The organism is Paraperlucidibaca wandonensis (genome assembly GCF_042677145.1).
Lineage (GTDB): Bacteria > Pseudomonadota > Gammaproteobacteria > Pseudomonadales > Moraxellaceae > Perlucidibaca > Perlucidibaca wandonensis.
The window spans coordinates 2288828-2335471 of record NZ_JBHTIT010000001.1 but is presented as its reverse complement, the minus strand read 5'-3'; the positions used below and the strand labels follow the sequence as shown (position 1 = coordinate 2335471).

37 protein-coding genes, 4 tRNA genes and 3 rRNA genes (1 of these 44 running past the window's edge) are annotated in these 46644 nt (G+C 52.7%); 17 read left to right on the top strand and 27 right to left on the bottom strand.

Annotated elements, in window-relative coordinates:
- Nucleotides 1-56: 56 nt before the first annotated feature.
- The 6 genes from rrf to tyrS form a co-directional block, all read right to left on the bottom strand.
- Nucleotides 57-171, bottom strand: a 5S ribosomal RNA gene (gene rrf / locus ACFQ0F_RS11045).
- 147 nt (nt 172-318) lie between these two features.
- A 23S ribosomal RNA gene (locus tag ACFQ0F_RS11040) occupies nt 319-3223 on the bottom strand.
- A gap of 409 nt (nt 3224-3632) precedes the next feature.
- Nucleotides 3633-3708, bottom strand: a tRNA-Ala gene (locus tag ACFQ0F_RS11035).
- Between the two features lie 28 nt (nt 3709-3736).
- A tRNA-Ile gene (locus ACFQ0F_RS11030) sits at nt 3737-3813 on the bottom strand.
- A 72-nt stretch (nt 3814-3885) separates the two neighbouring features.
- Nucleotides 3886-5422 (bottom strand): 16S ribosomal RNA (locus tag ACFQ0F_RS11025).
- The 16S, 23S and 5S rRNA genes sit together here with 2 tRNA genes alongside, the layout of an rRNA operon.
- 501 nt (nt 5423-5923) lie before the next feature.
- Nucleotides 5924-7120 carry a tyrosine--tRNA ligase gene (gene tyrS / locus ACFQ0F_RS11020; RefSeq protein WP_379072045.1) on the bottom strand — a complete coding sequence of 399 codons (1197 nt, stop codon included), beginning with the start codon at nt 7118-7120 and terminating at the stop codon, nt 5924-5926.
- A gap of 122 nt (nt 7121-7242) precedes the next feature.
- On the opposite strand from tyrS, the gene ACFQ0F_RS11015 reads away from it, so the two are divergent.
- On the top strand, nt 7243-8349 hold the full coding sequence (locus tag ACFQ0F_RS11015) for an anhydro-N-acetylmuramic acid kinase (protein ID WP_379072042.1): 1107 nt from the start codon (nt 7243-7245) through the stop codon (nt 8347-8349).
- 24 nt (nt 8350-8373) lie between these two features.
- Here ACFQ0F_RS11015 and erpA read toward each other — a convergent pair whose 3' ends face one another.
- Genes erpA through argC form a run of 4 tightly spaced genes read right to left on the bottom strand, consistent with a single transcriptional unit; the run spans nt 8374 to nt 10929 of the window.
- Nucleotides 8374-8715 (bottom strand): iron-sulfur cluster insertion protein ErpA, encoded by a 342-nt coding sequence (gene erpA, locus ACFQ0F_RS11010; protein WP_340675643.1) that lies wholly within the window; start codon nt 8713-8715, stop codon nt 8374-8376.
- Between the two features lie 45 nt (nt 8716-8760).
- On the bottom strand, nt 8761-9201 hold the full coding sequence (locus ACFQ0F_RS11005; RefSeq protein ID WP_379072038.1) for a bactofilin family protein: 441 nt from the start codon (nt 9199-9201) through the stop codon (nt 8761-8763).
- A 10-nt stretch (nt 9202-9211) separates the two neighbouring features.
- Nucleotides 9212-9868, bottom strand: a complete 657-nt coding sequence (locus ACFQ0F_RS11000; RefSeq protein ID WP_379072035.1) for a DUF6776 family protein — start codon at nt 9866-9868, stop codon at nt 9212-9214.
- A gap of 29 nt (nt 9869-9897) precedes the next feature.
- Nucleotides 9898-10929 carry an N-acetyl-gamma-glutamyl-phosphate reductase gene (argC, locus tag ACFQ0F_RS10995; RefSeq protein ID WP_340675646.1) on the bottom strand — a complete coding sequence of 344 codons (1032 nt, stop codon included), beginning with the start codon at nt 10927-10929 and terminating at the stop codon, nt 9898-9900.
- Nucleotides 10930-11083: 154 nt separating this feature from the next.
- Here argC and hemJ point away from each other — a divergent pair, with 154 nt between their 5' ends.
- Genes hemJ through ACFQ0F_RS10975 form a run of 4 tightly spaced genes read left to right on the top strand, consistent with a single transcriptional unit; the run spans nt 11084 to nt 15410 of the window.
- Nucleotides 11084-11506: a protoporphyrinogen oxidase HemJ gene (gene hemJ / locus ACFQ0F_RS10990; RefSeq protein WP_379072032.1), complete on the top strand. Its 423-nt coding sequence runs from the start codon at nt 11084-11086 to the stop codon at nt 11504-11506.
- Nucleotides 11503-12909 carry a thiamine phosphate synthase gene (gene thiE / locus ACFQ0F_RS10985; protein ID WP_379072029.1) on the top strand — a complete coding sequence of 469 codons (1407 nt, stop codon included), beginning with the start codon at nt 11503-11505 and terminating at the stop codon, nt 12907-12909. The genes hemJ and thiE overlap by 4 nt, the downstream gene beginning before the upstream one ends.
- Nucleotides 12906-14195 (top strand): glutamate-1-semialdehyde 2,1-aminomutase, encoded by a 1290-nt coding sequence (hemL, locus tag ACFQ0F_RS10980; RefSeq protein ID WP_340675648.1) that lies wholly within the window; start codon nt 12906-12908, stop codon nt 14193-14195. Before thiE ends, hemL begins: the two co-directional genes overlap by 4 nt.
- Before the next feature lie 3 nt (nt 14196-14198).
- Nucleotides 14199-15410: a DUF3108 domain-containing protein gene (locus tag ACFQ0F_RS10975; RefSeq protein ID WP_379072026.1), complete on the top strand. Its 1212-nt coding sequence runs from the start codon at nt 14199-14201 to the stop codon at nt 15408-15410.
- Here ACFQ0F_RS10975 and mrcB read toward each other — a convergent pair.
- Nucleotides 15399-17699: a penicillin-binding protein 1B gene (gene mrcB / locus ACFQ0F_RS10970; RefSeq protein ID WP_340675650.1), complete on the bottom strand. Its 2301-nt coding sequence runs from the start codon at nt 17697-17699 to the stop codon at nt 15399-15401. The two genes, ACFQ0F_RS10975 and mrcB, sit on opposite strands and share 12 nt — an antisense overlap.
- 133 nt (nt 17700-17832) lie before the next feature.
- Here mrcB and ACFQ0F_RS10965 point away from each other — a divergent pair, with 133 nt between their 5' ends.
- The 12 genes from ACFQ0F_RS10965 (at nt 17833) to panD (ending at nt 29702) form a co-directional block, all read left to right on the top strand.
- Nucleotides 17833-18828, top strand: a complete 996-nt coding sequence (locus tag ACFQ0F_RS10965) for an adenosine kinase (RefSeq protein ID WP_379072023.1) — start codon at nt 17833-17835, stop codon at nt 18826-18828.
- A gap of 8 nt (nt 18829-18836) precedes the next feature.
- A complete protein-coding gene (locus tag ACFQ0F_RS10960; RefSeq protein ID WP_340675652.1) occupies nt 18837-19160 on the top strand; it encodes a Rieske (2Fe-2S) protein in 324 nt (107 codons plus the stop codon).
- A gap of 86 nt (nt 19161-19246) precedes the next feature.
- Entirely contained in the window at nt 19247-19732 is a 486-nt protein-coding gene (gene dksA / locus ACFQ0F_RS10955; protein WP_340675653.1) for an RNA polymerase-binding protein DksA, read from the top strand.
- Entirely contained in the window at nt 19725-20606 is an 882-nt protein-coding gene (gene gluQRS, locus ACFQ0F_RS10950; RefSeq protein ID WP_379072019.1) for a tRNA glutamyl-Q(34) synthetase GluQRS, read from the top strand. The genes dksA and gluQRS overlap by 8 nt, the downstream gene beginning before the upstream one ends.
- Nucleotides 20607-20673: 67 nt before the next feature.
- Nucleotides 20674-20850, top strand: a complete 177-nt coding sequence (locus ACFQ0F_RS10945) for a hypothetical protein (protein WP_340675655.1) — start codon at nt 20674-20676, stop codon at nt 20848-20850.
- Nucleotides 20840-23782 carry an ATP-binding protein gene (locus tag ACFQ0F_RS10940; protein WP_379072015.1) on the top strand — a complete coding sequence of 981 codons (2943 nt, stop codon included), beginning with the start codon at nt 20840-20842 and terminating at the stop codon, nt 23780-23782. The genes ACFQ0F_RS10945 and ACFQ0F_RS10940 overlap by 11 nt, the downstream gene beginning before the upstream one ends.
- Nucleotides 23779-25128: a sigma-54-dependent transcriptional regulator gene (locus ACFQ0F_RS10935; protein WP_379072012.1), complete on the top strand. Its 1350-nt coding sequence runs from the start codon at nt 23779-23781 to the stop codon at nt 25126-25128. Before ACFQ0F_RS10940 ends, ACFQ0F_RS10935 begins: the two co-directional genes overlap by 4 nt.
- Before the next feature lie 435 nt (nt 25129-25563).
- Entirely contained in the window at nt 25564-26898 is a 1335-nt protein-coding gene (pcnB, locus tag ACFQ0F_RS10930; protein ID WP_379072009.1) for a polynucleotide adenylyltransferase PcnB, read from the top strand.
- 5 nt (nt 26899-26903) lie between these two features.
- A complete protein-coding gene (gene folK / locus ACFQ0F_RS10925; protein ID WP_340675659.1) occupies nt 26904-27434 on the top strand; it encodes a 2-amino-4-hydroxy-6-hydroxymethyldihydropteridine diphosphokinase in 531 nt (176 codons plus the stop codon).
- Between the two features lie 84 nt (nt 27435-27518).
- The gene (gene panB, locus ACFQ0F_RS10920) at nt 27519-28319 is read left to right on the top strand and encodes a 3-methyl-2-oxobutanoate hydroxymethyltransferase (RefSeq protein ID WP_379072006.1); all 801 of its coding nucleotides are present in this window, start codon (nt 27519-27521) and stop codon (nt 28317-28319) included.
- Nucleotides 28320-28330: 11 nt separating this feature from the next.
- Nucleotides 28331-29179 carry a pantoate--beta-alanine ligase gene (gene panC, locus ACFQ0F_RS10915; RefSeq protein ID WP_379072003.1) on the top strand — a complete coding sequence of 283 codons (849 nt, stop codon included), beginning with the start codon at nt 28331-28333 and terminating at the stop codon, nt 29177-29179.
- A 142-nt stretch (nt 29180-29321) separates the two neighbouring features.
- Nucleotides 29322-29702, top strand: coding sequence for an aspartate 1-decarboxylase (gene panD / locus ACFQ0F_RS10910; RefSeq protein ID WP_340675662.1), 381 nt, complete (start codon nt 29322-29324; stop codon nt 29700-29702).
- A gap of 90 nt (nt 29703-29792) precedes the next feature.
- On the opposite strand, the gene ACFQ0F_RS10905 is transcribed toward panD, so the two are convergent.
- The 16 genes from ACFQ0F_RS10905 to folP form a co-directional block, all read right to left on the bottom strand.
- Nucleotides 29793-31946 (bottom strand): TRAP transporter large permease subunit, encoded by a 2154-nt coding sequence (locus ACFQ0F_RS10905; protein ID WP_340675663.1) that lies wholly within the window; start codon nt 31944-31946, stop codon nt 29793-29795.
- A gap of 69 nt (nt 31947-32015) precedes the next feature.
- Nucleotides 32016-33020 (bottom strand): putative solute-binding protein, encoded by a 1005-nt coding sequence (locus ACFQ0F_RS10900; RefSeq protein ID WP_379071999.1) that lies wholly within the window; start codon nt 33018-33020, stop codon nt 32016-32018.
- 74 nt (nt 33021-33094) lie between these two features.
- Nucleotides 33095-34126 (bottom strand): hypothetical protein, encoded by a 1032-nt coding sequence (locus ACFQ0F_RS10895; protein WP_379071996.1) that lies wholly within the window; start codon nt 34124-34126, stop codon nt 33095-33097.
- Between the two features lie 217 nt (nt 34127-34343).
- Nucleotides 34344-36428, bottom strand: a complete 2085-nt coding sequence (gene pnp / locus ACFQ0F_RS10890) for a polyribonucleotide nucleotidyltransferase (protein WP_379071993.1) — start codon at nt 36426-36428, stop codon at nt 34344-34346.
- Between the two features lie 213 nt (nt 36429-36641).
- A complete protein-coding gene (gene rpsO / locus ACFQ0F_RS10885; RefSeq protein WP_340675667.1) occupies nt 36642-36911 on the bottom strand; it encodes a 30S ribosomal protein S15 in 270 nt (89 codons plus the stop codon).
- A gap of 90 nt (nt 36912-37001) precedes the next feature.
- A complete protein-coding gene (truB, locus tag ACFQ0F_RS10880) occupies nt 37002-37952 on the bottom strand; it encodes a tRNA pseudouridine(55) synthase TruB (protein WP_379071988.1) in 951 nt (316 codons plus the stop codon).
- A gap of 12 nt (nt 37953-37964) precedes the next feature.
- Complete coding sequence (gene rbfA / locus ACFQ0F_RS10875) at nt 37965-38396, bottom strand: 30S ribosome-binding factor RbfA (RefSeq protein ID WP_340675669.1); 432 nt, start codon at nt 38394-38396, stop codon at nt 37965-37967.
- A gap of 14 nt (nt 38397-38410) precedes the next feature.
- Nucleotides 38411-41125 carry a translation initiation factor IF-2 gene (gene infB, locus ACFQ0F_RS10870; RefSeq protein ID WP_379071985.1) on the bottom strand — a complete coding sequence of 905 codons (2715 nt, stop codon included), beginning with the start codon at nt 41123-41125 and terminating at the stop codon, nt 38411-38413.
- Nucleotides 41126-41161: 36 nt separating this feature from the next.
- Nucleotides 41162-42634: a transcription termination factor NusA gene (gene nusA / locus ACFQ0F_RS10865; RefSeq protein WP_340675671.1), complete on the bottom strand. Its 1473-nt coding sequence runs from the start codon at nt 42632-42634 to the stop codon at nt 41162-41164.
- A gap of 28 nt (nt 42635-42662) precedes the next feature.
- Nucleotides 42663-43130 (bottom strand): ribosome maturation factor RimP, encoded by a 468-nt coding sequence (gene rimP / locus ACFQ0F_RS10860; RefSeq protein WP_379071982.1) that lies wholly within the window; start codon nt 43128-43130, stop codon nt 42663-42665.
- 166 nt (nt 43131-43296) lie between these two features.
- Nucleotides 43297-43373: transfer RNA gene (locus tag ACFQ0F_RS10855), tRNA-Met, on the bottom strand.
- Nucleotides 43374-43483: 110 nt separating this feature from the next.
- A tRNA-Leu gene (locus ACFQ0F_RS10850) sits at nt 43484-43568 on the bottom strand.
- Nucleotides 43569-43614: 46 nt separating this feature from the next.
- Nucleotides 43615-43971 carry a preprotein translocase subunit SecG gene (secG, locus tag ACFQ0F_RS10845; RefSeq protein WP_340675672.1) on the bottom strand — a complete coding sequence of 119 codons (357 nt, stop codon included), beginning with the start codon at nt 43969-43971 and terminating at the stop codon, nt 43615-43617.
- Nucleotides 43972-43982: 11 nt separating this feature from the next.
- The gene (tpiA, locus tag ACFQ0F_RS10840) at nt 43983-44744 is read right to left on the bottom strand and encodes a triose-phosphate isomerase (protein WP_379071978.1); all 762 of its coding nucleotides are present in this window, start codon (nt 44742-44744) and stop codon (nt 43983-43985) included.
- A gap of 62 nt (nt 44745-44806) precedes the next feature.
- Nucleotides 44807-46144: a phosphoglucosamine mutase gene (glmM, locus tag ACFQ0F_RS10835; RefSeq protein ID WP_340675674.1), complete on the bottom strand. Its 1338-nt coding sequence runs from the start codon at nt 46142-46144 to the stop codon at nt 44807-44809.
- 11 nt (nt 46145-46155) lie between these two features.
- A protein-coding gene (gene folP, locus ACFQ0F_RS10830; protein ID WP_379072185.1) for a dihydropteroate synthase crosses the window boundary here: on the bottom strand, nt 46156-46644 show its 3' portion. The gene runs 291 nt beyond the window's last position; the window shows 489 of its 780 coding nt (coding positions 292-780); the start codon falls outside the window, past its right edge — the gene reads right to left on this strand; it ends in the stop codon at nt 46156-46158.

Sequence of the window (46644 nt, the reverse complement as noted above, 5' to 3'; positions counted from 1 at the left end):
AAATTTCAGGCAGCAAAAAGCCCCCGTCATTTCTGACGAGGGCTGTTGCATTAGGTGCCTGGCAATGACCTACTTTCACATGGCTAATGCCACACTATCATCGGCGCGGAGCGGTTTCACTACTGAGTTCGAGATGGGATCAGGTGGTTCACACTCGCTATGGTCGCCAGGCAATTCGGCGGACCGGATCAGCTCATTATTTCTAACGGCGATCGTCCAAATTTCGTGATTCGAGTCGTCAAACAAGAGAACGCGTCAAGCGCTATTCATATCTTAGTACTGACCAACCCATACAGCTTCAAACTGCTTGGGTGTTATATGGTCAAGCCTCACGAGCAATTAGTACACGTTAGCTTCATGCATCGCTGCACTTCCACACCGTGCCTATCAACGTCCTGGTCTTGAACGGCTCTTTAGGGGACTTAAAGTCCCAGTGAGATCTCATCTTAAGGTGGGCTTCCCGCTTAGATGCTTTCAGCGGTTATCCCTTCCGAACGTAGCTACCCGGCTATGCCACTGGCGTGACAACCGGCGCACCAGAGGTTCGTCCACTTCGGTCCTCTCGTACTAGAAGCAGCTCCTCTCAAATCTCAAACGCCCACGGTAGATAGGGACCGAACTGTCTCACGACGTTCTAAACCCAGCTCGCGTACCTCTTTAAATGGCGAACAGCCATACCCTTGGGACCTGCTTCAGCCCCAGGATGAGATGAGCCGACATCGAGGTGCCAAACACCGCCGTCGATATGAACTCTTGGGCGGTATCAGCCTGTTATCCCCAGAGTACCTTTTATCCGTTGAGCGATGGCCCTTCCATACAGAACCACCGGATCACTATGACCTACTTTCGTACCTGCTCGGCTTGTCGGCCTCGCAGTTAAGCGCGCTTGTGCCATTACACTAACCTCACGATTTCCGACCGTGATTAGCGCACCTTCGTGCTCCTCCGTTACTCTTTAGGAGGAGACCGCCCCAGTCAAACTACCCACCAGACAATGTCCCCGACCCAGATAATGGGCCTAGGTTAGAACCTCAACGTTACCAGGCTGGTATTTCAAGGTCGGCTCCATGCAAACTAGCGTTCGCACTTCATAGCCTCCCAGCTATCCTACACAAGTAAAATCAAAGTTCACTGTCAAGCTGCAGTAAAGGTTCACGGGGTCTTTCCGTCTAGCCGCGGGTAAACGGCATCTTCACCGCTATTTCGATTTCACTGAGTCTCTGGTGGAGACAGCGCCGCCATCGTTACGCCATTCGTGCAGGTCGGAACTTACCCGACAAGGAATTTCGCTACCTTAGGACCGTTATAGTTACGGCCGCCGTTTACCGGGGCTTCGATCAAGAGCTTCGCTTACGCTAACCCCATCAATTAACCTTCCGGCACCGGGCAGGCGTCACACCCTATACGTCCACTTTCGTGTTTGCAGAGTGCTGTGTTTTTAATAAACAGTCGCAGCGGCCTGGTTTCTGAGGCTGCCGTGCGCTTACGGAGTAAATCCTTCACGCGCAGCAGCGCACCTTCTCCCGAAGTTACGGTGCCATTTTGCCTAGTTCCTTCACCAGAGTTCTCTCAAGCGCCTTGGTCTTCTCGACCTGACCACCTGTGTCGGTTTCGGGTACGGTTACTCACTATCTGAAGCTTAGAGGCTTTTCTTGGAAGCATGGCATCGGTAACTTCAGTCCACATGGGACCTAGTCTCAGTTCTCAGCATGAATGACCCCCCGGATTTGCCTAAGGGATCTGCCTACTACCTTTCCCCGGGACTACCAACGCCCGGTATACCTAGCCTTCTCCGTCCCCCCATCGCAATAATGAGCAGTATCGGAATATTAACCGATTTCCCATCGACTACGCTTCTCAGCCTCGCCTTAGGGGCCGACTCACCCTGCGCCGATTAACGTTGCGCAGGAACCCTTGGTCTTTCGGCGTGGGGGTTTTTCACCCCCATTATCGTTACTCACGTCAGCATTCGCACTTCTGATACCTCCAGCAGGCTTCTCAACCTACCTTCAACGGCTTACAGAACGCTCCCCTACCACTTGCAACATGTGCAAATCCGCAGCTTCGGTACTATGTTTGAGCCCCGTTACATCTTCCGCGCAGGCCGACTCGACTAGTGAGCTATTACGCTTTCTTTAAAGGGTGGCTGCTTCTAAGCCAACCTCCTAGCTGTCTATGCCTTCCCACATCGTTTCCCACTTAACATAGATTTTGGGACCTTAGCTGGCGGTCTGGGTTGTTGCCCTCTTGACGATGGACGTTAGCACCCACCGTCTGTCTCCCGGATAGTACTCCTGGGTATTCGGAGTTTGCATCGGGTTGCTAAGTCGAGATGACCCGCTAGCCGAAACAGTGCTCTACCCCCCAGGGTATTCGTCCGAGGCGCTACCTAAATAGCTTTCGGGGAGAACCAGCTATCACCAAGTTTGATTAGCCTTTCACCCCTATCCACAAGTCATCCCCCGGCTTTTCAACGACGGTGGGTTCGGACCTCCAGTTCGTGTTACCGAACCTTCATCCTGCTCATGGATAGATCACTTGGTTTCGGGTCTACTCCCAGCAACTAAACGCCCTATTAAGACTCGGTTTCCCTACGGCTCCCCTATTCGGTTAACCTCGCTACTGAGAATAATTCGCTGACCCATTATACAAAAGGTACGCAGTCACCCCACGAAGGGGCTCCCACTGCTTGTATGCACACGGTTTCAGGATCTATTTCACTCCCTTCACCAGGGTTCTTTTCGCCTTTCCCTCACGGTACTAGTTCACTATCGGTCAGTCAGGAGTATTTAGCCTTGGAGGATGGTCCCCCCATATTCAGACAAGGTTTCTCGTGCCCCGCCCTACTTGTTCCAAACTTAGTTCCACATGTGTGTTTTCGTGTACGGGGCTATCACCCACTATGGCCAGACTTTCCAGACTGTTCCACTAACACGCATGCTAAAGAATGGTGGCTCTTCCCTGTTCGCTCGCCGCTACTTAGGGAATCTCGGTTGATTTCTTTTCCTAGGGGTACTGAGATGTTTCACTTCCCCCCGTTCGCCTCACATACCTATGTATTCAGTATGTGATACATGGGCATTGACCCCATGTGGGTTTCCCCATTCAGACATCTCCGGATCATAGGCTGTTTGCCGCCTCCCCGAAGCTTTTCGCAGGCTACCACGTCTTTCATCGCCTCTGACTGCCAAGGCATCCACCGTGTGCACTTATTCACTTGACCATATAACCCCAAACAGTCTGCACTCACGCTTACGCATGGACAGAGTATTTAGAGTCGATCAGTATCTAAAATACCAACAACGCTTGACTCAGTTCTCTTTTGTTTGGATTGATTGCTTTATCAACCGTATCCACCAATCAACACAGACACCGAAGCATCCGCATCATCAGTAGACGGTCGAACCACAACCAATCTAGACTCGAATTCACTTGTTAAAGAACATTGTTGCCGGTCATCCCGGTCAACCTGGAAAATCCAGACATCAATAGTTATTTTTACGCTCACACTCGAGCTAACTATTCAGGTCTGTGCTTTCGCACTACCTAACACTTCAATCAGACAACTTGCGCCGATCATACGATCAACTATTTACTACCCGATGCTGCATGCCTGCTTTCCCACCAAAATATGGTGGAGCCAGTCGGGATCGAACCGACGACATCTAGCTTGCAAAGCTAGCGCTCTCCCAGCTGAGCTATGGCCCCGCATTCATGCTGCAGACCCTCAACTTAGTGGTGGGCCTGACAAGACTTGAACTTGTGACCCCACGCTTATCAAGCGTGTGCTCTAACCAGCTGAGCTACAGGCCCGCTAAGCTCGGGTTTTTTATTTGATCAGACAACTTGATGTGGGTTCTTGTGGAAGTAGGCATCGAAATCGATTAAGGAGGTGATCCAGCCGCAGGTTCCCCTACGGCTACCTTGTTACGACTTCACCCCAGTCATTGACCACACCGTGGTAATCGCCCCCCTTGCGGTTAGGCTAACTACTTCTGGTGCAGTAAACTCCCATGGTGTGACGGGCGGTGTGTACAAGGCCCGGGAACGTATTCACCGCGGCATTCTGATCCGCGATTACTAGCGATTCCGACTTCATGGAGTCGAGTTGCAGACTCCAATCCGGACTACGATCGGCTTTTTGAGATTAGCGCACTCTCGCGAGTTGGCAACCCTTTGTACCGACCATTGTAGCACGTGTGTAGCCCTGGCCGTAAGGGCCATGATGACTTGACGTCGTCCCCGCCTTCCTCCGGTTTGTCACCGGCAGTCTCCCTAGAGTTCCCACCATTACGTGCTGGCAACTAAGGACAAGGGTTGCGCTCGTTGCGGGACTTAACCCAACATCTCACGACACGAGCTGACGACAGCCATGCAGCACCTGTGTTCTGATTCCCGAAGGCACTCCCGTATCTCTACAGGATTCCAGACATGTCAAGGCCAGGTAAGGTTCTTCGCGTTGCATCGAATTAAACCACATGCTCCACCGCTTGTGCGGGCCCCCGTCAATTCATTTGAGTTTTAGTCTTGCGACCGTACTCCCCAGGCGGTCTACTTAATGCGTTAGCTGCGCCACTAAAGGATCAAGTCCCCCAACGGCTAGTAGACATCGTTTACGGCATGGACTACCAGGGTATCTAATCCTGTTTGCTCCCCATGCTTTCGCACCTCAGCGTCAGTGTTAGGCCAGAAGGCTGCCTTCGCCATCGGTATTCCTCCAGATATCTACGCATTTCACCGCTACACCTGGAATTCTACCTTCCTCTCCCACACTCTAGCCACGCAGTTTTGAAGGCAATTCCCAAGTTGAGCTCGGGGATTTCACCTCCAACTTACGTAACCGCCTACGCGCGCTTTACGCCCAGTAATTCCGATTAACGCTTGCACCCTCTGTATTACCGCGGCTGCTGGCACAGAGTTAGCCGGTGCTTATTCTGCGAGTAACGTCACTGCTCAAGGGTATTAACCCAGAGCCATTCCTCCTCGCTTAAAGTGCTTTACAACCCGAAGGCCTTCTTCACACACGCGGCATGGCTGGATCAGGCTTTCGCCCATTGTCCAATATTCCCCACTGCTGCCTCCCGTAGGAGTCTGGGCCGTGTCTCAGTCCCAGTGTGGCTGATCATCCTCTCAGACCAGCTAGAGATCGTCGCCTTGGTAAGCCTTTACCTTACCAACTAGCTAATCTCGCTTGGGCTCATCTTATAGTGGAAGGTCCGAAGATCCCCTCCTTTCTCCCGTAGGACGTATGCGGTATTAGCGTTCCTTTCGAAACGTTATCCCCCGCTACAAGGCAGATTCCCAAGTATTACTCACCCGTTCGCCACTAAGTGTTAGTGCAAGCACCAACACTTCGTTCGACTTGCATGTGTTAAGCCTGCCGCCAGCGTTCAATCTGAGCCATGATCAAACTCTTCAGTTTATATTTCATAGTGCTAAAGTGCACCAAACTTGACTCAACGAACATTGGATCTTACTAATGAATTCACGAGTAAGTTAATGTCGTCGAAAGTTCATCTATCGATGTCCTAACAACCACAAAAACCCACACAAGTTGTCTGATCAAACTGTTAAAGAACTCATCACTGCATCGTCTGCAGCGTGCCAAGCAAGGAGGCGTATTCTAGTGATTTACACCACCGTGTCAACTGCATTTTGAAAGTATTTCATTTCAGCATCGCAGCAACGGGAAGTAATTATAATCAACCTCACTCCCCACACCCAAGTTACTGTTTTTACACAACTAATCTTGTTTCGCTACCGAAGCAGCGCTGGTGTGGGGCGCATTATAGGGATGCCTGAGAGCGTGTAAAGTGCTTTTTGACATATTTGTTTCAACCGCTCAATTTCTCAGCAAAACCATGCCATTTTGTACGAACCATGAGCGATTTAGCGACTTTGCTCATGCTCTCGGCATTCACCATTAGCGCAGCGTAACGCGCGCTATCGCCTTTTTACCGGCTTGAATCACGCAACTATCGCCACGCTTCATTGAAAAGCCGTCAATTGCTGGCTGGCCATCAATGTATACAGCCTTGCGCGTAACAACATCTTTTGCAGCCGCCGAGTTACGAACCAAGCCGGCACGATTAAGAATCGCTACCAAATAGATTGGCTCATCGGACTCCATGACTACGTCTACATCCGGTACATCCGCAGGAATATCACCCATGCGCAGCACATTGCCTGCCGCTTGCGGTGCTGCCGCTGCCGCTTCGGCCGAATGAAAACGCGTGACAATCTCTTCAGCTAATAGCTTTTTCGCCTCTTGCGGATTTTTGCCCGCAGCTACCTCTGCCCGCAAAGCCTCAACCTCTTCAATGCTGCGGAAACTTAGCAATTCAAAATAGCGCCACAGCACGGTATCGGGGATAGAAAGCAGCTTTTGGTACATCTCACCCGGCGCATCGGAGACGCCAACATAGTTGCCTAAAGACTTTGACATCTTCTGCACGCCATCGAGACCCTCGAGAATAGGCACCGTGATACAGACTTGAGCAGCCTGGTCATAACGGCCTTGCAGCGTACGGCCCATGAGTAGGTTGAATTTTTGATCGGTGCCGCCTAGCTCGACATCAGCTTTTAGTTCAATTGAGTCATAGCCCTGCAATAGTGGGTAGAGGAACTCATGAATAGCTATCGGCTGCTGCGCCGCAAAGCGCTTAGTGAAGTCATCGCGCTCCATCATGCGAGTAACGGTGTACTGCGCTGCCAAGCCAATTAAGTCACTTGCCGACAACTTCGCCATCCACTCCGAGTTAAACACCACGCGCGTGCGTGCAGGGTCCAGAATTTTGAACACTTGCTCGGCATAGGTCTTAGCGTTTTGCGCGACCTGCTCCTCGGTTAATGGCTTGCGGGTGATATTTTTGCCGGTAGGGTCGCCAATGCGGCCCGTAAAATCGCCGATCAAGAAAATGACTTCATGCCCAAGATCTTGAAATACCTTGAGCTTATTGATCAGTACTGTGTGGCCCAAGTGCAAATCTGGAGCAGTAGGATCAAAGCCCGCCTTTATACGTAGTGGCCGGCCTTCGCGGAGCTTTGCTAGCAAGTCGGCTTCAGGGATGATCTCTTCAGTGCCGCGCATGATGAGCGCGAGCTGTTGTTCGGGTGTCATAGGCTTAAGCTTTTTGTCATGGCGGTCATAAAAACCAATGGTCAGAGTTTAGCACTCTGCTGCGCCGACGCCACGCTAAGCCTGCTAGAGTTCATTGCACCGTTTATTGTTTTGGAGGCGCCATGTCTGCGCTGTTTATTGGTCTAATGTCTGGCACCAGTGTCGACGCTCTAGATGCCGCACTAGTGGACTTCAGCAATGAGCGTGTGCCGCGGCTTATTGGAGAGAAAAGCCATATCTGGCTAGCTGATGAGCGCCAAGAGTTGCTTGCATTAGCTGCAGGATGCGCAAATGAGATTGATCGCAGCGGGCGCGCTGGGCAATGGTGGTCAGAGCGAGCAGCCGCGCTGATTAATGAGCTGCTTGCAGAGCATCAGTTAAGTCCTAGCGATGTGCGCGCCATTGGCAGCCACGGTCAAACACTGCGCCACCGCCCCCACAGTGACTACCCATATACGCTACAAATTGGCGACCCTTGCTTATTAGCAGAACTAAGCGGCATATCTGTGGTGGCACAATTTCGTCAGCGCGATATGGCGGCAGGCGGCCAAGGCGCACCTTTAGTGCCCGCGTTTCATCAAGCAATTTTTGCCCAAAGCGAGCGCTGCGTGGTGGCACTTAATTTAGGCGGCATTGCTAATATAAGTGTCATGCAGCCAGGTCGCGGCGTGCGCGGCTACGACACAGGGCCCGCCAGCATGCTGCTCGATGGCTGGTGTCAGCGTCATACCAGCAAGGCTTATGACGAAGATGGGCGCTGGGCCGCTAGCGGCACCTGCCATCAGGGGCTACTTGATGCGCTACTAGCGATGCCCTACTTTTCGGCACCGGCGCCGAAAAGTACCGGCCGCGAGAGCTTTGGCATGAGCTGGCTAGAGCAGCAGTTGGTACTAGTAGGCACAGACATCAAACTCGAAGATGTGCAAGCAACACTGCTCGCCCTAACAGCGACGACAGTTGCGGATGCGATTTTGCGGGAAGCGCCAAGTGGCGAGCTCATTTTATGTGGTGGCGGCGCCAATAACACCGCGCTCTGCCAAGCCATTGCGGCAAAACTTACACACTGGCAGTGCAAACGCAGCGAGGCTTATGGCTATCCGGCGCAAGCTATTGAGGCGATGGCTTTTGCGTGGTTGGCGATGCGCTTTACCCAAGGCTTAAGCGGCAATGTGCCCGAAGTAACCGGCGCACGAGGCGCTCGCGTGCTGGGCGGATACTTTCCAGCCTAGACAGACACTAGGCTGGAGCTATCGCTAGATTGAAAACGACGAGCCGCAACCGCAAGTCGATTGCGCGTTGGGATTGTGGATGACAAATTGCGAGCCATTCAAGCCCTCGACATAGTCAACTTCAGACCCCACGAGATATTGATAACTCATAGGATCGACGAGCATCTCGACATCACCATTGGCAAAGCTGGAGTCGCCGTCTTTTACTTCGTCATCGAAAGTGAAGCCGTAAGAGAAGCCCGCGCAGCCACCGCCCGTGATATAGACGCGAAGTCGCAACGCTGGGTTATTTTCGCCCTCGCGTAATTTACGTACCTTGTCCGCTGCTTTGTCAGAAAGCGCTAAAGCGGCAGTTTGTTCACTCATGACTTTCACCTAGATAGTGCAAAAAAGCCTGTTGCAGGCTGCGCATTATACTGCGCGAACATTTGTCACTGGGCGAGCCTGCTCTGCATCAGCTTTTGACTCAGCCTTAGATGATGCATTTTTCGGCGAGGACTGCTCAGCAGATAGCACGCAAAGGCGACCAACCACCTCTGCACCCAATTGCATTTCCATATTCTGATACGTGACTACGCCATGAACACGGGCGCCTTTGGCCAATTCAAGATGGCCCGAGCAAGTAATATTGCCATGTACCGTACCGCTAATAATGGCATTAGGCACGTCGATGTCGCCTGCGACATGGCCATGAACCATTAAGCAACCTTCTTTAGAGTTGATATTGCCCTCTATACGCCCTTCAACATGAAGGCCGCCAACAAAGCTAATATTTCCTTGGATGGTTGATTGGCTGCTAATAAAGCTATGGTCTTTATAGGCAGCTGGATCATTTTTACTCTTCTTAAACATAGCTCACACCTTAACGAGTCTTAATTTCCCATTTGTAGCGCCGATCTAAACTGTTGGCGCCACTGCGAACTTGTACGTCTACACGCTCCGGACTGAAGCCATCGGGTAGACGCCATTCGCCACTAAATTGCTGGTAATAACGCAATGTAAATCGCGGCTGATCGACAGGCAGCTCAATTTGACGGCTGCCGCCACTGACTTTCACCTTAACACGCCCTTCAGTCGCATTGCCGGATGCGTTGCTACGCACAATCAATAATCGGTAGCGCACGACCTTCGGATCTTTGGTCGGCAGCAACTCAAACAGCTCGATGGCCAGCGGCACATTGGCAGCTTTCTGCGATGTCATGCGCTTATAAAACGTGACGCGACTCTCCAGCGCTGACATGCCAGCCAGCAACTCTTGGTTATCTTCCTGCAAGCGTTGCGAAGCGGCATCGATAATATCGTACTCTTTGGCCTTTACAGCGACGCGCTCACGCTCATTAGACAAGCGCTTCTCGTAACTGTCGCGCAGCTTCTGCAAACTGCTCTCATGATCGGCGCCTAGTGATTGATTCACTAACTGGCTGGCAAAAAAACCAACGGCCGCCGCAACTATAGCAATAGTGAGCATACCCCAAGCACTAGTGAAAAAAGCAATGACTGGCCCGCGTACTGTTGGCATATAACGCCTGATGGCATCTCGCTTAGCCATCAGGGTAACAAGCCAATGTGCGCTAGGCCCATACGTTCATCAAAGCCAAACATCAGGTTCATGTTTTGTACGGCTTGGCCGGCGGCACCTTTAACTAGGTTGTCGATGACCGAAAGTATGACGACGGTGTCGCCACCTTGAGGCTGATAAACCGCCAAACGGCAAGTATTGGCGCCACGAACGCTACGAGTTTCTGGCAGGCTGCCGGCTGGCATGACATCGACAAAAGGCTCATCTGCATAGGCCGCCTCAAACAGTGCCTGCAAGTCGTCCACAGGCTTGATCAAGCGCGCATAAAGCGTAGAGTGAATCCCGCGAATCATTGGTAATAAATGTGGCACAAACGTCAAGCCAACCGGAGCACCATGTGCTAGCGCCAAGCCTTGCTTAATTTCGGGCAAGTGGCGGTGACCAGCAACGCCATAAGCCTTGAAGCTCTCGCCGGCCTCGGCCATCAGCGTGCCAATCTCAGCTTTACGGCCAGCGCCGGAAGCACCCGACTTCACATCGGCCACGAGCGCATCTGTAGCAATGACACCAGCATTGATCAAAGGCAGAAAACCAAGTTGCACTGACGTTGGGTAGCAGCCAGGGTTCGCAACCAGGCGCGCACCTTTAATGGCCTCGCGATTGACTTCAGGCAGACCGTAGACGGCCTCGGTGAGCAGGTGTGGGCAGCTGTGCTCCATGCCATACCATTTCGCCCATTCCACAGGATCTTTAATGCGAAAGTCGGCGGCCAAGTCAATGACACGCACGCCGGCGGCCAGCAACTCGGGCACTTGCTTCATGGCAATGCCATTGGGCGTGGCAAAAAAGACTACGTCGCATGTCGACAAAACAGCAGTGGATGGTTCCGAGAAAGCGATGTCGACATAGCCGCGTAGGTTCGGATAAAGCGCCGATACAGCCTGACCCGCCTCGCCACGCGACGTAATCGCCGTCAGCTCAACTTCAGGATGCAGCGCTAATAAGCGCAGTAATTCAACACCGGTATAACCCGTGCCACCTACAATTCCGACCTTTATCACGACTGCTCCTCGCTTGCTGGCTTGAAAAACTTCAGACAGGCCAAGGATTATCGGGAAACCACGGCCATAGGGCAAACGTTCCTAGTGTTTTTTCTTGCCAACTAGCCTAGCGCCGCCATTATTGGCAGACTGCGGGCCTTGCTAGGAGACGTTCATGCTGTGGATTAAAGCCTTTCATATCATCGCTGTGGTGTGCTGGTTTGCTGGCCTATTTTATTTGCCGCGACTATTTGTCTATCACAGCGAAAGTCAGGATGAGATCAGCCATGATCGTTTCGTCATCATGGCGCGGCGTCTATACAACGGCATTATGATGCCCTCGATGATTGCCAGCGTCGTGCTCGGCCTCTGGCTATTGGTGTTGGTATGGCCGGCATATGGCCATCAAGCTTGGCTGCACGCAAAGCTTGCGTTGGTGCTCCTGCTCTTGGCCTATCACTTCTATTGCAACCACTTGCGCATTGCTTTGGCGGAGCGGCGTAGCCAGCACAGCAGTCGCTATTTTCGTATTTTCAATGAATTGCCGGTGCTGGCCTTGGTCGTCATTGTGATCTTGGTGGTGGTGAAACCCATATGAATTCCATGCGCCCAGTGACTTTATGCTTTTCTGGCCTAGACCCTTCCGGCGGCGCCGGCCTGCAAGCAGACATTGAAGCGATTGCTGGCCTTGGTGGCCATGCGGCCGTGGTGTGCACTGCACTCACGGTGCAGGACAGCCAAAGCGTTTATGACTTCTCATTGGTCGATACCAAGCTACTCATTGCTCAAGCTGAAGCGGTGCTGGCTGACCTGAATGTGGTGTCGGCAAAAATTGGCATGCTGGGCTCGCGAGCTGTGGTTGAGGCTATTTTCGCGCTTCTGACCAAGCATCCGCACATTCCGGTGGTGCTCGACCCTGTGCTCTCAGCCAACGCCGGCGGCAACTTAGCGCACGATGATTTACGCGCCGCATTGGTCGCCGTGCTGCCACAAACAGCGGTGATCACGCCGAATACATTGGAGCTACGCCGCCTCGCTGCCTGCGAAGATGATGCCGAGGCGATCCGTGTATTAAGCCAAGCTGGCGCATCGGCTATTTGGGTAACTGGCGGTCACGAGCCCGGCAATCAGCTAGTCAATCGACTTTATATAGATGGTGAGCTAACACTAGAGACATCACAAGCTCGGCTCGATGGTGAGTTTCACGGCTCGGGCTGCACACTGGCGGCAACATTAAGTGCGGCGATGGCACGCGGGCTTTCTGTGCGCGACGCCGCACCATTGACCGAAAGCTTTGTGCGCCAAGCTCTGCTGCACGCCGACCGGCCTCGCGATACTGGCCAATTCATTCCAAACCGCTTGGCTGCTCTAACGCAAAGGCCTATGCGCATTCACGGCATCTATGCCATTACCGATGCCAGCCTTGGCGATGAGCTGCTGACGAAGGCGCGTTTAGCGCTGATCGGCGGCGTTCGTGTGCTGCAATATCGCGATAAAAGCTCAGATCAGGCTAAGCGCTTGCTGGAAGCCTCGGCGTTAGCCGCGCTGTGCCGCGAATTCGGCGCTATGTTTATCGTCAATGATGACATTGCGCTAGCTCAAGCTACCGCCGCCGACGGTGTCCATCTTGGCCAAAGTGATGGCCAAGTGGCGCATGCGCGTGCTGTATTGGGGCGAGCCGCCATTATCGGCGTTACTTGCCACAATGATTTAAGCCTTGCCCGAAATGCTGTCGCCGCCGGCGCAGACTATCTTGCGTTTGGCGCCATGTTCGCATCACCCACGAAGCCTCAGGCGCAACTTTGCAGCCTCGATATTTTACGCGCCGCACGCGCAGAATTTTCCCTGCCGCTGGTAGCGATTGGCGGCATTAGCGTCGATACTATCGCGCCTATCCGCAATGCTGGCGCCGATGCCATCGCAGTTATTAGCGAGCTCTGGCGCAGCGATGACACCCTCACGCGCAGTCAGCGCCTGACCCAAGAGATTTACACCCAATGAGCAGTAATCGATCCGAAGCGCTTTTTGCCGCCGCCTGCAAACATATTCCCGGTGGCGTGAATTCGCCCGTGCGCGCTTTTCGTGGCGTCGGCGGTAACCCGATATTTTTCTCGCGCGCTCAAGGTGCCTACCTTTTTGACGCCGATGACAATTGCTATATCGACTATATCTGCTCATGGGGTCCAGCGATTTTGGGTCATGCTCATCCCGATGTGATTCGCGAAGTTCAAGAAGCGGCAACACTAGGTTTATCGTTTGGCGCGCCAACGGAAGTTGAAGTGGAAATGGCGGACATCGTCTGTGAACTCATGCCATCGATGGATTTAGTGCGCATGGTCAGCTCTGGCACCGAGGCCACCATGAGCGCCATTCGCCTAGCGCGCGGCTTTACCGGCCGCGATGTCTTGGTGAAATTTGAAGGCTGCTATCACGGCCACTCCGACTCGCTGCTGGTGAAGGCCGGCTCAGGCGCACTAACTTTAGGCGTGCCAAGCTCTGCCGGCGTGCCCGCCAGCATTGCGCAACACACCATTACTCTGCCCTACAACGACCTCGATGCCGTGCGTGATTATTTCCGCGAGCATGGCGACAAGGTTGCCTGCATCATCGTTGAGCCTGTCGCCGGCAATATGAATTTGATTCCGCCGCGTCCTGGCTTCTTGCAAGGCCTGCGCGAAGTCTGCGATCAATCCGGCAGCGTGCTTATTTTTGATGAAGTGATGACTGGTTTCCGCGTTGCTCTCGGCGGTGCGCAAGCGCTTTATGGCGTTAAACCCGACATCACCACGCTGGGCAAAATCATTGGTGGCGGCATGCCAGTAGGCGCTTTCGGTGGCCGTCGCGACATCATGGAATGTATCGCGCCATTAGGCCCGGTTTATCAAGCTGGCACGCTCTCGGGCAACCCAATTGCCATGCGTGCTGGCTTAAAAACACTGTCGCTCATACGCCAGCCCGGCTTTCATGAGCAACTAAGCGCGCGCACGAAAGCGCTTTGCGAAGGTCTCGAGGCTGCAGGTCGTAAGGCTGGCGTACCCATCAGCACGCATCATATTGGCGGCATGTTTGGCTTCTTTTTCAGCGAAACGCCGGCGTGGTCATTTGCCGAGGCAACGCAGGGCGACACCGAGTATTTCAAGGCATTCTTCCACGCCATGTTGGCTGAGGGCGTGTATTTGGCACCGTCGGCTTTCGAGGCGGGTTTTGTCTCTATCGCGCACACCGAGTCTGACATTAGCAATACCATCGCCGCAGCTGAACGCGCGCTGATGGCGACTCGTCGCTAAGTCATGACAGGCCGCCAGCGTCTCTGCATAGCTATTGTGCTATCGGCGCTGGCGCATGTGCTGACATTCAACGATATCGAATGGTCATGGCCGTGGCAGGACGAAAGCAGCGATGAAGTATTGTCGAAAAAACCTGCCGAAGAGCTCAAGCGCGTCAAACTTGCCTTCGCCAAACCTACGCCAGAAAGCGAATGGCCGGTGGTGTATTTACTCAAGCCAGATGCGCCGGTAATCGTTGAGCAAGCCAAGCCTGTAGCGGCCAAGCCAAAGACGACTCCCAAGCCTGAAATTATCGTCAAAGCTACCGAGCCCACCATCAGTGACGACTTACTCAATGAGATCGTTGCTGATGCTCCGGCGCCTGAAATCATTGAGCCAGCACCAAGCTTTCCAGTGCAAGTCACCGCTCTGCAGCGTGCGAGCTATTACGGCTTCCAGCTCAAGCTCACCCAGCAATGGTTTATGGAAGGCTTTCGCTACGCCATCATCAACAATGCTAGCAAATTCGGCTTCACCGCTACGCTCAGCAGTGAGGGTCAGGTTTCGCCAGAAGGTTTACACCCCGAGCATTACCGCCTCCTACTGAATAACGACCTGAAGCAGTACGCAGACTTTGATCGCGACGCCGGTGTGGTAATACATGGCAAGGCTGGACATCGAGAGACGGCGCCAATAACTCCCGACTTTCAAGACATGGCAAGCCTGCCCTACCACGTGGCTGTGAGCTATAGCGGCGAGGCTGAAAAACGCCTCATGGTCACCACGGGTAGCTCCGTGTATGAAATTGCACTTAATATCATTTCTGAAGATCAACTTAAGCTGCCTGGCGGCGTACTGCGCACCATTCATCTCACTGGTTCACGCATTCGCAGCGATGGCACGCGCCAAAGCGGTTACGACATCTGGCTAGCGCCAGGCCTGCGTAATTTCCCAGTGAAGTTTCGCGGCCCCGATAGCAAGGGCAATATCCTAGAAATGGCAGTGATGACTCTGATGTTCGATGGCAAGGCTGTGTTTGGCAAAGATGTAGTGTTTGAACCCACCTCGGCAAGCGAGGATGCGCTGCCGGAGAGTATGTTGCCTGAGATCATTGGCAACACTAATGCACTGCCGGAACCAAGCACTACCGAGTCGCCACCAGTGCCCGAACCCACTGCAGAGGACGCCTTAATAGGCAATAAGACGCCCGCAGCTAGCGACGACTCAGCGGAATAGATTCATCACGCCATCGACCATGGAGTCGATGAAGCCGGGGATGCCGCCAGTGGCACATGGCGTCATTTCTTGTGGCCGCGATTTAGCCGCCACGGGGATGCGCACACCGCCACACTCAGCATTACTTAGACGACCTGTTGATGGATCTAGCCATTCCCACGCCACATCGGCAGGCATATCAGGCGCATGATAACTTGGCGATAAACGCGCCATCATATCGGTCCATACCGGCAATGCGCCTGTGCCGCCCGATAGACCAGTGGAGCTATTGTCGTCACGGCCTAGCCAAACCACACCAAGCAGATCGCCAGCCGAGCCAGCAAACCAGCTATCGCGCAAGTCATTCGTTGTGCCTGTCTTGCCGGCAACTACTGTGCTGCTCGGCAAGCGCCGATACGCCGACGCTGCTGTACCAGCGCGCGCGACCTGCTCAAGGCCATAATGCAGAACATAGGTATCGGCGGGATCAACGACTTGTCGACGCTCACCGGCAAAGCGTTGCAAAGTCTGGCCGTCAGAATCAACGACTTCACGAATGCTCTGAATCGGTGAGCGCACACCAGTCAACAAGACCTGATACAAATGTAAAACCTGTATTGGCGATTGATTCAAAGCACCTAGTAGTAACGATGGGTAGCTTTGCAGGTCACCCTCAACACCGAGCTGACGCAATGTATTGATGAAGGCAGGCAAGCCAACGGTCATGCCCAAGCGCACAGCGGCTTGGTTATACGAGCTAGCCAAAGCCGTTCGCAATGGTACCGAGCCATGGCTTTGCTTATCGTAGTTTTGTGGTTCCCAGCGCTTACCGGAATCACTCACCACTTCTACGGGATCGTCACTAATCGGGGTTTGCCAGGTGTATTGGCCCGTGCTCAATGCTGTGAGGTAAATAGCTGGCTTCAGCAATGAGCCAACTTGGCGCGAGGCATCGATGGCGCGGTTATAGCCAGTAAAAACACCCGTACCGCCAATTAAGGCACGCAGTTCGCCGCTGCGCAGATCAGCTGCTAGCACAGCCCCTTCTAGCTTATCTAGCTTGCGGCCTTGCTTGCGAAGACGTGCGACGGTATCGCGCAGGGCGGCATCAGCAGCATTTTGCACCCGTGGATCTAGCGTGGTGTAAATGCTCAGCCCTTGGCTGGTGAGATCATCTGATTTATAGCTTTCGCGCAGCTGTCGGCGCACAACATCGAGAAAGTCAGGATATAAATTGTTCGATGCCGATGGTTTGGCAATTACGCCCAAGGGCTTATTCATCGCGACATCACGATCGGGCGCACTGAGCTTATCTTCACGATATAAGTTATCGAGCACGATGTTGCGGCGCTGCAGGGCACGCTCTTGGTTACGGCGCGGATTGTAATACGAGGGGCCTTTTACCATGCCAACGAGTAACGCCACTTGCGGCAAAGACAACTCCGACAATGGCTGGCCAAAATAAAACTCCGCAGCCAAGCCAAAACCATTAATTGAGCGAGTGCCTTGCTGACCAAGATTCACTTCATTGAGATAGGTTTCTAAAATTTCAGACTTGCTGTAATGCGCCTCAAGCAGCAACGCCATCAGGGCTTCATTGACTTTACGTGTGAGTGAACGCTCATCGCTTAGGTAGAAGTTTTTCACAAGCTGCTGCGTCAGCGTACTGCCACCTTGGCGTACCTGACCGCTAGTAATGTTGACCCAGACTGCGCGCATAATACCGCGCAGCGAAATGCCAATATGCTGATAAAAGCGCTGATCTTCAGTGGCCAATAATGAATCGACTAGATGCGGCGGCGCTTCTTTTAACTGAATCAGAATGCGATCTTCGTTTTGGCTAGGATAAATACCGCCAATCACTAAAGGCTCCAGACGCACACTGCCGCGCTGACCAACGCGTGTGCTGGCCAGCTCCACCAAACGATTTTGCTGAAAACGAATACGTAATAACTGACTAGGTTCGCGACCGTCGCCAAAGGCAAAGCCACGGCTATGAATAAACAGCGTATTGCCATCAACATCGTAAGTGCCAGAAGAAGGCGCACCGGCGAGGCGCCTATAATTCAACAGGCGCAGCTCATCCTCAACGCTTTGCTGTGACAGCTGCTCACCCTTAGTAAGCACCAATGGCCGCGCATAAACGCGGGCCGGAATCGCCCAGCGCTTGCCTTCAAACTTCTCACGCACAATGCTATCTAAATGCATGATATAGGCGCCGCCACCGACGACACCGATCAAGGCGATCAACATAAAAACTAAGACAGCCGCTGTTTTTAAACGACCGCTAGAAGCTGGAGTTTTGGCCACGCAGAACATCCACAAAAAGAGAATAGGTCGCATTGTACTCATGCCAATGCGGTAGCGGAAACACTGTCATCTGGCAGAAAGCGTGAGCATCTCTATAATGCGCGCTGAAATTCACTGAACTAATGAGATCGCCATGAGCCGCCGCTTCGATATTTATGCCATTGGCAACGCCCTAGTCGACCTCGAATACGCTGTTGATGAAGACTTCTTGAGCCAGCACGGCATTGAAAAGGGCGTGATGACCTTGGCTGAAGCCGATGCTCAAGCCGCGCTATTGAACGCACTTGATGCTAATGCACCGCGCCTAAAGCAGGCCAGCGGTGGCTCGGCCGCCAATAGCATCATTGCCGCCAGCGCCATGGGTGCTCGCTGCTTCTATCACTGCAAAGTCGCAAATGACGCGCTCGGCACACTCTATCGCGATGATCTACTCGCCGCCGATGTCAGCACCAATCTGAAGGAAGTACGTCCCGAAGGCGTCACCGGCACCTGCGTAGTCATGGTCACGCCAGACACCGATCGCACCATGAATACTTACTTGGGCATTACCGCCGAAGTCTCGCGCGCCGAGCTCGACCCAGAAGCGCTGCAAGACAGCAAATGGCTGTATATCGAAGGCTATCTGTGCACCTCAGATTCGGCTCGCGATGCCGTCGCGCACGCACACGAGCTGGCGAAAGCGGCCGGCGTTAAACGCGCACTGACGTTTTCTGACCCCGCCATGGTGCAATACTTCCTGCCTCAGCTTAAGACACTGCTAGCCGATGGCGTCGATTTACTATTTTGCAACGAAGATGAAGCTCGTGGCTTTGCCGGTTGCGATGACCTTGATCAAGCCCTCATTACCCTGCGCGGCGTGGCTGAGCGCGGCATCATCACCTGTGGCAAAAACGGCGCTTGGGTCTGGACCCAAACTAGCGTGCTAGAACTGCCTGCCTGTCCCGCCACGCCGGTGGATACACTAGGCGCTGGCGATAGCTTTGCTGGTGCGGTGCTGTATGGTTTAAGCCAACGCTGGACGTTTGAAGATTGCGCACGCTTAGCCATGCGCACTGCCGCTCAAGTGGTGTCGCAGTTTGGCCCACGCTTGAGTATTGAACAATATCGCGCGCTGCTCAGCGCTGATTAGGAGGAGCAATGGGTTTTCGTTTATGCGCCAACGCCGATTTAGTTGAAAATGAGGCCCGCGCCTTTCGTTCTCCAGCTGGTGAAGTCATCGTGGTAAACCGCGATGGCCAAACCTACGCTTATCAAAATAGCTGCCCACACTTAGGGATTAATCTCGAGTTTAATCCCGACGAATTCATGGACAGCGAGAACTATTTTCTCATTTGCAGCAACCATGGCGCGTTGTTTCAAGTTGAAGATGGCCTCTGTGTTAGCGGCCCCTGCCAAGGAGAGTCCTTACTCAGCGTTCCCATCCAAATACAGGACGGATTCATCGAATTAATCGAACAATAGTTTGTTAACGCGCAAATAACGCTGTTTTGTTTGCGCCCCTGTCAATGCTCTGCTATAGAGAGCGATTATCTGCGTGAGAAAGAACAATGCCTACCCGCACTACTGAAAAAAAGGCTACTGCGGCCACCAAAACTAAGAAAAAACCAATTGGTATCGTCCTCATTCACGGTGTTGAACCGTATAAAGAAACCAAAGGTGAAGATTATTTAGGTGCGCCTCAGCGTAAGCATTTTCGTGAAATTTTAATTTCCTGGAAACGCGAGTTAATGCAGGAAGTGGACCGCACTGTGCACCACATGAAAGATGAGTCTGGCAGCTTGCCCGACCCCAACGATCGCGCCACGCAAGAAGAAGAGTTCTCTCTTGAACTGCGCACGCGTGATCGTGAGCGCAAACTGATCAAGAAAATCGATCAAATGCTCGATCGCATCGAAAAAGATGACTACGGCTACTGCGATGATTGCGGCATCGAAATCGGCATTCGCCGCCTAGAAGCCCGCCCTACTGCAACCCTGTGCATCGACTGTAAGAGCCTGCAAGAAATCAAGGAAAAGCAGCTGGTTGGTGGTTAACCGCGTTATCGGCCGGTTCGCGCCCTCGCCAACCGGCCCGCTACACTTCGGATCTCTTCTTGCTGCAATCAGCAGCTATGCCAGCGCCAAACATCAGGGCGGCCTCTGGCGACTTCGTATCGACACCATCGACCCACCTCGTGAACAAGCTGGCGCAGCTGACAGTTTTATTAGCACGCTCGAGGCGCATGGCCTGCATTGGGACGGCGATATCGTTTGGCAGCATCAACGCATTGCGCGCTACCGAGAAGTATTGGCCGAGCTCATTGCCAAAAACTTAGTCTATGCCTGCGATTGCTCACGTAGCGCTCGCGCTGAAGCCGGCGTGCTCGACTGCTTAGGCCCATGCCGGCATGGCGAGCATCACCCTAATGCTAGCGATGCCGCTTGGCGTCTGCGATCGCCTGCCACTGCAAGCACCTATCATGACCGCCTACACGGTGAACTGTCTGAGCTACTAAGCCGCAGCTGCGGCGATGCCATACTTTGGCGGCGCGATGACTTACCGGCTTATCAGCTCGCCACCGTTGTTGATGATCATGACATGAGCATTAGCGAAGTGGTTCGCGGCACTGACTTGCTCGACAACACGGCACGCCAGTGTCATCTCGCCGATAGCCTAGGCTGGGCACGACCGCAGTTTTTACACATCCCGATGCTTATTAACAGCACTGGCCAAAAGCTATCGAAGCAAAGCCATGCACTCGCGTTAAACAATAATCATGCCGCAGAGAATGTCTTTTTAGCGCTGCAACTATTGGCGCAGCAGCCGCCAGCTGAGCTTCGCCAAGCCTTTATCGACGAAATCATCACCTGGGCCGTGGCGCATTGGTGTGAGTCAGCGCTGCCAATAGGCGACATTAAGCAGCCCTGACTTTGCCCAATGAGCTAAAGCTGATACCGTGCCAACACGCACAATCGCTGCGTTTCGGAGCCCTCGCGTGTATATTGACCGCCTAATTTTGCTATTTGTTGCTGGCGCTTATTTACTCTCACCCGTGATCATTGATTGGTGGAGTGAGGGCGGCAGTGCGTGGTATCGCCCCTACACTATTTGGGCACTACTGATTGCCTTGGGCTATTGGGTAGCACGGAGCCGCGATTTAAATGATCTTTAGTCCTACCCTACTATTTACGCTAACCACTGCGTATTTGGGGCTCTTATTTTTTGCCGCCTACGCCAGTGAGCACGGCTGGATTCCTTTACGCTGGGTGCGCCATCCGGCAGTGTTTGTTTTGTCATTGGGCGTTTTTGTCAGCACCTGGGGCCTATTTGGTGCCGTGCAATTCGCGCGCGAAAGCGGCTTCAACTTTCTCACTTTTTATATTGGTCTAGCCGGCGCATTTCTCTTGGCTCCGGTATTTTTGCAGCCACTTTTTCGGCTTGCACGTAGTCATCAGCTCACCTCCTTACCGGACTTGCTCGCATTCCGCTACCGCAGCCAAGCCGCCGGCACGCTAGCAACTATCGCCATGTTAATTGGCGTCATGCCATTGCTCACCACGCAAATGCAAACCGTCGGCGAGGTCGCACGCATACTCACCGGCGGCACAAATACCAAGCTTATGGGTCTGGTGTTTTGCGTAATGCTCATCGGCTTTACGTCGCTATTTGGTGCTGGGGCAAAGTCGAGTCGCCATCAGGAGAATGACGGCCTTGTGGTGGCGATCGCGCTCGAGTCCGTGATTAAGCTCATTGCCATTTCGGCCGTTGGCCTCTACGCCTACTTCGGCGTGCTTGGTGGTAGCGCAGGCGTTAATGATTGGCTGAGTCATCATCCCGAAGCCTTGCGCAATCTATTTCAACCGCTAAAAGCAGGCTACTGGCATAGCCTTCTGCTGGTGTTTTTCTTCGCCTCAGTGGTTATGCCCTGCCTCTATCACATGGCCTTTACGGAAAACCGCGAGCCGCGCAACTTGCTCACCGCAACGTGGGCCTTTCCGCTGTACCTGCTGGTGATGGCATTGGGCATTCCCATCATTTTATGGGCCGGACAGGCCATCGGCCTAGCAGACTTACCCGAGTTCTATAGCCTCGGCGTTGCTATCGAATCGCGCTCACCCGCTCTAGTTTTGCTGCTGTTTATTGGCGCACTAGCATCATCAAGCGGCATCTTAATTGTCACCACACTGGCACTGGCCAATATGACGCTAAACCATGTCATCTTGCCTTTACGCGGCTGGCCTACCGACGACGCACTTTATCTAGAAACTCAGCGCCAGCGCCGCTTTCTCATCGGCTTCATTTTGCTCGCAGCCTTTATGCTGTCTTGGCTGCCTGGTTTACGTCCCGACAGCACTGAAATGTCGATGCTGTCATTCGTTGCCATTTTGCAGTTAGCACCTAGTGTGCTGGCTCTACTGTTTTGGCCGCGCGCGACACGCTCGGGCATGCTCACAGGCTTGAGCTTTGGCATGGCAATTTGGATAGTCATGCTGGCGATTCCGTCACTATTTTTAGCCAACTTTGATAGCGGCAAGCTACTCGGCATTATCACCACATCGCGACTCGATCATTGGCAGGCCATGGGCATCATCGCCACCCTGGGCAATGGCATCGTCCTCGTCGTTGTCTCGCTATTACAGCCTCAATCTGCTGCCGATCGTGAAGTTGCCGAAGCGTGCTCAGTCGATAACCTCAGCAGCCCCGTGCGTTGGAGCTTGGCCGCCGACTCAGTGGACGCTTTTGTCAAAGCACTAACGCCAGCGCTCGGACCACTAACCGCTGAGCGCGAAGTTGGCATGGCGCGCAATGATCTCAATATGGCCAGCACTGAACGCCGCCCCTATGCACTGCGCCGCCTACGCGATCAGCTCGGCGCCAACCTGTCTGGCTTATTGGGGCCAAGCTTGGCCATGGAGTTGCTCGACAAACATCTACCCCAACAAATCGTGCCGCAAAGCCCCGGCGAAGATATTCACTTTATTGAGTCACGCCTGGAGGAATATCGCGACAAACTTTCAGGGCTGGCTGCTGAGCTTGATACCTTGCGCCGTTTTCATCGCCAAACTCTGCACGACCTGCCATTAGGCGTATGTACGCTGGCGGGCGACCTTGAAGTGCTGAGCTGGAATCGCGCCATCATGGATATTACTGGCTGCGCCGATATCGAAGTTATTGGCTCGCGACTAAGTAGCCTTCCCGAGCCATGGAACCACACGCTAACTAAGTTTCTAAACCAGCCCGGCGCGCTAGAGTCGCGTCACCGCCTAAATGTCGATGGCCAAACTCGCTGGATTAACCTTCATCGCGCCATGATTGGCGACGCCGATGGCAGTGTAGTGCTGGTTATGGAGGAAATAACCGCCCTGCAACAGCTTGAGTCACGCCTGCACCATAGCGAGCGCTTAGCAGCAGTTGGTCGCCTAGCGGCTGGTGTCGCCCATGAAATCGGCAACCCAATTACGGGCATTGCCTGCTTAGCGCAAAACCTTAAAGCTGAGCATGCGATCGACCATGAAGTGCATGCGACCGCGCAAGACATTCTCGATCAAACCAAGCGCGTCACCAGCATTGTGCAGTCTTTAGTGGGCTTTGCTCGCACTGAGCATCATGTCGGCGGCGAGTTCGACAATGTGCCCTTGCTCGCCGTGGTCAATGAATCGCTGCATCTACTAAAACTCGCACCGGAAGCGCGCCAAGTTGATTTTCGAGTGCATATCGATAGCAGCCTAGGCGTCTATGGTGATGCCCAGCGCCTGTGCCAAGTCTTCATCAATCTTCTCGGCAATGCCCGCGATGCAAGCACGCAGTCAGGCCGAATCTTGGTTCGCGCTCGTCAGCACGGGCCATCACTGCGTATTGAGATTGAAGACTTCGGGCACGGCCTGCCCGATGGCGATTTGCGCGAACGCTTATTTGAGCCCTTTGTAACAACTAAGGCGCTCGGTGACGGCACAGGGCTAGGTTTAGCGCTAGTTCATGGCATCATTGAGGCACATGAAGGCCGCATCCAGTTAATCGATAAGCGCGATTACGATCAAGGCACCGGTGTGATTGTGCAAATCACGCTGCCGGCCGCCAAACGCAATGAGGATATGAACGCGTGAGCAGTATTTTAGTCGTCGATGATGAACAGGTAATTCGCAGCGGCCTGAAGCGCCTATTGCAGCGTAATGGCTACGAAGTTGCCGAAGCCGGCAGTGTCGACGAGGCCTTGGCGCAGTCTTCTCCGGATTTATACGACCTGATCATTTCTGATTTACGGCTGCCTGGCCTGCCAGGCACAGCACTAATCGAGCGTGCAGGTGAAACGCCCGTGCTGATCATGACTAGCTTCGCCAGCATTCGCTCAGCCGTCGATGCCGTGAAAGCGGGCGCAGCTGACTACATTGCCAAGCCGTTTGATCACGATGACATGCTGATCACTATCGATCGCATTTTGCGCGAGCAGCGTTTGCGCCGACAAAATCGCGCCCTGCGTGCCGAGCAAGCGTTAGCCAAGCCCGATAGCGGCATCATTGGCAACTGCCCTGGGATGATAGAAATGCATCGACGCATCAGTCGTGTCGCCCCGCTCAACACCACTGTATTAATTTTAGGCGAGTCTGGCACCGGTAAAGAGCTAGTCGCGCGCGCATTGCATGAGCAAAGTCCACGTCGTGATGCACCGTTGATCTCGGTAAACTGCGCGGCCATTCCAGAGTCATTGATTGAGTCTGAATTATTTGGCCATGAAAAAGGCGCGTTTACCGGCGCTCAAGGCTTACGCAAAGGCTTGGTCGAGGCCGCTGATGGTGGTTCGTTATTTCTCGATGAAATCGGCGAATTGCCATTAGAAGCACAAGCGCGCTTATTGCGCCTGCTGCAAGAGAAAGAAGTCCGCCGCCTTGGTGCTACACAAACGCGCAAGGTCGATGTACGCCTGATTGCCGCCACGCATCGCAACCTAAAGCAGCTCGCCAGCGAAGGCCTGTTTCGCGAAGACTTATTTTTTCGCCTCAATGTGATGGAGCTGTCACTGCCTCCGCTGCGCGATCGGGGCGACGACATTCTCACCATTGCTGATCAGTTATTAGTGAGAACCATTGAGCGAGTTGGCTCGAAACCTCTAACGTTCACCCCTGAGGCTCGGGAGGCAATGGCGCATTATCATTGGCCAGGCAATATTCGTGAGCTGGAAAATGCCATCGAGCGAGCCGTTATTTTGACCGAAGCTGAGGTTATTACGCCCAGCTTACTAGCCATTGAGTCCGCTTATCCCGCGCGGCAAACTCAAACAGTACAGGTCGATGATGACCCACCTACAGGGCTATCCCTCGAGGACTATTTTCAGCACTTCGTCTTAGAGCATCAGGACCAAATGTCTGAAACAGAGTTAGCACAAAAGCTTGGCATTAGTCGCAAGACGCTCTGGGAACGACGCCAGCGCTTAGGCATTCCTCGACGCCGTTGATCACAAAACAGTCGCGCATGTTACGTTACCTATCTACACAAACTAAGTCAGTAAGTAACACTTTAGTCTGATGCCTCACACACAATCATATCCAACAAATTTACAAGTCGATGATTTATCTGAAATAACTAGAATTATTGAAAGTTGGCACAGTACCTGCTTTATGTAATTGCGGAACAATAAAAATAAGCCGCTTGTCGGGTAACCGGCACTATAAAAAAAGCGCTCGCTAGGATGTGAGACTGCAAAAGCCAAGGATGCTCGGGCAAAAATAATAAAAGAAGCCCAAATAATAAGACGGTCATAAACCGCACACCGTTCAGCGTACGCGGGAGGTAACCCCTCCCGCCTTGCGTTCTAAACCAAGCCCTAACATACAGTCGGATATCAACCTGCTATCATGCGCACCTTATTTACAAGGCTCGAGATGCAAGTATGTTGAAGTGGCTAAATCGCTGGCGAAATCAGGGCAAACACCTGACACGGCTCAAGCCGGTAGTAATCCCACGCGACCAGCACTCAATCTCTCGAAAGAACCTCAGTCCCGCAGCAGTCAAAACACTGTATCGCCTACAAGATTGTGGCTTCGATGCCTATCTTATTGGTGGCGGCGTACGCGACGTTTTGCTTGGCTTATCTCCTAAAGATTTCGATATTGCCACCAACGCTAAGCCGGAAGATGTGAAGCAAGTGTTTGGCAGCCAGTGTCAGATTATTGGTCGCCGCTTTCGCTTAGCCCATGTCCGCTGGGGCCGCGAAGTCATTGAAGTTGCCACGTTTCGCGCCAATCATGCCGATGGCGATGATCAAAGCGCTCGCACCAATGCCGATGGTCGCATCTTGCGCGATAACGTCTGGGGCAGCATCGAAGAAGATGCCGCCCGCCGTGACTTCACTATCAACGCTGTTTATTACCGCATTGCCGATTTCTCATTGTGGGATTTCGCCAATGGTGCAGCCGACCTGAAGCAGCGCGTTATTCGCCTCATAGGCGATCCTGAAACACGTTATCGCGAAGACCCTGTGCGCATGCTGCGTGCCGTGCGCTTCGCCGCCAAGCTCAACTTCACTATTGCTCCGGCGACCGCCAAGCCGATTCCAGCTTTGGCGCACTTGCTTGAAGAAATGTCGTCGCATCGCCTCTACGACGAGTGCCAAAAACTATTTGCCAGTGGTCATGCCGCACCACTACTGCCACTAATGCAAGGCTATGGCTTATTCGCTCCGCTATTTCCTGGCCCCGCTGAGCATCCCTGCGAGCAACTGTGGCTGAAAACTGCACAAAGTACCGATGCGCGTTTAGCGGAAGGCAAGCACATCAATCCTGCATTCTTCTTTGCCGCCCTGCTCTGGGGCGATGTTCAAGCGCGAGCGCAAGCATTAATCAATGATGGCGTGCCGCCAGTACCAGCATGGCAACAAGCTGGCACACATGCCGTTAGCCGCCAATTAGCACGCACAGCCATTCCCAAACACGTCTCACAAGTCATGCGCGATATCTGGGAAATGCAGATGCGCCTCGAATCGCCACGCCCACGCCAAGTCGAGATCATGGCCACAAATGAGCGCTTTCGTGCTGGCTACGACTTCCTGCTGATGCGCGAAAGCGTTGGTGAAGCCACAGGCAAGATGGCGGCGTGGTGGACACGCTGGCAAGCTGCCGACCCAGGCTTACAAGCCGAAATGCAACGCGCATTAGCAAAACCTGAAGCTGCCGCAGCGCCGAAAAAGCGTCGCCGTCGCCCTAAAAAAGCTGCTTCGCCGTCGTAATAACCATGAGCATTAACACTGACGTAGAGTCGCAATTTGCTGCGATAGGCCTTGGTGGCAATTTGGGCGATGCGCCTAAAACCTTATGCTTTGCGCTAGAGCAACTTGCAGCGCATGCGCAGATACACATTATTGCCATCTCTCACCTATACCGCAGCGCAGCCATAGGCCCTGAGGGCCAGCCCGACTACGCTAATGCCGTTATCAGCATTAGCACCAGCCTATCGCCTATCGCCTTGCTCGATGCCCTGCAAGCTATCGAGCTTATGGCCGGGCGCGAGCGCCTACTACGCTGGGGTGCGCGCACGCTTGACCTCGACATATTGCTATATGGCGAGATAGCAATGCAGAGTGAGCGATTAACCATTCCGCACATTGAGCTATATCATCGGCCATTCGTTTTAGTTCCACTGGCTGATATTGCCGCCGCGCGTGTTCTACCCAATGGCCATCGAGCCGATGAATTAGCGGCAAGCTGTAGCCGAGACGGCTTAGCGCTATGGCCAGATTTACGCTGGCCAAGCACAGTAGAATAACGCCACAGCAGTCTTGACCTTGACCCTCCCTCAAGTGAATATGCGCAGCCATGATTGGCACTATCGATTGCGCGGAGTAAGCCCATGAAACCCATCACGCTACGCACCTTGCGCGACATGAAAGCACGCGGCGAAGCCATCAGCTGCCTAACCTGCTACGACGCTAGTTTTTCAGCGGCAATGGCACGCGCAGGCGTCGAAGTCTTATTAATTGGCGATTCTTTAGGCATGGTTCTGCAAGGTCATAACTCAACGCTGCCAGTCACGGTTGCCGACATGGCCTATCACACGACAGCGGTCGCGCGCGGAAATCAGCAATCGTTAATCATGGCTGACTTACCGTTTATGTCCTACGCGACTATTGAGGACACTCTAGCCAATGCCGCAGCACTGATGCGCGCTGGCGCACACATGGTCAAGCTCGAGGGAGGCTCGTGGTTAAGTGACAGCGTTCGCCTAATGACTCAAGGCGGCATTCCATGCTGCGTACATTTAGGCCTAACCCCACAGTCGGTTAATGTCTTTGGCGGCTATCGAGTACAGGGCCGTGACGAGGCGAGCAGCACTAAACTATTAGAAGATGCGCGCAATGTCGTGGCTGCTGGTGCCGCCATGATACTGCTTGAATGCGTCCCAACTGATCTCGCCAAGCGCGTACAAGAAACTGTAGATGTTCCAGTCATTGGCATTGGTGCAGGTCCACATTGTGACGGCCAAGTTTTGGTCGTGCACGATATGCTAGGCATTCATAGCGGCAAACCCGCACGATTTGTGAAAAACTTCCTTAGTTGCGGCGATGGCTCAATTGAAGGTGCTTTCCGCAGCTATATTGAACAGGTTAAGTCTGGCGAATACCCCGCACCTGAACATGCGTTTGCGGAATAAGTAGAGCCACCATGAAGATTGAACACACTATCCAAGGCGTTCGCGCTGCTTTACGTTCGGCCAAAGCTAGCGGCAAATCCATTGCTTTCGTACCAACAATGGGCAATTTGCACGCTGGCCATATTCATCTAATTAATGAGGCAAAGCGCCGTGCCGACTTTGTCGTTTGCAGCATTTTTGTCAATCCAACGCAGTTCGGCGCCAATGAAGATTTCGGCAGCTATCCGCGCACACTCGATCGTGATGGCACGCTGTTGGCTGAAGCCGACTGTGACTTGCTGTTTGCTCCTGCGGCTACCGAGATCTATAGCAACGGCCTGAATCAGTTAACCAGCATTCATGTCAGCGAAGTGACCGAACAGCTCTGTGGCGCCTCACGCCCTGGCCATTTTACCGGCGTGGCCACCATCGTCACCAAGCTACTCAATATTGTCTCGCCTGATATGGCCCTATTTGGCCAAAAAGACTATCAGCAGCTCGCGGTCATTAAGCAGTTGGTTCACGACTTATTCTTGCCCGTCAATATTATTGGTATTGCCACAGTGCGCGATACTGACGGCTTGGCGCTTAGCTCACGCAATCAATACATGACTGAGCTACAGCGCAGCAAAGCCCCATTGCTCTATCAAACGCTGTGCAATATTCGAGACGCCCTGCAGAAGCCAGATAGCGTCGCTGATGAGATCATTGCGCGAGCGAAATCCACGCTTAAGCAAGGTGGCTTCAAGATTGACTATCTCAGCGTTCATAGCTTAGACCTGAATGACTTTGATGCCAGCCAGCCTCAGGCGGTTGTTTTAGTCGCTGCTTATTTAGGTAAGACCAGACTTATTGATAACCTTGTTTTTGACCTACAGTAAAACTGATAGATATCCCTTATTTGACAGCGAAGAGTGATTGATCGCGCGCGCATCTTGCGGCAAAATGGCGCGCCCAACATGTAGGTCGGTCCCAAAACCGCCCTGTGCTTGTTTTTTTGCTGCTGAGCGGAGGTAAACGCCCATGCAATGCATCATGCTGAAAGCCAAGTTACATCGTGCCTGTGTCACACATGCCGAATTAGACTACGAAGGCTCATGCGCTATCGATGGCGACTTGCTTGACCTTTCTGGCATTCGCGAATACGAACAAATTCAGATTTATAACGTCGGTAACGGCCAACGCTTCACGACCTATGCTATTCGTGCCGAATCTGGCTCAGGCATGATTTCGGTTAATGGCGCTGCGGCACACAAAGCACAGCCTGGTGATCGTGTCATTATTTGCACATACGCCCAATTTGCTGAAGAAGAGCTTGCTGCTTTTAAGCCTCGCTTGGTGTATTGCAATATCGACAACACCGTTAGTCACAGCGCTAACGCTATTCCAGTGCAAGTCGCTTAACACACTAGAAAACTTCAATCTGTAGCGTTTAATTCATTAAATCGCAGATACAAAAAAGCCGGCAATCGCCGGCTTTTTTGTGGGTGCTGCTTAGCCGAACAGGCTTAGCAACATCCCGTTAAGTGACTCTTGCCATTCAGTACCATGCATCACGAGGTTCTGACCGCCATACACAACGATGAGTAGACCTGTGAACATCACGACAACTGGCAAAATCCAGCGCTCGTAGCGGTAGTAGAAGGACTTATGACGGACCTCAGCATCCGCTGCATCCATTTCTTCCTCACCAACCACCATACGAGTAAGTAACTGGTTCAGTGCCACTGGAGGAGACAGATAACCAAGCTCGAAAGCAGCCAACACAACCATCCAGAAGTGGACCGGGTTGATGCCATTTGAGTAGGCAATTGGAGCGACTGTCGCGGACACCAAGATCACCGCACCGAACGGATCCATAATCATGCCGATGAATACCATCATAAACATGAGAATAGTCAACGTTAGCCATATGTTTCCAAGATCGGCTGGGACGCTTGCCATGATGCCAGAATGCTCGATCACACCACCGACCGACACAGACAATGCCATCAGCATAATCAACGCACCAATGTGGCCAATCGTTTCATTAGTGGCAAAGCGGACAGCTTGCTCAAGACTTAAGCGACGTTCGGCTTCTGGATTAACCTGCACAGCCTGAGCTTTGGGCTCGCGACGAATTTTATCGAAAATCACGATAAACAACATGATGACCGGCAGCATCACAGGTGCAGTGAACTCATCGAGCTGTGCATCAAGTAGGTACTTATAACCGTAGACCACCAACAAGGTGATAACGATATAAGGCGATACAGGCACCAAGGCACGTGCAGAGTCACGTAATGCTGTTGAGAACACAGCCCGCTCGCGACCTGTTGAGTCTTCTTTCACCATCATGGCAAAAAGCAAGAACAGCGTCGATGTGACCATAAACACGCCAACACCCCAACCGTACAGCTCGTTGGTAGTAACTTGCTTGTTCAATGCGGCAATCAGCACGATCAGCAAGCATGGGCGTAACACAACACCCATCGAGCCTGACATTGCAGCTGCTGCCAATGCCATTTGGCGACGACCACCGGCCGAGTAGACTTCTTTATAAACGATGGCACCTGCAGCGATAACGAAAATACCTGAAGCGCCGGTATAAGCCGTTGGAACCGCGGCAGCTAGCAAGATAACCCAGGTCAATGCCTCAGGGCTTAGCTTCCAAGGGCGCACAATGTCTAAGAACAAAGTCACTACGCGTGTTTGCTTGAGCAACATACCGGCCCAAATATACAGCGCGAGGTTCAAGAAGATGCCGGAGTATTCCAGCAGCTGGCCTAAGTAAATGGCAATACCAGCCCAATGCTGTTCGGCAAAGAACACACTAGCCGATGTCATTGCCATGAAAGCAAACAACGGAATAGTCAGCAGACTCATACCAAAGTTGCCGCCAGCAGGCGCATCTTTCGGCGGACGAACTACACGAACAGCGCTGATTATTGCCAGCACCGAGAATAGACCGATAAAAATATAGTTAACTAGTGGTTTGTCTACTGGTATGCCCGACGCGAGCAATACTTTGTTGTAGTAGAACCAAGAAGTGAACGCCAAAATACTGTTCGCAATGACCATCGCCATGTTGTAGACGAAGAAGTCGCGCTGCGTTTTTGGTGGCCGCAAGTTAATGTGATGAATGCTTAACGTTGTAGTAATTGCAGCAATGGAAAACATAGCCAGCAAAATCAACGAACGGTTTTCGGTTCCGAACTTAAAGATACCAAAGAAGCCCGTCTCAACCGCTCGGAACGCCTTTAGCTTAGGTGTGATGTGATCAACCACACGCTCATAAATGTCGTTTTTCTCAACACACAGCGCTTTCGCAGCTTCTAGAGACGAACGAATTGCTTCGGGATCTTGAACCGCATCAGCAAACAGCATATCCAATGGATCATCAGATACGGGAGCGTTTAACTTTGCCTGGACCGCGGCATCAACATCTCGATTAGGGTCACATGCAGGACGTACTGGGTCTGCACGCAACATGAAATATTGGACGTTTGTTGTGGGGTCGCCGAACATGCGCTCGCCCATACGCAGTAACTGGCCATGGAGCATTTCGCCCGTACCAATCACCAACGTCAGCAACAGTAGAGCTAAAACCGGCAGACTGGAAAACCATTCCGATAAGCTGCGGTTCAGGAAGACAGGCTTATTATTCATTTTATACTTCCTTGGTAGAAAATGGCGGCGAGCACCAATGCTCGCCGCCATTCATTTCTTACGAGTAACTTATTCTAAGTTTGTGGAGCATTCAGCATTGGCGCTTTCGACCGAGCAGCGAATTTTCTTCAACATTTTCATCATGAACGCGTCGTAAATACCGTCTTTGGTCAGGCTAATACGCGCATCTCGCAATAGCACTACATAGCCTTCTTTATCATCGGGAGGCAGATCCAACCAAGTAGCAGCTGGAACACCTTTCTCAGCTTTATTAATCATGCTAATCGAGCGGTTATACTGCGAATCCCAGTATTTGCGCGATGCCTGACCAAAACCAGCAGGAAACTTGGTTTTGTCGATAAATAGCTGGAAGGTCAGCTGAATGATAGGGAAGCGAACAATAGCACCGTCTTTTCCTAAGCCTTTGTAAAGCTCGAGTGGCTTATAGGCCATGGCTGGAGCAGCGATGATATCGACAGCGCCATTATTGAACTTGGCACCAAAGTTACTGATGTCAGAAGAGACAGGCTGAGCACCAATCTTTTGCACCATTTTGGCTTGTGATTTGTCGTAGTCAAAAATGGCAATTTTCTTACCTGCCAGCTTGTCGACATGATTGATTGAGCGGCTTTTAACGAATAAATAGGCAGCACCCGCTGGCGCCACGCCCGCAACCTCAAACTTGCCTTCAACCATCTTGGAAGCCAAGGCTGGGTTAGCTAACGTTGAAATTGCTTTTGCCATCACCGCATATGAAGGAATAGCGCCAATGGAATCTAAAGATCCGGTGAAGTTGTTAAACTGACGACCACGCAGACCTGTCAGCAAAACGCCATCACACTGGCCAGCTTTGAAGTCTTCAGCGGCGGTGCGCTCATCGGTATAGGCTTTCAGCTCAACCGCAGCACCCATTTTGGTTGCAGCCAATGCGTAGTCCTTCATCAGACCATAGGCATCGCCTTGTGCACCAAGAATATCGAATACGCAAATTTTGTTCGCAGCATTAGCTTGAACCGATACTGATGCAGCCAGTACCGTCACTGCCGCTACGGCTAAAGTTTTAATTTTTCTCATGAAAAACCTCAAATTGTAAGAAGAAATAGATTGACTAGGCAGCCAAACGAATAACGTTTGGCTGCCTACAAAGTTCACAGGAGGTCAGAGATGTCGACGCCTTCAGCGCGCTCTGCCTTCTCATCCCAGAATTTACCCAGCATGCCAACGGGTGTGCGAGTGCCAGCACCCTCAGTCCACAGGCGGTCTGAGAGAGTAGTTATGATCAAGCCTGCCATGCTATCCGCCAGACGGTAGTCTGGGTTTTGCTTGAAGCCCTGTTTCACATCAGCGAAGCGGCGAATTGCGTCACGCAGACGCGCCTGATCATCTTTACCCGATGCCGACAAGGCATACATAGCAAATGGCAAGCGCACACCTGCGGCTTCACCAATAGCCATCGATGCGTTCATTGCACCCCATGGGTCTTTACCTTCATCAGCGCCAGGCAGCACGTTCCACACGACAGCACGAGCGGCCAATGGTACGCCCCACCATTTTTTGTTATCTAGGCAGCTAAATGCGCGTTCAGCTTTTGCCGCGATATCAAGTGGAACACCTACTGTTTGACCAGCAACGATATCGTTTAAAACTGCTTGCAAGCCAGTTATAAGGCCCAGCATGTAGACGAATTCGTCAAAATCTTTATGGAAGTCTGTGCATTGCTCGCCAATCTTGATGTCGTAGCGTTTTTCGTAGTAAGTCACGAAGCGCTGGTACGATATTAACTGACGACGTGCGGCAAGCTCAGCAAAGCGTTTTTGCTGAATGCGAGCATCCTGCGCTTCCTCAACATTACCCGCACGAGCGGCACGTAAGTAGCGAAGCTCTGCTTCGGTGGCATCGACTTCAGCGCATAGGCCTGCTGTCGTATAAAGCAAAGTCCCAAGCTGATTAGCGTCGGCACCAATATTTTCAGTTGCAACGATTAGTGGCGCAAGAGCTACTCCGGACTTACAAGCCATAAGTACGTCGTTATCGCGCAGCAGAGGGGGAACTAGATTTCGCTCAACGAAGCGAAGTGATTGGTTGCTAATGAAAGCGATTGGGTCACAGGCCGAAAGTAGCACTGAGGAACCAAGGATAACACTTACAAAACCAAGACGGAGTTGGCGGAAGCCACCCATGTCATTCTCCTTATGAAGATTATTATTATCACGCGCGCGCATTATTGTTGTAGTGCAACACGGGTGTACTGGCCCAAGCCAGCAAGGCTCAGAGAAGATAACACTATGGGCTGTTAGCGTTAAAGCCCAGAATGTGGCCTCTGATCGTTTTTTTCACCTTACATCGCCACACAAACCTACGGCCGTCGGGTTTAGGCACCCGACGGCCATATCTTCCTTAAACTTCGATCAATTCCTTAATCGACAGCTTAATGCGACCGCGCTGATCAACATCCAACACTTTGACTTTGACCACTTGGCCTTCGGTCAAATGGTCACCAACATTTTCAACACGCTCATGCGCAATTTGCGAGATGTGCACAAGGCCATCGGTACCTGGCAGGATGTTTACGAAAGCGCCGAAATCGACGATACGAGCAACCGTACCTTCATAAACAGTACCAACTTCTACTTCAGCAGTAACTTCTTGCACGCGGGCTAATGCCGCTTGCGTTGCCGCTTTAGTTTCGCCGTAGATGCGCACTAGGCCAGAGTCATCAATATCGATGGTGGCTTTGGTTTGCTCACAAATGCCGCGAATGGTGGCGCCGCCTTTACCGATAACATCACGGATTTTGTCGGTGCTGATTTGGATCGTCGTGTAAGTCGGCGCATATAGGCTGACTTCAGCGCGCGAGGCTGACAACACTTGGTTCATCTGATCCAAGATGATCTGGCGAGCTTCGTGGGCCTGGCCTAAAGCCACTTCCATGATCTCTTCAGTAATGCCTTCGATCTTGATGTCCATTTGCAGTGCGGTCACGCCTTTGGCAGAACCAGCTACTTTAAAGTCCATGTCGCCGAGATGATCTTCGTCGCCCAAGATGTCGGTAAGCACGGCGAAACGATCGCCCTCTTTTACCAAGCCCATGGCGATGCCGGCCACTGGCGCTTTCATTGGTACACCAGCAGCCATCAGTGCTAATGAAGCACCGCAGATTGACGCCATAGATGACGAACCATTTGACTCAGTGATATCCGATACGACACGAATGGCGTACGGGAACTTGTCAGCTGACGGCAGCATTGGGTGCACACCGCGACGTGCCAAACGGCCATGGCCGATTTCGCGACGCTTAGGGCCAGACTCACGACCAGTTTCGCCCACCGAGTAGGATGGGAAGTTGTAATGCAGCATGAAGTTATCGGTATATGTGCCTTCCAGCGCATCAACCATCATGCAATCGCGCGTGCCGCCGAGCGTAGTAGTAACCAAAGCCTGAGTTTCGCCACGTGTAAACAATGCCGAACCGTGAGCACGCGCAAGCACGTCAACTTGGATATCCAAGGCGCGAACTGTTTTCGTGTCACGACCATCGATACGTGGCTTGCCACTGAGGATGTTGTCGCGCACGGAGCGATATTTCAGATCTTCAAACAGATCTTCAACTTCGCTGGCGCACTGCTCACTGCCTTCTGGCGCAAACTGAGCCAATACAGCTTGCTTAATTTCGCCCAAACGCGTGTAGCGATCTTGCTTAACGCTGATGGCATAGGCTTCAGACACTTGCGCGCCAAATGCTGCCTTCATTGCGGCTTTCAGTTCTGTGTTCACCACGGCTGCAGCAACTTCCCACTTCGGAGTGGCGACTTCAGCTGCAAAAGCTGTAATGGCTTCAACAACAGCTTGTAGCTCATCATGGCCAAACAAGACGGCACCAAGCATTTGGTCTTCGCTAAGCTCTTTGGCTTCAGACTCAACCATCAAGACAGCGGCTTTGGTGCCGGCTACCACGAGGTCAAGATCAGATACTTTCATTTGCTCGAAGCTGGGGTTCAGTACGTATTCGTCGTTGATGTAACCAACGCGAGCCGCACCGATGGGGCCATTGAATGGCAGGCCTGAAATAGCTAGCGCCGCTGATGTGCCGATCAATGCTGCAATGTCTGAGTCTTGCTGTTTGTCCGAAGAAATAACGGTAGCCGTTACCTGCACTTCGTTAACAAAACCTTCGGGAAACAATGGGCGGATTGGGCGGTCGATCAAACGCGACGTTAGCGTTTCTTTTTCAGTTGGACGGCCTTCGCGCTTAAAGTAACCACCGGGGATTTTACCGGCAGCATAGGTTTTTTCTTGGTAGTTCACGGTCAGTGGGAAAAAATCCTGGCCGGATTTGGCTTTCTTATTGCCAACAACAGCAACCAGCACCTGCACGCCACCCATGGTAACGACAACTGACGAGGCCTGGCGAGCAATGCGACCAGTTTCTAAAGTGACGCTTTGGGCGCCGAACTGAAAGGTTTTACTGACGATATTAAACATAGATTCTCCAATCGATACGCCCTATGCGCATCGTTCCGACTTATTCGCCATTGGAGGCCCCTAACAGTTGCCATGCCTGTAGGCATCGCAGGTGTTAGAAGCCTCTCCGATGGCATCCAATACGCCACATCCTTGTAGCCTGAGCGAGTAGCACGATGCTATTTGCCCAGATAAAAATAAAGAGCGGCGGACCGCTCTCTATCTCTTACTCGCTTAGCGGCGTAGACCCAGTACTTGGATCAACGCAACGTAGCGGCTGCTGTCTTTACGTTTTAGGTAATCGAGCAGTGTACGGCGTTGGTTCACCATGCGGATGAGACCGCGGCGCGAATGGTGATCATGCTTGTGTTCTTTAAAGTGCGGCTGCAGATCATTGATCTGTGCGGACAGCAAAGCCACTTGGACTTCGCATGAACCGGTGTCGCCGGGGGCACGAGCATGCTGCGCAACGATGGCAGCCTTGTCCTGAACTGTCAGGGCCATGGGTTTTCTCCTTTGAAAGGCCATAAAACAACGACAGACCGTGCCTTTCTACAGTCCGCGCTGACACGCCCAATGGGCATGTTTGATGACTTAGTTGAGCGAGCTATCAGCTACGCGCACTAAGCGTTTGGGGGCAAGCAAGCCATCATCATTTTGGCTGCCTATCCCTAAAAAAAGAGCCGGTTGGCCGTCATCTTGTAACTCAAAAATGAGCACTGACTGACCATCTCGCGGCAGACCACTAGCCTGCACCGGATTACCGTGGCGCAGATAATACGCTGAAGTCTCACTCAACTCCACACGCGGCCAATCGGCCAATCCTGCCCAGCTCGGCAGCAGCATTTCATCGAGCGCTGGAAAGCCCAAAGGCTCGGCTTCGGCTACATGCTCGCGGGTGAAGCTTTGCGATAAATTGAAGGGGCCTGCCTGAGTGCGTCGCAGTGCCACCACATGCGCGCCACAGCCGATGACATCACCAATATCTTCGACCAGATTGCGCACATAGGTGCCTTTTGAGCACGATACTTTAAGCTCAACAAATGGCAAATCTATGGATACGCAGCTGAGTTCGTAAATTGTGACGGGTCGTGCGGCGCGCTCAACTTCGATGCCGGCGCGGGCCAGCTCATAGAGCGGACGACCATCGCGTTTTAATGCTGAAAACATCGAGGGCACCTGCATGATGTCACCGCGAAATTGTGCCAACACATGCTCAAGCTCATCGGCGCTAATGTTTGGCACAGCAGCACGAGCAATGACTTCGCCTTCGGCATCGGAGGTGTTGGTTTTTTCACCCAGCTTTAGCCGCGTGACATAGGTTTTATCGGCATCGAGTAAGTAGTGTGAGTACTTCGTCGCTTCGCCTAAGCAAATAGGTAAAACGCCTGTCGCAAGCGGGTCAAGACTACCGGTATGACCAGCTTTATCAGCCTGATAACGGTGCTTAACCCATTGCAGAATTTGATTGGAGGTGACACCAATTGGCTTATCGAGCAGCAAAATGCCATCGATAGGGCGACGTGGACGGCGCGGCTTACTCATCTATTACTGAGCTTAGTCGCGACTGTCGTCGGCAGGCGTTGAATCGGGGTTTGTGGCATCAACTTCAGCGCTATTATTCGCTTCAGCATTTTTCACATCGGCAGCAACTGCCTGCGTGATGAGATCAGCCATGCGATTACCGCGCGATGTCACCACATCATGGTGAAAGCGCAAATGCGGCACGATGCGCGTGCGCAGACCACGGCCTAATTCACCACGCAAAATGCCAGAGGCAGCATTGAGAATGGCGATACCTTCATCTGGCGACTCATCTAGGGTTTTGCCCAAGATGGTCACATAGATGTCGGCATAGCCCATATCGGGACTAACTTTAACAGCCGATATGGTGACCATGCCTAAGCGAGGGTCACGCAAGCGCTGACGGATCAGGCCCGAAATATCGCGCTGAATTTGGTCGCCTAAGCGTTGCGTGCGTTGACTCACTAATCCATCCCGCCTTACAAGCTACGCTTGATGATTTGAACTTCATAGACTTCGATTTTGTCGCCCGCCTGGATGTCTTTGTAGCCTTTAATAGCTAGGCCACATTCCATGCCATTGCGGACGTCAGCAACGTCATCTTTGAAGCGGCGTAATGACTCGAGCTCACCCTGGAACACCACCACATCCTGACGCAAAATGCGGATGGGTTTGTTACGGAACAGGCTACCTTCGAGCACCATACAGCCGGCAGCATGACCAAATTTCGAGGAGTGGAAAACTTCACGAACTTCAGCCATACCCACGATATTTTCACGACGCTCAGGTGACAATAGACCAGACATTGCCGCTTTTACATCATCGATTAATTCATAAATGATGCTGTAGTAACGCAGATCGATACCATCATTTTGGCACTTAGCGCGAGCGGCGTTATCGGCACGCACGTTGAAGCCCAGCACGACTGATCCAGTCGATTCCGCCAAGTTGACATCAGATTCTGCAATCGCGCCAACACCTGAGCTGACGATTTTCACCACCACCTCTTCTGTGCCCAAATCATGCAGCGCAGCGGTGAGAGCTTCGAGCGAACCACGAACATCGGTTTTCAATACGATATTGACGCTGGCAGCTTCTTTTTTGCCCATATTGGCAAAAACGTTTTCCAGCTTCATGGCTTGCTGTAAGTCCATGCGCACTTGGCGATCGCGAGCGATACGGAACTCAGCAACTTCGCGGGCTTTACGCTCGTCGGTAACCACTAAGAACTCATCACCAGCCGCTGGTGCATCTGGCAGACCCAAGATCTCAATCGGCATCGATGGACCCACGGATTTCACCAGTTTGCCATTTTCATCAGTCAACGCACGGGCACGGCCATACATTGTGCCGGCCAAAACCAGGTCGCCTTTTTTCAACGTGCCTTTTTGTACCAATAACGTGGCTACAGCACCGCGACCTTTATCGATACGCGACTCAATGACCACACCTTGCGCAGCGCCTTCAGTCGAAGCGCGCAGCTCCAATACTTCGGCTTGCAGCAGGATGGCATCGAGCAAATCATCTATGCCTTCACCTGAGTGTGCGGAGAGCTTGATGATCTGTGCATCGCCGCCCCACTCTTCCGGCACAACGCCTTTCGCGGACAGTTCATTCTGCACACGATCAGGATCGGCAGACTCTTTATCCATTTTGTTGATGGCAACAATCAGCGGCACATTAGCAGCGCGCGCATGATCGATAGCTTCAGCCGTTTGTGGCATCACACCGTCATCGGCAGCAACAACCAAAACCACGATATCGGTAGCCTTGGCACCGCGTGAACGCATGGCAGTAAATGCCGCGTGACCCGGAGTATCCAAGAAGGTAATCATGCCGCGTGCTGTTTCCACGTGGTAAGCACCGATATGCTGAGTAATGCCGCCAACTTCACCGGCAGCTACTTTGGCGCGACGAATCGAGTCGAGCAAAGAGGTTTTGCCGTGATCAACGTGGCCCATGATGGTTACAACTGGCGCACGTGGCGCGTCATCACCATGATCGACGATTGAATCCATCAACGAATCTTCTAGCGCTGTGTCGCTGACGAATACAGCCGTATGGCCCATTTCTTCAACAACCAATGCCGCTGTTGCTTGATCAATAGCTTGGCTCTCAGTGACCATTTCGCCCATTTTCATCAGCACACGAATGACATCGCGCGATTTGCGAGCCATTTTTTGTGCTAAATCACTGACGACAATTTGTTCACCAATAGCAACTTCGTACACCTGTTTCTCCACAGGCTTCTCGAAGCCATGCTTTTTCGACAGAGCGCTGGTTAAGGTGCGATTAACAGGGCGGAACGCCTGCTCTTCGCGCTTTTTCGGGCCTCTTTTACCACCGCGCGATGGCGTTGCACTGCCTCGCTTAATTGCGCGGTCTTCACGTGCAAATGAGTCTTCATAGGCCACGCCTACCAAGCCTTTTGCCAATGGGGCATCTACGGCAGGCGCCGCTACCTCTTTACGACCAGCTAAATCAGCGGCGATTAAGCGCGCTTGCTCTAGGGTTTTTTCACGAGCTTTATCTTCAGCTTCGCGGCGGACAATATCTTCTTGGCGCTTGCGTGCTTCATCAGCAACGCGTGTTTTCGCTGCCTCTTCTTCGCGACGCGCTTTCTCTTCTGGGGTTTCCAGTCGCTTAATATCGACTTTCGGCACACTCAGTTTGCGCGCATCTTTTGATTCGTTGCCTAATTGCTTGCGCGCATCTTCAGCGGCCTTACGAGCCTCTTCTTCAGCAGCGGCAATACGAGCGTCTTCAGTGGCACGCTTCTCGGCATCAATAATGGCTTGCTTAGCTTCTTCAACTTGACGAGCAGCAGCTTCAATAGCCAAACGCAAAGCTTCTTCGGCTTCGCGACTCTGGTCTTCCTGCACTTCGAGATCAGAACGCTTCACATAGGTGCGAGTTTTACGCACTTCTACGTTGACGGTTTTAGCGCGGCCACCTGCAGCCGGCGACGCCTTCAGCGTGCTTACTGTTTTGCGCTGCAAGGTAATTTTTTGAGGCGCGCCCGCTTGCTCGCCATGAGCGCGCTTGAGGTGTGCCAACAGCTGCTGCTTCTCGCTATCAGAAACAGCATCTGTGGCACTTTTATGACTGAGACCGGCTTCGCTCATTTGCGCAAGCAGATTCTCAACAGGACGACCGACCGTGTCGGCTAATTCTTTAACTGTAACTTCAGCCATGGGGCGTTTACTCCGCTTCTGAGAAGGTGGCCCGGCTTATTGAAACCAGGGCTCACGCGCCTTCATGATCAATTGGGCTGCGATATCGTCGTTAATGCCGTCGATATCATTAATGTCATCAATGGCTTGCTCAGCCAAATCTTCCATGGTGACAATGCCGCGTGCAGCCAAGGCAAAGGCCACTTTGCGATCCATCCCTTCCATGCCAAGCAGATCTTCTGCTGGCTCACTGGCGCCTTCTTCAGACACCAGCGCTTTGGTCAGCAACACATCTTTTGCGCGCTGACGTAATGCGTCTACTAATTCATCATCAAAATCTTCGATAGCCTGCAGCTCTTCCAGCGGCACATAAGCCACCTCTTCAAGTGAGCTGAAACCTTCATTTACCAAGATAATCGCGATGTCTTCATCGATGCCCAAGTCTTTCATAAAGGCGTCGACAAAGTGCTGTGCTTCACCTTCTTGCTTGGTTTGGGCATCAGCAACGGTCATCACGTTTAAGCGCCAGCCGCTAAGCTCAGAGGCTAGTCGCACGTTTTGACCACCACGACCAATGGCCATGGCTAGTTGATCTTCTTCTACCGCTACATCCATGGTGTGGCTGTCTTCATCGACAACGATGGAGGCAACTTCAGCTGGCTGCAGCGCGTTAATAACGAACTGAGCGGGGTTATCGTCCCAAAGCACGATATCGACACGCTCACCGCCGAGCTCACCAGAGACGGCCTGCACACGCGAACCGCGCATACCGATACAGGCGCCTTGCGGATCAATGCGGTGATCATTGCTTTTCACTGCGAGCTTGGCGCGTACACCAGGGTCGCGAGCAGCAGCACGAATAGAGATAATTTCTTCGCCAATTTCCGGCACTTCAATGCGGAATAACTCAATGATCATTTCTGGGCGTGAGCGCGACATCAGCAGTTGTGCGCCACGGCCTTCGGCATTGACGTCAAACAAGACAGCCCGCAGACGATCACCCATGCGGAAGTTTTCGCGCGGCAACATCTCTTCGCGCGCCAAATACGCTTCGGCGTTACCGCCGAGATCAACGATCAGGCCATCACGCGTGGTTTTCTTAACGATGCCGGAGAGAATTTCGCCGACACGGTCACGGTAAGCATCGACCACCAAGGCACGCTCAGCTTCACGAACTCGTTGCACGATAACTTGCTTAGCGGTTTGCGCAGCAATACGACCAAAAGCTTCGGACTCAATTTTTTCTTCGACGATATCGCCAAGCTTCAAGCCTTTTTCTTCTACGTCGCTAATTGCCAGCTGCATCGCAGGGATTTCGTGATCTTCATCAGCAACGACTTCCCAAAAACGGAAGGTTTCGTACTCACCGGTACGGCGATCGATAGCGACGCGAATATTGATCTCGTCGTTTTCGAAGCGCTTAACGGTGGCAGCGGCTAGCGCCTCCTCCAGTGCTTGGAAGATGACTTCGCGGCTAACGCCTTTTTCGTTGCTGACTGAATCCACAACCAACAGGATTTCTTTGCTCATGATGTGGGCCCTGCTTCTTCGTGTTCTATCAAAAGGTCGGAACGATATTTGCCTTATCGATACTGACAAACGGAATATCAAACTCGATGCCATCAACCAACAATGTCACCGTAGCCTCTGTGCAGCGCTGCATGGTGCCTTTGAAGCGGCGGCGACCCTGTAGCGGAGCAGTAAGACGTATATTCATTTCTTCGCCAACGTAGGCGGCGTACTGGTCGGGATGGAATAAGCCCCGATCCCAGCCTGGCGACGATACTTCCAGCGTGTACTCTCCGGCAATAGGATCTTCAACATCCATCACGCCGCTGATTTGATGACTAATGCTTGAGCAGTCATCAATGCCGACACCGGCTTCACGATCGGTATCGATAAAAACGCGTAATACCGAATGCCTGCCCTGCTGAAAAAACTCGACACCCCAAAGCTGGAAGTCACATGACTCCACTACGGGCTGCAGCAGTTGCGTTAACTCTTCAATCTTCTTCGAGATGGCCATTGTGCCCGTCTCTCCCAGCGCCTAACTCTGGCGATTTACAAATTTCAGAAACAAAAAATGGGCCTCAATGCCCACGTTGACGGCAGCTCGGTGACACCGGGTATCACCTGCCGCGAGACCTATAAAAAAGCCCACTATAAGTGGGCTTTTTTACAAAGTCCGAATGTGGTAGCGGGGGCTGGATTTGAACCAACGACCTTCGGGTTATGAGCCCGACGAGCTACCTGACTGCTCCACCCCGCATCAGAGGTTGCGAACTGTAGGGACATGACACGGACTTGTCAAACCCTTTCGCTACTGGCATTGCCAGTATTTACACTGAATTCACTGATTGCTCAGAAATTCAGCTAAATTGGTGCGGAAGGGGGGACTTGAACCCCCACACCCGAAGGCACAGCCACCTCAAGGCTGCGTGTATACCAATTTCACCACTCCCGCATTGGTGTTTAATCCCGCCACCGGGACGCACATTAGTGCGATCGTTTTACTGCGCTGGTGCGACTGGCAAATCAGGGTTTGCCGGCGCTGCTGGCGCTTTTCTCACGGGCAGTTCTGGCAAGCCAGGAATTGCTTGTGAATTTGGAGCGAGCGATGAAGTCAACGCACGCGAATGGTTTTTAGCATAAATTGCCAAGCCAAGGCTGGTTAGGAAGAAAACCAAAGCCAAAACTGCGGTCATCTTCGTCAGAAAACCAGTCGAACCTGAGCCGCCAAATACTGTACCTGATGCGCCCGAGCCAAAGGAGGCGCCCATTTCGGCACCCTTACCTTGCTGAACTAGAATCAGGCCTATCATGACCACTGCCACGATGATGTGCGCAACCAACACCAGTGTTTCCATGACCATTCATCCTATAGCGCGATCTGCCCAGCCGCTTGGCAAATCGCTAAAAATTCTGACGCCGACAAGGATGCTCCCCCGACCAACGCCCCATCAATATCAGGCATGCTAAATAAGCCGGCCGCATTATCTGCTTTTACGCTGCCACCGTAAACAATGCGCAACGCATTTGCTGCATTAATATCGAAAGCAGCCACTACAGCCCGCAATGAAGCGTGCACAGCTTGCGCCTGCTCTGGCGTGGCAGTTAAGCCAGTGCCAATTGCCCACACAGGCTCATAGGCCAAAACGCCAGTGGCCAATGCTTCGGCACCGTACTGCTCTAGCACTGCAACTAACTGTCGCGATACCACTGCTAGCGTTTCACCTGCCTCGCGCTCAGCCAGCGTCTCACCCACACAAAGCACCGCAGACAAGCCTGCGCCACGCAGTGCAGCAAATTGCGCCGCCACCAAGGCATCGGATTCACCGGCACCTTGGCGTCGCTCTGAGTGACCAACTAAGGCACCCGAGAGCTTGAAATCTTGCATCATGGCCACCGAGCAATCGCCGGTGTAAGCGCCAGAGGCGTGTGGCGAGATGGTTTGCGCCATGACATTAATCGCGCAATCGTTCATCGCCTCGCTAGCTTGCTGCCAATAAGGCGCAGGCACAGCAATCGCAACATCCACACCAGCTAACTGCTCCGCGCCTTTTAAAGCGCCTAACAATGCTGCATTGGACTCGCGCAGACCATTCATTTTCCAGTTACCACCAACCCAGGGCTGACGCATAAACATATTCCTTGGCAGGCCGGCCTCGCGAGGTCGGCAATACTAGCGAAGCCGACGACGGCTTACAAGCAGTTGCGCACGGTCTCAGCAAGAGATTCTGCAAGCGCCTGCACTAATGGTGCATTTTGGCCTTCCACCATGACCCGAATTACCGGCTCGGTGCCAGATGCGCGCAGCAACACACGCCCCTGACCAGCCAACTGCTGCTCAGCATCGGCGATGGCTTTTTGCACGCTTTCCTTGCTCATCACATCAACACGCTCTGCCAAGCGCACATTGATGAGCTGATGCGGAAACTTGCTCATGCCAGACTTCAAGTCAGCCAACGACTTACCACTCTCAACTATCGCTTTCAGCACCTGCAGCGCGGCGACGATCGCATCGCCGGTGCTCGTCTTATCGAGACAGACAATATGCCCAGATGCCTCGCCGCCCAAAGTCCAGCCGCGCTCATTGAGAGCAGCCATGACATAACGGTCGCCAACATTGGCGCGAACAAACTCAACGCCCAGGGCGGTGATGGCTTTCTCAAGTCCAAAATTACTCATCAAAGTGCCAACAACGCCGCCAAGATCTTGCCCGCTGCGCTGGCGCTCGCAAGCCATGATGTAGAGCAACTCATCGCCATCAATAACTTCGCCGCGATGATCGACCATGACAATGCGATCGCCATCGCCATCAAAGGCAATGCCGAGATCGGCTTTTTCGGCCAATACGCGCTGCTGTAGCGACTCAGGATGAGTAGAGCCAACACCGTCATTGATGTTTTGACCGTTGGGCTCACAGGCATGACGAATCACCGTCGCGCCGAGCTCATCAAAAACGGCCGGCCCGACGTGATAGGTTGCGCCGTGCGCACCATCGATGACGATTTTTAATCCACGCAGCGTTAAATGATAGGGAAATGTGGATTTGCAAAACTCGATGTAGCGACCGCGCGCATCTTCTTGGCGCGTCACCTTGCCGAGCAAGTCAGGATTATCGATGGTCATTTCTTTATCGAGCCAAGACTCAATGCTGAGCTCAACCGCGTCGTCTAGCTTGCGGCCATCGGGGCCGAAAAATTTGATGCCATTGTCATGATAGGGATTGTGTGACGCTGAAATCACAATGCCTGCGCTGGCATGAAAAGCGCGCGTTAAATGCGCTACTGCCGGCGTTGGGATTGGCCCGAGCAAACGCACGCTAACACCAGCCGCTGAAAGGCCTGCTTCTAAGGCCGCTTCAAATAAATAACCGCTTAGCCGTGTGTCTTTACCCACTACGACCGATGCGCCTGCGGCATTTGCAGTCATGGCACGACCAGCGGCCCAGCCTAGCTTCAGGGCAAACTCAGGAGTGATTGGATATTGACCTACCAAGCCGCGCACACCATCGGTGCCGAAATATTTTCTGCTCATGATTTTCCTTGTCATTCCTGTGATTGTGCTTGCCAGAGCGCTAAGGCATCGGCTGTTTCACGAACATCATGTGTACGAATAATACGGGCGCCACGCTCAACCGCCAATACAGCTGCGGCTAAACCAGCTGCGGCGCGTGCATCGACTGCTGCGCCACCAAGAACCTGGCCAAGCATAGATTTGCGAGACATGCCCACAAGCAATGGCCCACCCAGCGCATGCAAGCGCTCGAAATGCTTTAGCAGACTAAGGTTGTGACTTAATGTTTTGCCGAAGCCAAAGCCGGGATCGTATAGCAAGCGCTCAGCGGCTATACCTGCATTTATGCATGCCTCTGCACGTTCCCGCAAAAACGCCATGACCTCATCACAAACACTGTCGTAATGCGGTCTTAGCTGCATGGTGTCGGGCTCGCCCTGCATATGCATAAGACAGATAGGTAGTGACGTTGCTGCAGCTGCCGCCAGTGCGCCAGGTCGCTGCAATGCGCGCACGTCATT

Coding starts and splice junctions, on each gene's coding strand:
- panD (WP_340675662.1), top strand. CDS start 29,322: ATGCAATGCATCATGCTGAAAGCCAAGTTACATCGTGCCTGTGTCACA.
- ACFQ0F_RS10975 (WP_379072026.1), top strand. CDS start 14,199: ATGACAGGCCGCCAGCGTCTCTGCATAGCTATTGTGCTATCGGCGCTG.
- erpA (WP_340675643.1), bottom strand. CDS start 8,715: ATGAGTGAACAAACTGCCGCTTTAGCGCTTTCTGACAAAGCAGCGGAC.
- hemJ (WP_379072032.1), top strand. CDS start 11,084: ATGCTGTGGATTAAAGCCTTTCATATCATCGCTGTGGTGTGCTGGTTT.
- nusA (WP_340675671.1), bottom strand. CDS start 42,634: ATGAGCAAAGAAATCCTGTTGGTTGTGGATTCAGTCAGCAACGAAAAA.
- rimP (WP_379071982.1), bottom strand. CDS start 43,130: ATGGCCATCTCGAAGAAGATTGAAGAGTTAACGCAACTGCTGCAGCCC.
- infB (WP_379071985.1), bottom strand. CDS start 41,125: ATGGCTGAAGTTACAGTTAAAGAATTAGCCGACACGGTCGGTCGTCCT.
- ACFQ0F_RS10895 (WP_379071996.1), bottom strand. CDS start 34,126: ATGGGTGGCTTCCGCCAACTCCGTCTTGGTTTTGTAAGTGTTATCCTT.
- ACFQ0F_RS10900 (WP_379071999.1), bottom strand. CDS start 33,020: ATGAGAAAAATTAAAACTTTAGCCGTAGCGGCAGTGACGGTACTGGCT.
- tyrS (WP_379072045.1), bottom strand. CDS start 7,120: ATGACACCCGAACAACAGCTCGCGCTCATCATGCGCGGCACTGAAGAG.
- ACFQ0F_RS10960 (WP_340675652.1), top strand. CDS start 18,837: ATGGGTTTTCGTTTATGCGCCAACGCCGATTTAGTTGAAAATGAGGCC.
- truB (WP_379071988.1), bottom strand. CDS start 37,952: ATGAGTAAGCCGCGCCGTCCACGTCGCCCTATCGATGGCATTTTGCTG.
- panB (WP_379072006.1), top strand. CDS start 27,519: ATGAAACCCATCACGCTACGCACCTTGCGCGACATGAAAGCACGCGGC.
- pnp (WP_379071993.1), bottom strand. CDS start 36,428: ATGTTTAATATCGTCAGTAAAACCTTTCAGTTCGGCGCCCAAAGCGTC.
- ACFQ0F_RS11005 (WP_379072038.1), bottom strand. CDS start 9,201: ATGTTTAAGAAGAGTAAAAATGATCCAGCTGCCTATAAAGACCATAGC.
- ACFQ0F_RS10965 (WP_379072023.1), top strand. CDS start 17,833: ATGAGCCGCCGCTTCGATATTTATGCCATTGGCAACGCCCTAGTCGAC.
- glmM (WP_340675674.1), bottom strand. CDS start 46,144: ATGAGCAGAAAATATTTCGGCACCGATGGTGTGCGCGGCTTGGTAGGT.
- tpiA (WP_379071978.1), bottom strand. CDS start 44,744: ATGCGTCAGCCCTGGGTTGGTGGTAACTGGAAAATGAATGGTCTGCGC.
- hemL (WP_340675648.1), top strand. CDS start 12,906: ATGAGCAGTAATCGATCCGAAGCGCTTTTTGCCGCCGCCTGCAAACAT.
- thiE (WP_379072029.1), top strand. CDS start 11,503: ATGAATTCCATGCGCCCAGTGACTTTATGCTTTTCTGGCCTAGACCCT.
- ACFQ0F_RS11000 (WP_379072035.1), bottom strand. CDS start 9,868: ATGCCAACAGTACGCGGGCCAGTCATTGCTTTTTTCACTAGTGCTTGG.
- panC (WP_379072003.1), top strand. CDS start 28,331: ATGAAGATTGAACACACTATCCAAGGCGTTCGCGCTGCTTTACGTTCG.
- pcnB (WP_379072009.1), top strand. CDS start 25,564: ATGTTGAAGTGGCTAAATCGCTGGCGAAATCAGGGCAAACACCTGACA.
- ACFQ0F_RS10940 (WP_379072015.1), top strand. CDS start 20,840: ATGATCTTTAGTCCTACCCTACTATTTACGCTAACCACTGCGTATTTG.
- folK (WP_340675659.1), top strand. CDS start 26,904: ATGAGCATTAACACTGACGTAGAGTCGCAATTTGCTGCGATAGGCCTT.
- ACFQ0F_RS11015 (WP_379072042.1), top strand. CDS start 7,243: ATGTCTGCGCTGTTTATTGGTCTAATGTCTGGCACCAGTGTCGACGCT.
- ACFQ0F_RS10905 (WP_340675663.1), bottom strand. CDS start 31,946: ATGAATAATAAGCCTGTCTTCCTGAACCGCAGCTTATCGGAATGGTTT.
- rpsO (WP_340675667.1), bottom strand. CDS start 36,911: ATGGCCCTGACAGTTCAGGACAAGGCTGCCATCGTTGCGCAGCATGCT.
- dksA (WP_340675653.1), top strand. CDS start 19,247: ATGCCTACCCGCACTACTGAAAAAAAGGCTACTGCGGCCACCAAAACT.
- secG (WP_340675672.1), bottom strand. CDS start 43,971: ATGGAAACACTGGTGTTGGTTGCGCACATCATCGTGGCAGTGGTCATG.